Below are 57,671 nucleotides of genomic sequence, written 5' to 3' on the forward strand. Positions count from 1 at the left end.
GTGTCCGGATCGCCGGTCACCGTGACGTTCACCGGGGTCGCCGCCGAGTCGATGAACCCGGCGTCGGCGGTGAACTGAGCCGTGACCACGAACTCTCCCGGGTTCTGGAAGAACGTCGTCAGCGTCGCGACGCCGTTCGCGTCCACCCGCACCGGTCCGCCGAGGAGCACGTCGCCGAGCTTGAACTGCACCGTGCCCCGGGCGTCGGCCGGATCCAGGCGCGCGGTGAGCGTCACCGGCGAGCCCTTGGCGGTGGAGGCGACCGGATCGACCGTGATCGTGGTGGCCACGTCGGCGGCCGGCGCCTCGGTGACACTCACCGGGTACTGCAGCGAGACCGACGGGGAGATGCCGTCCGCGCCCGAGTACCGCGCGATCACCCGGTGCGTGCCGTTGGTGGTGAAGGTGTGCGGGAGCACCGCGACACCGTCATCCATCACGTCGGCGGTTCCGACCGGCGTTCCGTCGACCTCGAACGCCACCGTGCCACCCGAGACACCCGGCTCGACCTTCGCGGTGAGGTTCACCGGCTGGTCACGGTAGGCGTCCTGTTCCGGCCCGGTCACCGACGTCGTGGTCTGGATGTCCTGTGACGTCACCGTGACCGACTTCGACGCGGTCGACGGGTTGAAGAACTCCGCGCCCAGGTACTTCGCCTCGTAGACGTAGTCGCCGTCGGTGTCGATCGACTGCGGCAGCGACGCCTTGCCGTTCACCAGATCGACCGGTGCACCGACATCCTCACCGTCGCGGGTGAACTGCACCTGTCCGCTGTCCGGGGTCGGCACGACCGTGGCGTTGAGCGTGAACTCGCCGCCGTTGGTGACCGCGCTCGGGCCGTCCAGGTAGGTGACGGTCGCGACCGCCTGGCGCAGGATCTGGATCGTGGCCAGCGGACCGGCTCCGGCGTTCAGGGGACCGCTCGCGGTGTCCCGCGGCGAGCACTGGGTGGGCGCCCAGACGGTGCCGACGATCGGCGCACTGGCCCGGGGCAGGAACGTCAGGAAGTTGGCGTCGTTGCCGAACTGACCGGCGTTTCCTGCGGTGCGCAGCTTCATCGAGATCTCACCGGCCGCGCCTGCCTTCAGCGTGGCCTTGACCTGCGGCAACTGGAACGTAGTGGTGCTGCCCGACGCGTTCGCCTTGATGCCGCCCTCGGAACTCTTCGAGGATTTCGGTCCGTTTCCGATCGTCTCGTTGTTGCCGGACAGCCGGATGATCGTGCCGTTCGGGTCGGGATTTCCACTATCGTTGACCACGAGGACGTTCGGCGCGACACCCGTGATGCCCGACGACGTCCCGGCCACCACCTCGGCGCCGACGAACTGCGCGTTCTCCGGCATCGCGACGTCGATCTTGAGCCGCGAGATGTTCGACAGGCTCGCGCCGGAACCGAGATCGTTGGGCACCGAGATCGGCGGCGGCGAGATCGTCACCACGAACTCCTCACCGGGCGCCACGGTTTCGGGCGCATCGACCGTCACCGACGCCGCCTGCACCTGGGTCTGCGGCCCACCGGCCAGACTCGAGGACGGCGTCGCCTGACACGCGTTGTTGAACGGCGTGGTCGTCGTCGCCGCGGAGGCGGCTCCCACACCCAGGACACCGGCACCGGCGACCACCGTCGCCCCCACGGCGACCGGCGCGAGGTAGCGGTACAGCTTGGAACTCATCGATCCTCCTGCACTCATCTCGTCAGCCTCCGATCGATCCGGCGAGCAGCCCGGCGAGCGGGCCTTCCAACAGCGAGCCGAGGCTGCCGGCGCCCGGTTCCGGAGCCACCGGCGCGGCCGACACGTTCAGCACGACAGGGTTCGACACCGTGTCACGGAAGCCCTCACCGGCAACGAATTTCGCGGTGATCAGCTGCGTGCCCTCGAAGTCGAGGGTGGTGGTGACGGACGCCTTGCCGTCGACGACGGCGACCGGGGCGCCGACGGCCTCGGTGCCCTTGTAGAACTGGACGGTGCCCTGCGCGTCGGCCGGGTCGACATCGACGGTGAGCGTGACGGTCTGGCCGACGACCGACAGACCCTGAACCGTCAGGTCCGCGTTCACGGCCGTGAGCACGGGCGCGGTCGGGGCGACCGTGGCAGTGAACGGTGCGGACGTGGAGGCCGAGAAGCCCTCGGTACCGGCGAAGTCGGCGACCACCTGGTAGGTGCCCGCGGTGTCGAAGGTGTGCGCGAGGGCCGCGACGCCGTCGGCGGTGCCCAGATCGACGGCGCCAACAGCGGTGCCGTCGACGGAGAAGGTGACGGTGCCACCGGTCGGGATGGGGCGAACGGTCGCCATCAGGTTGGTGGGGCTACCGGCCTCGGCGGTCACCGGCTCGACGACCACCGTCGTGGTCTGCCAGTCACCGTAGGAGACGGCGATCTGCTGCGCGGTGGCGGCCGAACCGGCGACCCCGAAGCCGCCGACGAAGTTCGCCGTCACGGAGAAGTTGCCCGGGTCGTCGAAGCGATGGTTCAGCGTGGCCGTGCCGCCGCTGACCTGGACGGGGCTGCCCACGTCGGTACCGTTGATCGCGAACTGGACGGTGCCCTGTGCGTCGGCCGGAGTGACGGTGGCCTGCAGCGGCACCGTCGCGCCTGCCTCGGCCGTGGCCGGGACGGTCACGGTCGTCGCGGTCTGGACCGGGCCGACCTCGACCTCGACCGGAGCCGACTCCGAATCGTGGAACAGACCCGTAGCCGTGTACTTGGCCGAGATGGAGTACGTCCCCATTGCGGTGAAAGTGTGCGCCAGGGTGGCGGTTCCACCGCTCACCGCGACGGGAGCCCCGATCGGATCGGACCCGTCGAAGAACTGCACGGTGCCCGTGGCACCGGCCGGCGAGACCGTGGCCGTCAGATCCGTCGAGCTACCCATGGCCACCGTGCCGACGGGAGCCACGGAAGTGGTGGTCTCCGACTTGTTGTCCAGGACCCGAACCTTGGCACCGGAGGCGTTGGAGCCCTGCTGGCTGCTGAACGTGTAGACGTCGAAGAGGAAGCCGCTGTCGTAGTCACCGGGCGCGAAGTTGTCCGGGATCTTGTAGTTGACGGTGAAAGTCAGCACGGTGCTGCCGATGACCTTGAACCCGTCCGTGCCGAGCACGGGAACGGACGTACAACCGTTCCCGGCGCAGACGGCCTTGACACCGGCTGCGCCCTCGCTCGTCACGGTTCCGTTCGGCGTGGTGTTCCCGTTGAGGAACTGGAATCCGGCGGGCGCGATGTGCCGGATGGAGGTCATGTACCGGCCCAGATTCAGGAAGCCGCCGGCTTTCGAGTTCTCCCAGATGCTCGACCGGTAGGTGACCGTGTCGCCGGGATTGGCGACGTTGCCGGCCACACCGTTGACGCTGACGACCTCGGTCTTCCAACCCAGGTTGTCGGCCGGCTGGTTACCGCTCGACGACGTGGGCGGTGGGCCGGTCGGGCTCGCTGCCGCCGCCGTGCCGCTCATGGTCAAGGTCAGCGCGGCGGCGCTGGCCAAGGCCACGAGCGGGCCGGCCGCTCTACGAAGTTTCGACGAAAACACTGATCCTCCTCGGGTAGGTCCGCCTTTCCCCCGACTCGGCGGTCATGTGTCACTCATCACATGCGGCAGACCATAGCCGTTGCAAGATCGTTGTAGAAGCGTTTTCTGGTCGAACGTCCAGAAAACAATTCGTGCCTCCGCACGTTTCGGACCGAAAAAAGGGCGAAGGCCCCGTCCCACGCGAGGCGATGCGTGGAACGGGGCCTTCGGGCTTCGACGGACGATCGGCGGGGAGCGACGTTGATCCCCGCCGATCGCTCAGCGCTGCGGAGCGCTGGTGGTGCTGATCGGCGTCGGCAGAGCCGTCGATCCTTCGAGGAACTTGTCGACCGCGGCCGCGCAGGAGCGACCCTCGGCGATGGCCCACACGATGAGCGACTGGCCGCGGCCCATGTCGCCCGCGACGAACACGCCGTCGACATTGGTGGCCCACTCCGACGAGCGGGCGACGTTGCCGCGCTCGTTGAGGTCGACACCCAGATCGGTGAGCAGGCCCGGCTTCTCGGGACCGACGAAGCCCATCGCGAGGAACACGATGTCGGCCTCGAGCTCGAAGTCCGAGCCCTCCACCTTCTGGAAGCGGCCGTTCACCATCTCGACCTCGTGCGCCTTGAGCGCGGTCACCTTGCCGTCGCGACCGACGAACTCCTCGGTGTTGACCGAGAACACGCGCTCGCCGCCCTCTTCGTGTGCGGACGACACGCGGTACATCAGCGGGTACGTCGGCCACGGAGTGGAGCCGGCGCGCTCGGCCGGGGGCCGCGGCATGATCTCGAACTGGTGCACGCTCTCGGCGCCCTGACGATGGCTGGTGCCGAGGCAGTCGGCACCGGTGTCGCCGCCGCCGATGATGACGACCTTCTTGCCCTTCGCGGTGATGGTCGGCTCCGCCAGATCGCCCAACTGCACACGGTTCGCGATCGGCAGGAACTCCATCGCCTGATGGATGCCGTCCAGCTCGCGACCGGGGATCGGGAGGTCACGCGCTTCGGTGGCACCGCCGGCGAGGACCACCGCGTCGAACTGCTCACGCAGCTGCTCGGCGGTGATGTCGACACCGACGTTGACACCGGTGCGGAACACCGTGCCCTCGGCCTCCATCTGCGCCAGCCGGCGGTCGATGTGGCGCTTCTCCATCTTGAACTCGGGGATGCCGTAGCGCAGCAGACCGCCGATGCGGTCCTCACGCTCGAACACCGTCACCGAATGCCCGGCCCGCGTGAGCTGCTGCGCCGCAGCCAGACCCGCGGGGCCGGAGCCCACGACAGCAACCTTCTTGCCGGTGATGTGCGACGCGCGCACCGGCTGGACCCAACCCTCGTCGAAGGCGCGGTCGATGATCTCGACCTCGACCTGCTTGATGGTCACCGCGTCCTGGTTGATGCCGAGCACGCACGACGCCTCACACGGCGCCGGGCACAGTCGCCCGGTGAACTCCGGGAAGTTGTTGGTCGCGTGCAGCCGGTCGATTCCCTCGCGCCACCGGTCCTTGTAGACCAGGTCGTTCCACTCGGGAATCAGGTTTCCGAGCGGGCAGCCGTTGTGGCAGAACGGGATACCGCAGTCCATGCACCGGCTGGCCTGGGTCTTGAGGGTGTCCGAGGAGAAGTCCTCGTACACCTCCTTCCAGTCCATCAGGCGCAGCGGCACCGGGCGGCGGATGGGCAGCTCGCGCGACGTGTGCTTCAGGAAGCCGTTCGGATCACCCACGAGCTGCCTCCATGATTGCGTCGTCCACGTTCGTTCCGTTCTTCTTCGCGGTCTCGATAGCGACGAGGACCTTCTTGTAGTCGCGCGGCATGACCTTCGCGAAATGTGCCTTCTGGTGCGACCAGTCGGCGAGGATCCGAGCCGCAACCTCGGATCCGGTCTCGTCGCGGTGGCGCTCGACGGCGCCGTGCAGCCATTCGAGATCCTCGACGCTGAGGTCCTCGAGATCGACCAACTCGGTGTTGAGGTTGGTCCCGAAATCACGATCCGGGTTGAAGATGAACGCCACACCACCGGACATACCGGCGCCGAAGTTGCGGCCGGTCTTTCCGAGGATGACCACCTTGCCACCGGTCATGTACTCGCAGGCATGATCGCCCACACCTTCGACGACAGCGGTGGCGCCGGAGTTGCGGACGGCGAAACGCTCGCCGACGATGCCGCGGACGAGAGCCTCACCCGCAGTGGCACCGAACAGGAGCACGTTGCCGCCGATGATGTTGTCCTCGGGCACGAAGCCCTCGGCCGTCTTCAGCGGCGGGCGGACGACGATGCGTCCACCGGACAGGCCCTTGCCGACGAAGTCGTTGGCGTCACCGTGCAGCCGCAGCGTCATGCCCTTGGGCACGAACGCGCCGAAGCTGTTGCCCGCCGAGCCCGTGAAGGTGATGTCGATCGTGTTGTCCGGCAGTCCTTCCGCGCCGTAAGCCTTCGTCACCTCGTGGCCGAGCATGGTGCCGACCGTGCGGTTGACGTTGGTGATCTCCGACTCGAAGGCGACGGCTTCGCCCTTGTCGAGCGCCGGACGAGCCAGCTGGATCAGCTGCTGGTCGAGCGCCTTCTCCAGGCCGTGTTCCTGTGTGCCCGAGCAGTACAGGTCCTGGTCCGCGAACGCGGACTCGACCCGGTGCAGGATCGGGGACAGGTCCAGCTTGGACGCCTTCCAGTGCTCGAGCGCCGCGGTGGTGTCGAGGACGTCGACCTGGCCGACCGCCTCCTGCAGGGTGCGGAAGCCCAGCTCGGCGAGCAGCTCGCGCACCTCCTCGGCGATGAACATGAAGAAGTTCTCGACGAACTCCGGCTTACCGGCGAAACGCTTGCGCAGCACCGGGTTCTGCGTCGCGACACCCACCGGGCAGGTGTCGAGGTGGCACACGCGCATCATGATGCAGCCCGAGACCACGAGCGGAGCGGTCGCGAAACCGAACTCCTCGCCACCGAGCAGCGTCGCGATCATGACGTCGCGGCCGGTCTTCATCTGACCGTCGACCTGGACCACGATGCGGTCGCGAAGACCGTTGAGCAGCAGCGTCTGCTGGGTCTCGGCGAGGCCGAGCTCCCACGGCGCACCGGCGTGCTTGAGCGACGTCAGCGGCGACGCGCCCGTGCCGCCGTCGTGACCCGAGATGAGCACGACGTCGGCGTGCGCCTTCGAGACACCCGCGGCGACGGTACCGACACCGATCTCCGAGACCAGCTTGACGTGGATCCGCGCCTGCGGATTCGCGTTCTTCAGGTCGTGGATCAGCTGGGCCAGATCCTCGATCGAGTAGATGTCGTGGTGCGGCGGCGGCGAGATGAGGCCCACGCCCGGGGTGGAGCCACGCACCTCGGCGACCCACGGGTACACCTTGTGCGGCGGCAGCTGGCCACCCTCGCCGGGCTTGGCGCCCTGCGCCATCTTGATCTGGATGTCGGTGCAGTTGCTCAGGTAGTGCGACGTGACACCGAAGCGGCCCGACGCGACCTGCTTGATCGCCGACCGGCGCCAGTCACCGTTCTCGTCCGGCGTGAAGCGCGACGGATGCTCGCCGCCCTCACCGGAGTTGGAGCGGCCACCGAGTCGGTTCATCGCGATCGCGAGGGTCTCGTGTGCCTCCGCGGAGATCGAGCCGTAGCTCATCGCGCCGGTGGAGAACCGCTTGACGATCTCGCTGGCGGGCTCCACCTCGTCGATCGAGATCGGCTGACGCAGACCGCTCTTGAACTTGAACAGGCCGCGCAGCGACGCCAGGCGCTCGGACTGGTCGTCGACCAGCTTGGTGTACTCCTTGAAGACCTCGTACTGGCCGGTCTTGGTGGAGTGCTGGAGCTTGAACACCGTGTCCGGGTTGAACAGGTGGTACTCGCCCTCGCGGCGCCACTGGTACTCGCCGCCGACCTCTAGCTCGCGGTGCGCCCGCAGCTCCGGCCGGTCCAGGTACGCATTGGCATGGCGCGCGGCGACATCCGCCGCGATCTCGTCCAGACCGATGCCGTCCAGGTTGGACTGCAGGCCGGTGAAGTACTCGTCGACGAGTTCCTGCGACAGACCGATCACCTGGAACAGCTGCGCACCGGTGTACGACGCGAGCGTCGAGATGCCCATCTTCGACATCACCTTCAGCACGCCCTTGCCGGCGGCCTTGATGTAATTCGTGACGGCATTGTCCAGCGACAGGCCGGCGAGCTGATCCGACTGCAGCAGTTCGTCGATGGTCTCGAACGCCATGTACGGGTTGACGGCCGAGGCGCCGAAGCCGAGCAGCGCCGCCATGTGGTGGACCTCGCGGGCGTCACCGGACTCGACGACGAGACCGACCTTGGTACGGGTCTTCTCGCGCACCAGGTGGTGATGCACCGCGGCGGTGAGCAGCAGCGACGGGATCGGCGCGTACTTCTCGTTGGACTCGCGGTCCGACAGCACGATGATGCGGGCGCCACCGGCGATCGCCTCGGACACCTTGTCGCGCACCGTGTCCAGTGCCTTGCGCAGGCCCTCGCCGCCCTGTGCGACGGGGTAGACACCACGCACGACGACGCTGCGGAAGTGCGGGAACTTCGCGTTGTCGTTGAGGTGGATCAGCTTCGACAGGTCGTCGTTGTGCAGGATCGGCTGCGGCAGCACGATCTGGCGGCACGACGCGGCCGACGGCGTCAGCAGGTCGGCCTCGGGGCCGATGGTGCCGCCCAGGCTCGTGACGATCTCCTCGCGGATGGCGTCGAGCGGCGGGTTGGTGACCTGCGCGAACAGCTGCTGGAAGTAGTCGAACAGCATCCGCGGACGGGCCGACAGCACCGCGATGGGGGTGTCGGTGCCCATCGAGCCCAGCGCCTCGCCGCCGGTGACGGCCATCGGCTTGACGAGGAGGTTGACCTCTTCGTTGGTGAAGCCGAAGATCTGCTGGCGCAGCACGACCCGGTCGTGGGTCATGTACGTGTACTTGCTCTCCGGCAGGTCGTCGATCTGGACGAGGCCCTCGTCGATCCACTGCTGGTACGGGTGCTCCGCGGCGAGCTCCGACTTGATCTCGTCGTCCGAGATGATGCGGCCCTGTGCGGTGTCGACCAGGAACATGCGGCCCGGCTGCATGCGCATGCGGCGCACGATCTTCTCCGGGGCAATGTCGAGGACGCCGACCTCGGACGCCATGACGACCAGGCCGTCGTCGGTGACCCACACGCGCGACGGGCGCAGGCCGTTACGGTCCAGCACGGCGCCGACGACGGTGCCGTCGGTGAAGCACACCGATGCCGGGCCGTCCCACGGCTCCATGAGCGCCGAGTGGTACTCGTAGAACGCCTTGCGTGCCGGGTCCATGCTCTCGTGACGCTCCCAGGCCTCCGGGATCATCATCAGCACGGCGTGCGGCAGGCTGCGCCCGCCGAGGTGCAGCAGCTCGAGCACCTCGTCGAAGCGCGCGGTGTCGGAGGCCCCGGGGGTGCAGATCGGGAAGATCTTCTCGAGCGCGCCGTCGCCGAACACGTCGGACTTGATGAGCGCCTCGCGGGCCCGCATCCAGTTCTCGTTGCCGCTGACGGTGTTGATCTCACCGTTGTGGGCGACGCGGCGGAACGGATGCGCCAGCGGCCACGACGGGAAGGTGTTGGTGGAGAAGCGCGAGTGCACCAGGCCCAGCGCGCTCTCGACACGGTCGTCCTGCAGGTCGAGGTAGAAGCCCTTGAGCTGCGGCGTGGTGAGCATGCCCTTGTAGACGAACGTCTGGCCGGACAGGCTCGGGAAGTACACCGACTCGCGGCCCGGGCCGTCCTCGCCGGCGCCGGATTCGCCGAGCTCGTGCTCGACGCGCTTGCGGATGACGTACGCACGACGCTCGAGGTCCATGTCGGTGACCGAATCGCCGGCCGAACCGATGAACACCTGACGGAACGTCGGCATCGCGGCGCGGGCCAGCGTGCCGAGCGACGAGTCGTCGGTGGGGACCTCGCGCCAGCCGAGAACCGTCAGGCCCTCCTCGGCGACGATCTTCTCGACACCGGCGGCGGCCTCGTCGGCAGCAGCGTCGCCCTGCGGCAGGAACGCGATGCCGGTGGCGTACGCGCCCGCGGCGGGCAGCTCGAAGTCGACGACGGCGCGCAGGAAGCGGTCCGGGACCTGGAGCAGGATGCCCGCGCCGTCACCGGTGTTGGGCTCGGAGCCCGCGGCGCCGCGGTGCTCGAGGTTCACGAGCGCGGTGATCGCCTTCTCGACGATGTCGCGGCTGCGCCGACCGTGCATGTCGACGACGAACGCGACGCCACACGCGTCGTGCTCGTTCGCCGGGTGGTAGAGCCCCTGGGGCCCGGGAAGATGCTTCATACCTACTGCCTTCGTATGCGTAGATGCACCGACGACCAGCAGCGCTGATGGCCATACAACTGCAGAGCATGTACCTGCACGACACTGTGCGGCACCGACCGAGAATGGCTCCTCGTTGAGCCTCGGCACGGGACTGACGTCCGCCCCGGCGACGTTGCTCTGGGGCGTTTCAGACGGTTATGAGTCCACCGTGTTGAGAAAAGGTTAATTCACGCACCCGGGAGAAACGCAAGCAAGGCTCCCCTCTCCACTCCGTGACCTGTGGTTTTTCTCCCCATTGCTGGGGAAATGAAGTGCACATCACAGCCTAGAGCGATTGTTTCGCGCCCGGAGGGCCGACGAGTTGCAGCATCGGCACGATCGTCGGCCGCACCGTCACCGCCGAGTCACGGCTCGATCGCGACCACCGACACCGAGTCGCCGTCGTAGTTCGACACGTACGCCCGGGTGCCGTCCGGGGTGATAGCCACGGCGGACGGACTGTCGCCGACGACGACGTTCCCGACGACGGCGTCGACCGCGGTCCCGAGCACCGACACCGTGTCGCTCGCATAGTTCGTCACGTACGCACGGGTCCCGTCGGGCGAGACCGCGGTGCCGAACGGGCGGTCGCCGACCGGGACGGTGGCGACGACGGCGTTCACCGGCAGCGCCACCACCGACACCGCGTCGCTGTCCCACGCGGTGACGTAGGCCCGGGTGCCGTCCGGCGTGATCGCCACCCCGAACGGCCCGTCGCCGACCGGGACGCTGCCGACGACGGTCGCGGTCGCGACGTCGATCACCGCCACCGCGTTGCTGCCCTGTTCGGCGACGTACACGCGCGTGCCGTCCGGGGTGATCGCGACCTCGGAGGGCAACCGGCCGACGGGAACCGTGGCGGTCACGGCGTCCGTGCGGGTGTCGATCACCGACACCGTGCCGCCGTCGTAGTTCGACACGAAGGCCCGCGCACCGTCGGGAGTCACCGCGACCCCCTCCGGGCCGGCGCCGACCGGGACGGTGGCCACCACGGTTCCGGCGGCGGTGTCGAGCACGGACACCGTGCCGTCGTCGGAATTGGTGACGTAGGCCCGGGAACCGTCGGGGCCGATCGCGACGTCGGTCGGATACCCGCCGACCGGCACCGTCGCGGTGACGGTGCCGGTCGCGGTGTCGACGACGGTGACCGCGGCATCGAAGTAGTCGGTGACGTAGACGCGGGAGCCGTCGGGGGCGACGGCCACCTCGGTAGGTCCGGCACCGACCGGGACGGTCGCGGTCACGTTGTCCGCGTGGACGATCGGCGCGGACAGGACCAGGCCTGCCACGGACACCGCCACCAGCGCCGCGGACCTGGACATCGAAGTCACGCGCTTTCCCTTCTCCAAGAGGGCAAATCGCCGGAGTCGGACAGCGCTCACACACCGTCGACGGCGGCGCATCTTCGTTTCACTTCCATTGGACGCCGCGTCGACGGGCCTGTAAACACCCGGGCGAGCGGCGCACCGGATCGATGCCCGGAAGCGCCGCCGGACGTCGGGTACGGTCCCCACATGGCTGGCAAGGCAGCGATCCTCGGTGGCGGCATCGGTGGGCTGACGGCCGCCAACGTCCTGATCCGCCGCGGATGGGACGTCTCGGTGTTCGAACGCTCCCCCGCACCGCCGACCACGGGGACCGCTCTCGGGATGTGGCCCCAGGCAATCTCCGCGTTGGACGTCGCGGGTGTCGGCCCCCGCGTGCGGGACGTCGGTGCGCGGCAGCAGCGTGCCGCCTTCCTGCGACCGGACGGCTCGGTGATCGGCCGGGTCGACAGCGCCCGCCGCACGGCGTATCTGATCTCCCGTCCGGCGCTGCTGGACATCCTCGTCGACGGTCTTCCGGCCGGCACCGTCCGATTCGGCGAGCCCGCACCCGATCTCGGCACCCTCGCCGACTTCGACGTCGTCGTCGCGGCGGACGGCACCCGCAGTGCCACCCGGGACGTGTTGTTCGGCTCCCGCTACCGCCCCGTCCCCACCGGCCTGACGGCGTGGCGCGGGTGGATTCCCGGCGAGACGGCATCGGTCACCGAGACGTGGGGTCCGGGCGCCCTGTTCGGCATCACCCCGCGGGAGGGCGGCCTGGTGAACTGGTTCGCCGCGGTCCGGTCCCCCGTCGGCGTCTCCGACGGAGTCGACCTGCTGCGCAGCCGTTTCGGCGACTGGCACCAGGACGTCCGGAAGATCCTCGAGCAGATCGACCCGGACACCGTGCTGCACCACGACCTCTACGAGTCGCCGAAACTGCCGTCGTACGTGCACGGGAACGTCGCGCTGATCGGCGACGCCGCGCACTCGATGGCCCCGAACCTGGGCCGGGGTGCATGCGAGGCGATGGTCGACGCCGCGACGCTGGGCCGGCTGCTCACCGAACACGCTGTGCCCGACGCCTTGCGGCGCTACGACCGGGCCCGACGCCGTCCCACCCGCCGGCTGGTGCGGGCGTCGCATGTCGCGGGCCGGATCGCGACCGCGCGGCGGTGGACCGGCATCCGGGACGTCGTCGTGGGACTCGGCTCACGTTTCGCGTGAAACATCGGACCCCGAGCGGATCCGGCTGCAAAAATAGCTACTGGCCGCAGCGAGTAGTCAGCTGCGGCCAGTGCAGGACGAACATTAGCACTTGTTGAACGTTTGTCTCACAGGGATCGAACTTCTTGCCCGAGTGCGAGATCCCGCGATCCCGACTCCACCCGAATGCCCTGGTCAGACCTTCGCGACAGCGGGTGCGCCGGGCTCGACCGACGCCGGCGCGGGCCTTCGACCCGGGATCGCCGCGGCGATGGCGGCGGCGACGAGCGCCACACCGCACCCGATGAGCAGACCGGTACGGAAACCTGCCTCCGTCGGGATCGTGTGCCCACCGCCGATGTCGACGCTCATCTGCGCGAGCACGACACCGACCACGGCGGCCGCGACGGACGTACCCACCGAGCGCATCAGCGTGTTGAAGCTGTTCGCGGAGCCCGTGGCCGACGGCGGCACCGCGCTCATGATCAGTGCGGGCATGGAGCCGTAGGCCAGGCCGACACCGGCGTTCGAGATGCAGACCACGACGAGCAGGCCCCACGTCGAGCCCAGCAGGAGCATCGACGAGCCGTAGCCGAGGGCGATGACCAGCGCACCTAGCACCAGCGTGACCTTCGGGCCGCGCGCCGCCGACAACTTGGCGCCCACGGGCGAGACGGCCATCATCACGAAACCACCGGGCAGCATCCACAGGCCCATGGCGAGCATCGACTGGCCCAGCCCGTAACCGGTGGACTCGGGCAGCTGGAGGAGCTGCGGGATGATCAGCGACTGCGCGTACATCGAGAAGCCGACGACGACGGACGCCGCATTGGTCAACAGCACCTGACGGCCCGCGGCCAGGCGCAGGTTCACGAGCGGGTCCGCGGTGCGCAGCTCCCACCAGCCCCAGGCCAGCAGCACGACCACCGCCACCGCGAACAGCCCCAGGATCTCGGGGCTCCCCCATCCCCAGACGGCGCCCTTCGATACCGCGAGCAGCAGGCTCACGAGCCCGATGCCGAGACCGACCGCGCCGACGAAGTCGAAGCCGCCCGTGGCCATCGCCGGGGTGGCCGGGACCAGGCGCCAGATCAGCACACCGATGAGCACGCTGAGCACCGCGCAGCCCCAGAACAGCACCCGCCAGCTGGTGTTCTGGGTGACGGCCGCGGAGATCGGCAGACCGAGCGCACCGCCGATGCCGAGGGTGGCGCTGATGAGCGCGATCGACGAACCGAGCTTCTGTGGCGGTACCAGTTCACGCAGCGCACTGATACCGAGCGGCACCATGCCCATGCCGAGTCCCTGCAGACCACGACCGATCACCATGGGCGCGAGCGACGTGGCCAGCGCGCAGGTGATCGAGCCGATCACCAGCGGCACCGAGCAGAAGAGCAGCATCCGCCGCTTGCCGAGCAGGTCCCCCAGTCGCCCGGTGACCGGCGTGGCGACCGCACCCACCAACAGCGTGATGGTGACGACCCACGACGCGTTCGACGCCGTGGTGTCGAGGATGCGCGGCAGGTCGCCGATGAGCGGGACCACAAGGGTCTGCATGAGTGCTGCCACGATGCCGGCGACCGCCAGCACTGTGACGATGCCCCCCGAACGGGTGGCGGGCGCGGAGTTGTCCACGCGGGTCTCCCAACTTCTCGATCAATGGATTTCGTTACGCAAAGTAGTTGCAGCATACAACCAAGTTGTATCGTGCAATCAAGTTGCATCGCGCAAAATCCCAGTTCGGAGTGATATGTCCGATTCCGGCGGGCACAATGGGAGGGCATCGCGACACCGATGCGGCTTTGCGAGAGGACCGGTATGGACAAGCCCACGAACCTGATCGATTTCGAGACGATGCTGCTCGGCCGGCACCTCACGCTGCACAATCCGCGCCCCCGCCGCAGCGGCGGCCGACTCGACCGCAGCGCGTACACGCTCCTGAGCCGGATCAGCGTGGAAGGACCGATGTCGATCGGACAGCTCAGCGACGCCCTCGCGCTCGACACCTCCACCCTCCACCGCCAGACCACCGCGATGCTCAACGCCGGGCTCGTCGACCGCATCCCCGACCCCGACGGCGGCATGGCCCGCAAGTTCCGGCTCACCGACGCCGGACGGGAGGAACTCGACGCCGAGCGCACGGCGAACATCTCGGCCCTCGACCGGGTGATGCGCGACTGGTCCGCGGAGGACGTCGCCGCATTCGCCGCCTACCTGCGCCGGTTCAACACCGACATCGAGGAACTCGACGGCCGGGCCTGGCCGCGGCCGTGACCGGGCGGGAACGAAGAAAGCCGCGCAACGCTCTGGTTGCGCAGCCCTTCGCTCGTCGACGTCTACGAGGACAGCTGCCGGGACGGCTCGACCTTCCCGATCTCGCCGGGCTGATCGTCGGCCTGCAGTTCGCCGACCTCGCTCTTGAGGATCCGCAGCGAGCGACCCAGCCCGCGTGCGGCGTCGGGCAACTTCTTGGACCCGAACAGCACCAGCAGCACCACCGCCACGATCGCCCAGTGCCCGGGACTCAGCGCGCCCATCAGGACGGCTCCTCGCCGTCGGGGTAGACCGCGTCCACCTCGACCTCGACCAACCATCCCGCGACCGGCAAGCTGCCGACCTCGAGCGCGAAACGGGTGGGACGCGCGCTGTTCCGCTCGATCGGGGCGGCTGGTGCCGCCGTCCCCATCGGCACCAGTTCGGTATCGCCGGTCTCGAGGTTCGTGTTGGCGAAGAACTGCCGGTAGGCGCGATTCCAGCCCGCGTAGTCGGCTCGATCGGTGCCCGGCGCGTTGTCGAGGAACACGCGCATCGTCACGACGTCCTCGAGCGTGAGTCCCTGTGCCTCCAGGTTCTCCCGGATCTTCTTGAGTACGTTGATGCCCTGCGCCTCGGTGACCGTGACCCCCGCCGGCAGCATCCCACCGCCGAACTGGCTGTCGATGTACGACTCCGGGGTGCCCTCGGGCGCGGCCTTGTTGGACGCCGCCGGCCCCAGACCGCTGGTCTTGTAGACGGCCGCGCCGCCGCCGATCGCGACACCCTGCGCGATCATCGGATTCGCCTGGCCCGCTTCCAGAACCGACTTGGAGACGAACGTCGACTCGGGTGCGGGTTCCGCCTCGGCGGTGTCGGACGAACAACCGGCTGCGGTCAGGATCAAAGCCGAGCCTGCGAGGACCGCGGCGATGGCCTTGCGAGAGACGGAAGTCATGATGGCTCCTTCGTGAATGGTGAACGGGCTCAGGCGGCCTGGGCGACGCGCTGATGGATCTTGGTGATGACGTCACGCGCGGACGTGAAGGCCCCGTGCTGCCACGCGATGGCGTTGGACAGGTGATCGCCCGCGAAGTAGATGCGGTCGACCGGTTCGAGCAGCTTGGTGTACTCGGGGGTCGCGGCGCCGCCGTGCGAATCGCCGGCCCCGGCCCACGACGCCCACGCCGACTCGGAGTACTTGGTGCGCCGCCACGAACCCGAGAACGACGACGAGATGTCGCGGGTGTACTTGTCGCCGTGGATCTCCGAGCCCTCGGCGATCGCCTTCGCGAGCCGCTGCCGGTGCGTGAGCGACTCGAAACCGAGCTGACGCCGACCCGAGCTGTAGTAGGCCACCACCACACCGCGATCGGAGTTGTAGTGGTCGTACGGGAACATGATCTGCGAGATGTCCCGGTCGGTGTTGGATGCACCGCCGTAGATCCGGTCCTCGATCTCCCACCAGCGGCGCGAGTACTCGATGCCGAGCTTGCCGGACGACGACGGCGTCGCGGCCCGCAGTGCGGTGACGACGTCCGCCGGCAGGTTGTTGTCGAGTCGCTCGATCAGGTGCGGCGGGATGGTGCAGATCGCGTACTCGGCGGTGACGGACTCGAGCCGGCCGTTCACCCGGTACTCGACGGTCACCCCGTCGGGCGTGTTCTTCATCGATGTGACCTCGGCGCCGTAGACGAGACTGTCGCCGATCTCCTCCGCGAAGCGGTAGTAGATCCGGTCCATGCCGCCCACCGGGGTGAGCATCGTCATCGCTTGGTCGTACTCGAAGTCGAAGGCGAAGTTGCGGCCGATGCCGCTCTGGATGACGTCGGACATCGGTAGTGCCGGCTTCTGGGTACCGAAGTTCAGGCCCGCCCCCGGCTCGGAGTCGTAGCCGCGGCGCGGCGACCCCAGGTAACGACCGTCGTCGGACAGGTCGCCGAAGCTGCTGAGGAACTCCGACAACGCGTCCTTGTCGTCCTTGGTGAGGACGTCGTCGAGCGCACCCTGGTTCGTCGCCTTCTGCAACAGCTCCGAGACGTAACCGAAGGTGTCGGCCTTCGCGGCGCGGTAAGTGATGGACTGCCCGGCCAGCGGTTTGGTGCCGGTGTAGTTGACCATCGTGTTGGCGTTCTGGTTGCCGAACATCTGTAGTTCGACACCCAGCTCGCGGCAGTAGTCGAGCGTGACGTGCCCCTGCGGGATGCGGGTGGCCCCGAGGTTGAAGAAATGCCCCTCGGAGAACGTGCACTTCTGGGTCTCGCCGTTGAGATCCGTCTCCTCGGTGCCGGCCCGAACCGACCACACCCGACCACCGGGGCGGGTCCGCGCCTCGAGCACCGTCACCTTGTAGCCGGCCTTGCGCATCTCGTAGGCCGCGCACAGACCCGCAGGCCCGCCACCGAGGATCACCACCGAGTGATCGCCGCGCACCGAGCCGACGAAGTCACCGGTCGACAGCGACTGGAAGCGCTTGGGGGCGCCGGCGGTGGCGGGGGCCATGCCGATCGAGGACATCGCCCCGTACGCCAGGCCCGCGCCACCCGTGACGCCGAGGGCCTGCATGAAAGTCCTACGTGTGAATGCCATTTCACGCTCCCAGTTGTCCGCCCGGCGATCCGGGTGATCAGTTCGGAACTCATCCTGGGGACGTCTCGGGTCGCGGAGTTGTCACGGGGGAAACGGTTTCGCGGAGTCGACTGAGAACATGCGTCGCGCCGTTGCGTGGCATTCTCGAGCAGGTGCGATCAGAGGAAGCATGAACGCAATATCGTTGTTACACAGACTGACTAGCGTCACGCGCGTGTCCGCACTCACCGACGCGATAGCGCGCTCGTTCACCACCGGGGAACCGGAGCGTCCCGCCCTGTCGTCGATGCGAGCCCTCGGTCGGCGGCAACTGTCCGGTGTCGAGGTGCTGGCGCAGTCCGTCGCCACCACCGCACCGGCCGTGTCCATGGTGATCCTGCCGCTCACGATGCTCACCCACGACCGCCTCGTGAGCGGCATCGTGACGATCCTGGTCGCGACGATCGCCGTCACCCTCATCGCGTTCTGCGTCTCCCAGTTCACCCGGCGCATGGCGGCGGCCGGCGGTCTGCACAGCTTCGCGTTCCGGGGATCCGGGAGCCGGGCGGCGCTCACCGCCGCCGTCGCGATGCTGGTGAAGTACGTCGGCAGCGCCGTCATGACGCTGTATCACGGCGGTCAGGCGGTGATCGCGCTGTGCGGGCTCGCCGGATTCTCCCCGCCCGCACCACCGGTGTACCTCGCGCTCGCGGTGGGCATCCTGTGTTGCCTCGTGCGCGGTGTGCGGTTCGCGGCGGTGACGATCCTGGCCGTCGAGATGTGCTCGCTCGCCTTCATCGTCGCCCTGATGCTGTTCGGCGACAACGCGTCCGCGCCGGTCCTGGTCCCGCCGGCGTCGGGGCACGGCACGCTGGCGCTCGTCCTCACGGCACTGTTCGCGCTCGCGGGATTCGAGAGCGCCGCCTTCTTCGGACCCGAGGCCCGGCGGCCGCTGGTGACCGTCACCCGAACGGTGTTGCTCACGCCGCTGATCTGCGGATCGCTGTTCCTGTTCGCCGGTTGGGCGGCCTGGACCGGGCGCAGCGACACCCTCGTCGACGCGTACCTGCACGGCACCGCGACCGGGGTCGATCCCGTCATCGTCGTGGCACTGAACGTCGGACTGAGCTGTTCGTGGCTGGCCTCGTCGATGGCGTCGTCGAATGCCGCGTCCCGGCTGGTGTATTCGCTCGGTGTCGAGGGCGCACTCCCCCGCTGGTGCGGACTGGTGCATGCGTCGTTCCGCACCCCGGACGCGGCCCTGGCACTCGTGGTCGGCGTGGTGGTCCTCGGCGCCGGAACGTTCGCGGTGCTCGGCACCGGCGTCGTGTTCGGCGACCTGAGACTGGTCGTGCGCGGCGCCGTGATCGTCGCGTACGTGGTGGTGGCGATCGCGTCGGTGCGCTTCCTCAGCCGCATCGGCGAACAGACTCCCCGCGTGCTCGCCGCGAGCACCCTCGGCAGCGTCGCCGGGACGTCGGTGCTCGGATACCTGGTGTACGTCAACGTGATCGACGCGTCGTACGTCGTGCCCGTCGCGGTGGTCGCCGTGCTGTCGTCCGGACTGGTGTGGCGCTCCTGGCTGCGCGGTCGCCACCCGGACGCGCTGCTGCGCATGGGGGCATTCGACAACGCCGAATCCGCGGACGTCCTGCCCGGGGCGGGCGTGTTCGCCGCCGACGCGTCCGGCCGCACCGTCCTGGTCGGCCGGGACGCTCGCTGATGGCGCCCGCGAGAGACCTCGGCGGCAACGAACCGCGCGCCGTGCAGCGGGCGCTCGCGCTGCTCGAGGCGGCCGCACAACTGGGCTCGGGGGCGTCCGCTAAGGAGATCGCCGCGCTCGCCGGCATCCCGCAGGCGACGGCGTACCGACTGCTGAACCTGCTCGTCGCCGACGGCTATCTCGTCCGTGTCGCCGATCTCTCCGGCTTCACCCTCGGACGCCGCACCCGCGAATTGGCCGGGGCCGCAGACCGACCCGTCGACGTCGGTGCCGTGCTCGAGGAACTGCGCTCGCGGGTCCGCTACGGCGTGTACCTCGCGTCGTACGAGAACGGACGGGTGCGCCTGATCGACCGCGACCCCGACCACGAACTCGCCGGCGAGCGCACACTGGTGACGGCGCCACACGCGTCGGCGATCGGCAAGCTGCTGCTCGCATCGCGTCCCGACCTCGCGGCCGGTCCGCTACGGAAGGTCACCACCCGCACCATCACCGACCACGACGCATTGGAGGTGGAACTGTCGGTGATCCGCCGCGGCGAACCCGCGCGCGAGGTCGACGAGATCCGGGTGGGCCGCTCCGCCGTCGCTGTTCCCGTCCACGACAGCCGGCGCGCCGTCGTCGGCGGCCTCGCCGCGATCGGCCCCACCGGGCGACTGGCCGTCGACGACACCGACCTGGTGAACCTGCTGCGCGAGTATGCCGGACGAGTGGCGCCGGGCGGGGTCCGCACGCCCTCGTGAACCGTCAGACCCCGTCCTGTTCCGCGTCGAACCGGGCGCGAGCATCCTCGATCGCCGCGCGGTTCGTCTCCGCCCAGCCGACGAGGACATCCACCGGATGGCGCAGCGTCTTGCCGAGTGGAGTGATGCGGTATTCCACGGCGACCGGACGGGTGCTCAGCAGTTCGCGCTCGACGATGCCGTTGCGCTCGAGCCGGCGCAGCGTCGCCGTGAGGGATTTCTGCGTCACCGCGGGAATCGCCCGGCGTAGGTGGTTGAAGCGGCTGGGACGCTCGCACAACTGGTCGAGCACCGCCAGCGACCACTTGTCGAGGACCTGATCGAGCAGTTCTCGATGAGCCGGGGTGACGGCGAGTCCTCCGGAAACGGCCGGGTAGGTATCGGTCATGCCACCTAGTTTCGTTGAAGTGCCCTGCGTACACCAAGTATCAATTGGATACCTTCCCCAACCGATCCTGGAGGACATCCACCATGACCGTGCAGTTCCGCAACCCCGACGGCATGACCCGGCCGACCCCCTATCACCACGTCGCGATCGGATCCGGGACCCGCCACGTCCACGTGGCCGGGCAGATCGCGCGCCTCGCCGACGGAACTCCCGTGGCACCGGGCGATCTCACGGGCCAGGTGGCCCAGGCCCTGCGCAACACCGCGGCCGGATTGACCGGCGCCGGTGCAACTTTCGACGACGTCGTGCGGCTCACCTTCTACGTCACGGGCTGGACGCCCGACAAGATCGACGGGTTCATGGCGGGCATCGAGCAGGTCGCGGCCGAGATCGGACTGGCCGTGCCGATGCCCCCGGCATCGCTCATCGGCGTGGAGTACCTGTTCGAGCCGGACGTGCTCGTCGAGGTCGAGGCCACCGCGGTCTGCGACTGACCCCGCTAACGTGGTGCCGATGGAGGAGTTCGTCGGCGCGATCGCCCGCTTACGCTCGGCGGGTTGGTCTTTCGAACCGGGCCCGGGGCACGTGCGGGTTCCTGCGCCGCTGGAGTCCGCCCCGGCCGGCCAGACGGCGTGGGCGTCGTCGTTCTCACGCCTGTCCGGTCCCGACGACACGACCTGGTTCCTCTCCCTCGGCGACTACGCGGAGCCGTCCGACGATGCGTTCGCCTGGAACGAGTTCGAGACCATGAGCCGGGAGGCAGCGTCGGGCCCCGAAGACGAGGCCGCGATCACCGAGTTCTGGAGGCGGCACCGCCCGATCCTGCTCTCGGTCCGCGGCCCGTACTCGTATCTCGCGATCCGCGACGACGGCGTGATCGTGCACGGCGCCGAACCCGAGTTCGAGGACGCCACCGAGGTCGCACCCGATCTCGCGACACTGCTGAGAACCATCGCCGACCCACCCACGCCGGGCATCGGTCTCGTCGAGACGTTGTTGTTCGGCCGAGAGTAGAAGGACCGACTTCTTCGAGAACGACGAAGGCCGCGAGTTTCCACTTCGCGGACCGGGTTCACGACTCAGTCCCGTTCTCGTCTACCGACTGGATCTGCCGAGTGCGCCGGTGACAAGCAGTTGCACCAGACGGTCGGCGTCGTAGGCGGGATCCGCAGCCGCCCCGATGCACAGGTTTCCGATGCCTTTCATCAGGTTGTACGCGCCCACCGTGGGCATGGCGCCGCAGTACTCGAGCGCCGCGTCGAGCAGGGCGGCACACACCGGCACGAGACGGTCGACGAAGTAGGCGTGCAGCGCATCCGATCCGGCGCTGTCGCCCTGCAACGCGCCGGCGAGGCCGTGCTTGGTGACCAGGAACTCCACGAACAGGGCCACCCATTCGCGCAGGGCCGCTTCCGGCGTCGGACTCTCCTCGAGCAGTCTGGGGCCGGCATCCGCGCACGCCTCGACCTGGTGGCGGTACACCGCGACCACGAGTTCGGGGCGAGTCGGGAAGTGTCGGTAGATCGTCCCCATCCCGACACCGGCCCTCGCCGCGATCTCCCGCACCGGCGCGTCGACGCCGGACGTCACGAACACTGCCGCCGCTGCGTCGAGAAGGGCCTGCTCGTTCCGCCGCGCGTCGGCGCGCTTCGTCCGGCGCTCGCTCTCATCGGTCACAGAACACACTCCTCCGCGTCGGAACCAGGTTGCTATCCGGAACACTGCTCCGTATTGTTCGGAACAGTGCTCCGCTTTCCATTATGGCAGGGCACAGCCCCTCGAAAGGACCCCGTCTTGACCTCTTCGGTCCAGTCTTCCGCACTCGCCGCCACCCTCGACGAACTCGTCGGCGTCGGCGCCCCCGTTCTCTCCGTTGCCCCCGTCGAACTGTCCGCCCCGGGCCGCGCACTGCCGCTGGAGGTGCGGGTCTCCGCGCCGACCACCGGCTCCGACCTGCCGGTGGTGCTGTTCTCGCACGGCAACGGGTGGAACCACGATGGCTACGCGCCTCTGGCCGCGTTCTGGGCCTCCCGGGGCGTCGTCGTGATCCAGCCCACCCACCTGGACTCCCGGCGCTACGGGATCGGATTCGACGACCCTCGCTTCCCGAGTATCTGGACTGAACGAATCGCCGACCTCGAACGCATCCTCGACCAACTCGCCGACATCGAGGCCGCCGTCCCCGGTCTGACCGGACGGGTCGACCACACCCGCATCGCCGTCGCCGGTCATTCCTGGGGCGCACAGACCGCGCAGGCACTCCTCGGCGCCCGAATCCTGGACGAGGACGGGCAGGTCGGGGAGGACATGTCCGACAGCCGCGTCTCGGCCGGCATCCTCCTGGCCGCGACCGGCATCGGGGGTGAGGACCTGAATCCGTTCGCGCGGGCCAACTTCCCCTTCATGTACCCGTCGTTCCGTGAGCTCACCACGCCGACACTCGTCGTCGCAGGCGACCACGACCAGTCCCGGATGTCCAGCCGCGGCCCCGACTGGTTCACGGACGCATACAGTTTCAGCCCCGGCGCCACCGACCTGCTCACTCTGCACGACGCCGAGCACGCCCTGGGCGGGATCCCCGGATACGAGGTCGCCGAGACTACCGACGAAAACCCGGAGCGGGTGGCCCTACTGCAGCGGATGAGCACTGCGTACCTTCGCACCGCGCTCGAGCTCGATACCGACGCCTGGGCCGCAGCCCGGGCGGCCTTGGCGAACACAACCAACCCGATCGGTCACGTCGACAGCAAGTAACCCGGACTCACCGGACCCGCTCGCCGCCGGGCTCTTCGGGTGACCCGGCTACTGCCTGCGGGCCGCAGCCATGCCGCTGCATCCGGTGGACAGTCCAACCGAACCCGCCAACGAAAACGAGGTCACGAACTCTTTCGAGTTCGTGACCTCGTTCGTCGCAGTTCGTGGAACTGCTCGTTGTGGGCGAAGGGGGACTTGAACCCCCACGTCCCGAAGGACACTGGCACCTGAAGCCAGCGCGTCTGCCATTCCGCCACTCGCCCGAGCGACGTGGAAAACACTAGCACGCACTTCGCCGAAATCACGATTCGTGCAGGTAGAGGTGCAAAAAACGCATCGCGAAGCGGCTAGCAGGACCCCCGGGACGGGGTGTCCGGATATCATGCAGGGGCAGCGGCCGGGTTGATTGCAGCCGCGACACGCAGACTGACCGCGAACAGACAACAGCAAGGTTCATGCCGTGGGGATCGTTCAACGTTTCGAGCGCAAGCTTCAGGGGGCCGTCGGTGACGCCTTCGCGCGCGTCTTCGGCGGAGGCGTCGTACCTCAGGAAGTGGAAGCGGCGCTGCAGCGCGAGGCCACCGACCGCGTCCAGCAACTGGACGGCGGGCACTACCTCGCTCCCAACAGCTACGTGATCACGATCAACGAGTCCGATCACGCGAAGTTGGCGTCGGATCACGAGCTGACGGTGAAATCTTTCGCGCGACACCTCGAGGGATACATCCGAGAACAGGGCTGGCAGACCTACGGTGACATCGACGTCCGATTCGAGGCGTCACCGACACTGCACACCGGGCAGTTCCGAACCACCGGATCGGTCGATCCGGATGCTCACCGCGGCGACGCCGGCGCATCCGGCCCCGCTCCCCGGGCCCGGCGCGCCCCGACACCCGTTTCACCGACCCCAGGAGCAGGCCCCATGACCCAGAACTCCGGAAACGAGCCCGGCCGCGAGCAGCGCGACGACCGTGGCGCGCGTAACGGCAGCGCCCACCCGGATCAGGCGCAGGGCCCCGCCGACCAGGGTGGATACCAGGATCAGGGCGGCTACCAGGATCAGGGCGGCTACCAGCAGGACTACCCGCAGGGCTACGCCCAGCCGCGCTACGACCAGCAGCAGGCTTACGGCGCGGCGCAGGGCGGCTACCCGCAGGACGCCGGTTACCCCCAGCAGGGTGGTGGTTACCCGCAGCAGGGCGGTTACGACCAGAGTTATCCCCAGCAGGGCGGCTATCAACAGGGGTACGACCAGCAGGGGTACGACCAGCAACAGCCGTACCCGGGCCAGTACCCCGGCTACCAGCAGGGCTACCAGCCGCAGGGCGAGTACCAGCAGGGCTACGACCAGCAGTACGACCAGCAGTACGACCAGCAGCAGGGCTACGCCGACTACGACTATCAGCAGGGCGAGTACCAGCAGGGCGACTACGACCAGGCCGGATACAACCAGGCCTACAGCCAGCCGGGGTACGAGCAGGGTTACGGCCAGGGCTACCAGGCCGGCTACACGCCCGAGGCGGGGCGCACCTTCACCGCGACGCTGCAGCTCGAGGACGGAAGCGGACGCTTCTACCAGCTGCGGGACGGCAACAACATCGTCGGACGCGGCCAGGACGCGCAGTTCCGCCTGCCCGACACCGGTGTCTCGCGTCGGCACTTCGACATCCGCTGGGACGGCCAGGTCGCGATGCTCTCGGACCTGGGCTCCACGAACGGCACCACCGTCAACGGTTCGCCGGTGCAGGACTGGCAGCTCGCGGACGGTGACGTGATTCGCGCCGGGCACTCCGAAATCCTGGTGCGCATCCTCTGACCACGGCAGACGCCGCCCGTCACCCCGCGAAAGCCGCATCCCGGACACGGGGTGCGGCCCAAGATCATGATCACCGCCGCCGGCTTCAACATATGATGCAGCCAGCTGAAAATGCCCCGGTTGCGCATCCGCGCCGCCGTCCCCCCGAAGGAGGTGTCGAGCAGTGCAGGGATTGATACTCCAGCTGACGCGAGCAGGCTTCCTGCTGCTGCTCTGGCTCTTCGTCTGGGCAGTGATCAAGACGCTGCGCAGCGACATCTACGCGGGTGCGGGCGTTGCCCGCCCCGCTCCGCGTTACTCGCGTACGTCGTCGGTTCTGCCGTCGCTCGGACGGACCAAGGTCGCGAAGAACCTCGTCGTGACGCAGGGAGCACTCGCCGGTACCCGCATCACTCTCGGGACACAACCGGTTCTGATCGGGCGGGCCGACGACTCCACGCTGGTGCTGACGGACGACTACGCGTCGACGCGGCACGCCCGGCTGTCTCCGCGCGGCACGGATTGGTACGTCGAGGATCTCGGTTCCACCAACGGCACCTACCTGGACCGGGCGAAGGTGACGACGGCCGTCCGGGTTCCGCTCGGCACGCCGGTGCGCGTCGGCAAGACCGTGATCGAGCTCCGCCCGTGACCCTTGTCCTCCGCTACGCGGCCCGAAGCGACCGCGGTCTCGTCCGCGCGAACAACGAGGATTCCGTGTACGCCGGTGCGCGACTGTTGGCGCTCGCCGACGGCATGGGCGGGCACGCGGCAGGCGAGGTCGCGTCGCAGCTGATGATCGCCGCGCTCGCGCACCTCGACGACGACGAGCCCGGCGGCGATCTGCTCGGCAAGCTCGAGGCCGCGACCCACGAGGGCAATGCCACCATCGCCGACCACGTCGAGGAAGATCCCGAGCTCGAGGGCATGGGCACCACGCTCACCGCGATCCTGTTCGCGGGCAGCAAGCTGGGCCTGGTCCACATCGGCGATTCGCGGGCGTACCTGCTGCGCGACGACCAGCTCACCCAGATCACCCGCGACGACACGTTCGTGCAGTCCCTCGTCGACGAGGGCCGCATCACCGCCGAGCAGGCACACACCCATCCGCAGCGTTCGCTCATCATGCGGGCCCTCACCGGCAACGAGATCGAGCCGACGCTCACGGTGCGCGAGGCCCGCGCCGGGGACCGCTACCTGCTGTGCTCGGACGGCCTGTCCGACGTCGTGAGCGACGAGACCATCGCCAACACGATGCGCGAGGGCACCAATGACGAGTGCGCCGACCGGCTCATCGAACTGGCCCTGCGCAGTGGCGGACCGGACAACGTCACCGTCATCGTCGCCGACGTCATCGACCTCGACTACGGGCAGAGTCACCCGATCGTCGGCGGTGCGGCGTCCGACGAGGAGGAGGACACGCCTCCCCCGAACACGGCGGCCGGGCGGGCCGCGGCGATGCGCCCGCCGCGCGCGGCGCCCAAGCGGGTCGCTCCCACGCCCGAAGCTCTGCCCAAGAAGTCGCACAAGCTGCGCTGGACGCTGATCGGGCTCGGCCTGGTGGTCCTGCTCGTCGCCGGGCTCTTCGTGGGCCGGAACATGATCCGCAACTACTACTACGTCGGGACCTCCGACGACCGCGTCACCGTGCTGCAGGGCATCCCGGGCTCGTTCCTCGGCTACTCGCTGCAGGAGAGCGCACTGATCGGGTGTATCGCCGACGACGGCACCCTGCGGATCGTCGACCCCGGCAGCGCACCGAGCGACTGTCACGTGCTGACGGTCGACGACCTGCGACCGTCCGCGCGCGAGCAGGTGCGGGCGGGTCTGCCGTCGGGCACCAAGGACGACGCGACGGAACAGATGCGACGGCTCGTCGCGAGCGACCTGCTGCCGCTGTGCACGCCCGAGCCGACGCCGACCCCCACGCCGACACCGCTGCCGCCGGCCGAGTCGCCCGCACCCACCACCGAGGCCGCACCGCCGGCTCCCGAGGGGGCCGCGCCGACCACGGCGGCACCCGCGCCGACGCCCGCGCCCGTCGAACAGATCCCCGGGCAGAACTGCAGGACCGGTAGCTGATGTCCACCTCCGATGCACCGTTCCCCAGTCCGCCCGGCGGTTTCGCTCCCCCGCCGACGCAGTCGACGCGGCGGAACACCGAACTGATCTTGATCCTCTGCGCGATCGCCATCACCACGATCTCGCTGGTGCTGGTCGAGGCCAGCCAGGAGCAGACCATCACCTGGGATCTCGCGAAGTACGGGCTCACCTACGCCGCGGTCTTCGTCGTCGCGCACCTCGCGGTGCGCCGGTACGCGCCGTACGCGGATCCGCTGCTGCTGCCGATCGTCGCGCTGCTCAACGGCCTCGGGTTGGTGCTGATCCACCGACTCGACCTGGCCGACGCCGAGAACGCCGTGTACCAAGGGCTGCCGATTCCGTCCCCGGACGCGAACCAGCAGGTGCTGTGGACGGCTCTGGCCGTCGGCGGCTTCGTCGCGGTGCTGATCTTCCTGCGGGACTACCGTCTGCTCGCGCGCTACAGCTACACCGTGGGTCTCGCCGGCCTGGTGCTGTTGGCGATCCCGGCGTTGCTGCCGTCCCGGTTCTCCGAGGTCAACGGCGCCAAGATCTGGATCCGGTTGCCCGGATTCAGCATCCAGCCGGGCGAGTTCGCGAAGATCCTGCTGATCATCTTCTTCGCGGCGGTGCTGGTCGCCAAGCGCGACCTCTTCACCACCGCCGGCCGGCACTTCCTCGGCATGGATCTGCCCCGCGCCCGCGACCTCGGCCCGATCCTCGTGGCATGGATCGTCTCGGTGGGCATCATGGTGTTCGAGAAGGATCTCGGCACATCGCTGCTGGTCTTCGGCACCGTGCTGGTGATGCTCTACATCGCGACCGAACGAGCCGGCTGGCTGCTGATCGGCGGCGCCCTGCTCGTGGTCGGGTTCTTCCTGGCGTACCAGATGTTCGGGCACGTCCGGGTGCGCGTGAACACGTGGCTGGACCCGCTCGGCGACTACCAGAACACCGGCTACCAGATCTCGCAGTCACTGTTCGGCCTGGCCACCGGCGGTATCGCCGGTACCGGACTGGGCAGCGGCCGCCCGTCGCAGGTGCCGTTCGCGAAGACCGACTTCATCGTCGCCGCGATCGGTGAGGAGCTGGGCCTGATCGGGTTGGCCGCGGTGCTCATGCTGTTCCTGATCCTGGTGGTCCGCGGCCTGCGCACCGCGCTCGCGGTGCGCGACAGCTTCGGCAAGCTGTTGGCGGCGGGGCTGTCGTTCACGATCGCGATCCAGGTGTTCGTGGTCGTCGGTGGCGTCACCAAGCTGATCCCGCTGACCGGTCTCACCACGCCGTTCGTGTCGTACGGCGGGTCGTCGCTGCTCGCGAACTACCTGCTGCTGGCGCTGCTGATGAAGATCTCCGACGCCGCCCGCACCCCCGCCGCACCCAAGAAGAAGGGGCCCGCGCCCATCGCGGACGCCCCGACGGAAATGCTGGGTCGCCAATGAACACTCCCCTTCGCCGCGTCGCACTGGCCGTCATGGTGATGGTCGCTGCGCTGCTCGCCAACGCCACCTACGTGCAGGTCATCAAGGCCGACGATCTGCGCGGCGACCCGCGGAACTCGCGGGTGCTGCTCGACGAGTACTCGCGCCAGCGCGGCCAGATCTCGGCCGGTGGGCAGGTGCTCGCGTCGTCGGTCCCGACCGACGACCGCTACAAGTACCTGCGGGTGTACCCGCCGAATCCGGCGGCGCCGTCGAGCCCGTTCGCGAACGCGCCGGTCACCGGCTTCTACTCGATGCAGTACGGCAGCGCCGGCCTCGAGAAGGCCGAGGACCCGGTTCTCAACGGCTCCGACAACCGGTTGTTCAGCAAGCGCTTCTTCGATCTGGTGTCGGGTCGCGATCCACGTGGCGGCAACGTGGTCAGCACGATCGATCCGGTGATGCAGCAGGTCGCGTACGACGAGCTGACCGCGAAGGGCTACACCGGCTCGGTCGTGGCGATCGAACCGAGCACCGGCAACATCCTCGCGATGGCCAGCACGCCCAGCTACGACCCCAACACACTGTCGAGCCACGACGGCGCCGAGACGTCGGCGGCGTGGGACGAACTGAACTCCGACCCGGACAGGCCGATGCTCAACCGCGCGGTGTCCGCGACGTACCCGCCGGGGTCGACGTTCAAGGTCGTCGTCACGGCGGCGGCGCTGGAGAACGGCGCCAACCCGGACGAACAGCTGACCGCGGCCCCGAACATCACGCTGCCCGGCACGTCGACGACGCTCGAGAACTACAACGGCACCACGTGCGGCGGCGGCGCCACGGCATCGCTGCGGGAGGCGTTCGCCCGCTCGTGCAACACCGCGTTCGTCGAGCTGGGCATCAAGACCGGCTCCGACGCGCTGGCCGAGCAGGCCAAGGCCTTCGGTATCGGGCCGGGCACCCCGGGCATCCCGATCCCGGTCGCGGACAGCACGATCGGCTCCATCCCCGACGACGCGGCACTCGGTCAGTCCAGCATCGGCCAGCGCGACGTCGCGCTGACGCCGCTGCAGAACGCGGAGATCGCGGCCACCATCGCGAACGGCGGCATGCGGATGGAGTCGCACCTGGTCTCGCAGCTGCAGGGGCCGGACCTGTCGAACCTGGCGACCACGAGCCCCAAGTCGCTGGGCCGGGCCGTCTCGCCCGAGGTGGCGTCGACGCTGACGCAGCTGATGATCGGCTCGGAGAACAACACCGCCGGTCAGGGCAAGATCCCGGGCGTACAGATCGCGTCCAAGACGGGCACCGCCGAACACGGCAACGACCCGCGCAACACCCCGCCGCACGCCTGGTACATCGGCTTCGCGCCCGCGCAGAATCCGACGGTCGCGATCGCGGTCATCGTGGAGGACGGCGGTGACCGGGCACTCGCCGCAACGGGCGGCTCCGTCGCGGCACCGATCGGACGAGCCGTCATCGCGGCCGGATTGCAGAGGGGTTGAGGCATGTCGTTGACGAACGGGTCGGTGATCGGCGGCCGCTACCGCCTGCAGCGGCTGATCGCGACCGGCGGCATGGGCCAGGTGTGGGAGGCGACCGACAGCCGTCTGGACCGCAAGGTCGCGGTGAAGGTGCTCAAGGCCGAGTTCTCGTCCGATCCCGAGTTCGTCGAGCGGTTCCGGATCGAGGCCCGCACCACCGCGCAACTGAACCATCCGGGCATCGCCGGGGTGTACGACTACGGCGAGACCCGCGACGAGGCCGGCGCCAACCTCGCCTACCTGGTGATGGAGTTGGTGGCCGGGGAGCCGCTCAACGCGGTGCTCGCCCGCGTCGGTCGCCTGTCGATTCCGCATGCGCTGGACATGCTCGAGCAGACCGGACGCGCCCTGCAGGCCGCGCACTCGGCGGGCGTGGTGCACCGCGACGTCAAGCCCGGCAACATCCTCATCACCCCGACGGGGCAGGTGAAGATCACCGACTTCGGTATCGCGAAGGCAGTCGACGCGTCGCCGGTGACCCGGACCGGCATGGTGATGGGCACCGCGCAGTACATCGCCCCGGAGCAGGCCCTGGGCCAGGAGGCGACCGCCGCCAGCGACGTGTACTCGCTCGGCGTCGTCGGCTACGAGGCCCTGTCGGGCCGGCGGCCGTTCGGCGGCGGCGGCACGCTGACGGTGGCGATGAAGCACGTGCAGGAACCGCCCGAGCCGATGCCGGCCGACCTGCCCGCGCCGATCCGCGAACTGATCGACATCACGCTCACCAAGGATCCGGCCGGCCGCTACGCCAACGGCGGCGAGTTCGCGGACGCGGTCGCCGCGGTGCGTGCGGGACATCGACCGCCGCCGCCGGGACGGGTGCCGACCGCGGCGTCGCGGATGGTCCCGCCGGTGGCCGCGCCCGCCGCGACGGCGATGATGTCGACGCAGCAGCAGCGCAGCTTCGACGGCGACAACGGTGGTGACGCTACCGACGACGACGGTCGGGGCGGCGGTTGGAGCAGCGGCCAGAAAGCGGTCGCGTGGGCCGGCGGTGGCCTGCTCGCCCTGGCGGCGATCGTCGCCCTGGGACTGTTGCTGTTCGGCGGCGGATCGGACGGTCCGTCGACGCCGCCCGCGGTGACGACGACGTCCAAGACCCCGGTGACGACCACTCGGACGACTCCGCCGCGGACGACGACCACGACGGTGCCGCCGACGACCACCACCACGACGACGGTGCCGCCGACCACGACGACCACCACGACCGAGCCGCCGACGACCACGACGACCACCCCGCCGCGGACGACGACGACCACGACCACCCCGCCGACCACGACCACAACCACGGCCGAGACCACGACCACCACGGCCACGCAAGGACAGCCATGACGACACCGCGCAATCTCTCCTCCCGGTACGAGCTGGGTGAGATTCTCGGCTTCGGCGGTATGTCCGAGGTGCACCTGGGTCGGGACCTACGGCTGAGCCGCGACGTGGCGATCAAGGTGCTGCGCGCGGATCTGGCCCGCGATCCCACGTTCTATCTGCGGTTCCGCCGGGAGGCGCAGAACGCGGCCGCGCTGAACCATCCGGCGATCGTCGCGGTGTACGACACCGGGGAGGCCGAGACCGACGCCGGCCCGCTGCCGTACATCGTGATGGAGTACGTCGACGGGGACACGCTGCGCGACATCATCCGCACCGAGGGCCCGCTGCAGCCGCGACGGGCCATGGAGGTCATCGCCGACGTCTGCGCGGCGCTGGACTTCAGTCATCGCAACGGCATCGTGCACCGCGACATGAAGCCCGCCAACATCATGATCAACCGCGCGGGTGCGGTGAAGGTGATGGACTTCGGTATCGCGCGGGCGATCTCGGACAGCTCGAGCCCGATGACGCAGACCGCGGCGGTGATCGGCACGGCGCAGTACCTGTCGCCGGAGCAGGCGCGCGGCGAGCAGGTGGATGCCCGCTCGGACGTCTACTCGCTGGGCTGTGTGCTGTACGAGGTGCTCACCGGCGAGCCGCCGTTCAAGGGCGATTCCCCGGTGGCCGTGGCCTACCAGCACGTCCGGGAGGACCCGAAGCAGCCTTCGCAGGTGAATCCGGCGGTGCCGCCGGCGCTGGACTCGGTGATCCTCAAGGCAATGAGCAAGAACCCCGCCAACCGGTACCAGAGCGCCGCCGAGATGCGCAGCGACCTGGTGCGGGTGCTGGGCGGGCAACGTCCGAGTGCGCCGATGGTGATGTCCGACGAGGACCGCACCACGATGTTCGGCCCCGTGGACAGCGGCGCGGGCACCGGTTCGGGGTACCGCCCCGAACCCGCGCGCACGTCGACGGCGACCGCCGCCCCGGTGGCCGTCCCCGCCGCGGCGCCGGCCAAGAAGAGCAACACCGCCCGCAACACGATGCTCTCGGTGGCGGCGTTGGTCGTGGTCGGCATCATCGGCGCATTCATCTGGTCGCTGGTGTCGAACCCGGCGAAGGTAGAGGTGCCGAACGTCGCCGGGCTGACCGCGCAGGCCGCGGAGGCGCAGCTGCGGGGGATGAACCTCGACACGAGCATCCAGACCCGCCCGGACGCGGTGGTCGCGGAGGGCAACGTCATCGCGACCACGCCGTCGGCGGGGTCGTCGGTGAGCGAGAAGAGCACGGTCACCCTGCAGGTGTCGTCGGGCCCGGAGCAGGTGCAGGTGCCGAAGCTGGCGGGGCTCTCGCAGGACGAGGCCGCGCAGGCGCTCAACGCTGTCGGGCTGCGTCTCGCCCCTGAAGTCGATCGGGCCCCGTCGGATCCGGCGCAGCTCGACAAGGTGACCGCGCAGGACCCGTCGTCGGGAGCGAAGATCAACCTGGACTCCACGGTGTCGATCACGCTGGGCTCCGGACCCGAACAGGTGCGGATCCCGAACGTGATCGGGCAGACGATCGACGTCGCGCAGCCCAACATCGAGGGTGTCGGCTTCAAGGTCCAGGTCGCGACCGTCGACTCGAGCAAGCCCGAGGGACAGGTCATCTCGACCTCCCCGTCGGGTGGGTCCACCGCCGCGAAGGGCGACGTCATCACCGTGCAGGTGTCCAACGGCAAGCAGTTCACGATGCCCGACCTCACCGAGATGTCGGTGTCGCAGGCCGTCGAGGCCCTGCGCAAGGCCGGGTGGACCGGATCGTCCAACCAGCTGACGCAGACGCGTCAATCGACGCTCGACGCCAGCCTGGTCGGCAAGATCCTCGGACAGCAGCAGCCCGCGGGCAGCGACGTCGCGAAGAACGCGCCGCTGACGGTGATCGTCGGCGAACTGGGCATCCCGCGCTGATCCGGGTCGCCCGGTCGTCGGGGGTCAGCGCGTGAGCGCGTCTCCCAGCGACCGGGCCACCTCGTCTTCGAGCGTCGCGACGAGCGTCTCGCTCGGCGCCTGACCGCACACGCCGAGCCAGTTCGCGAGCATCCGGTGCCCACCCTGGGTCAGCACCGACTCGGGGTGGAACTGCACGCCGTGGATGGGCAGCTCACGGTGCCGCATCGCCATCACGATGCCGCTGTCGGTGCGGGCCGTCACCTCCAGCTCGTCCGGGATGGTGTCGGCGAGGACGGTCAACGAGTGGTAGCGGGTCGCCGTGAAGGGGTCGGGCAGCCCGGCCAGGACGCCGACGTCGTTGTGGTGGACCAGGCTGGTCTTGCCGTGCAGCAGTTCCGGGGCACGGTCGACGGTGGCGCCGAACGCGGCACCGATCGCCTGATGTCCCAGGCACACCCCCAGCAACGGGGTCTTCGCCTCGGCACACGCGCCGACCAGTGGCATCGTCGCGCCGGCCCGCTGCGGGGTGCCCGGGCCGGGGCTGAGCAGGATGCCGTCGAAATCGGCTGCGGCGGCCGCGATCGCGGCGTCACCGGTCAGTCGCGCATCGTCGTTGCGCCACACTTCGGCGTTCGTCCCGAGCTGGCCCAGGTACTGCACCAGGTTGAACACGAAGCTGTCGTAGTTGTCGACGACCAGAATGCGCATGAGATGAAGGGTAATGCGCAGTACGTTGCGGCTACGCGACCGGTCGCGCGTACTCGGTGTGCAACTGCCCGGTGTAAGCCGGGACGGTGAGGGCGTCGGACTGCTGCTGGGTGTAGCCGAGTCCGTAGCGGACCGCGTACTGCTTGAACATCTTGATGCCGGGTTCGTTCGCGAGAGTGGCCGCGAGCCGCGCCGGGTCACCGATCGCCGTCACCACGTACGGGGGGCTGTAGGTGCGCCCGTGCAGCAGCAGGGTGTTCCCGATGCAGCGCGGCGCCGACGTGTTCACGATGCGCTGGTCCTGCATCGCGACGGCCTCCGCGCCGCCGGCCCACAGCGCATTGAGCACGCTCTGCACGTCCTGCTGGTGGACGACCAGGTCGTCGGGCGAGGCCCCGGCCGGATACTTGCCGTCGGCGTCGCGGGGGGCGTCGGTCAGGGTCACGACCACTCCGCGGCCGCTCAGCTCGGTCAGGCCGGCGGCGTCCGCGAGCGCCCGGCTCTCGGTGAGCACCTCCGCGACCCGGGTGTCGGTGCCGGCGGCCGTCTCCTGCAGTTCCTCGACCTGGGCGGCCAACTCGTCGCGGGTGCGGGCGGCGCGATCCACCTCGGTCTGCGCCTGCCGGACGAGATCGGACAGGCGGGTGGAGTCGGCGGCGCGGATCTCGTTGCCGTGGGACACCTCGCGGGTGGTGGCGATCAGCAGACCCGCGACCAGGCAGACGACGAGCACGGCGATCGACCAGAAGCCGAACGGGGGCCGGGTGCGCTGCGGCTCGTCTCCGACGTCGGACACCCTCGATCATCACTCCTCACCGCGGACAATCGGTCCTGGCCGCGTCGGTTTGAGTTAGCGTGTACTCACAGCAGGTTAGGTGCGAATCTACCCTGGCGGCCCGGACGGATCCGGGCATCGTGCTCGCGTTATCCATTCACACGAAACAAGGACGTCATGCCGAAGTCGAAGGTCCGGAAGAAGACCGATTACACGATCAATCCCGCGAACCGCACCCCTGTGAAGGTGAAGGCCGGTCCGTCGAGCGCGGTTTACGTCTCGGTGATGCTCGGTTTCATGCTCGTCGGACTGGCGTGGCTGATTGTGTACTACTTGGCCGGCGAGAACCTCTCGTGGATGAACGATCTGGGGGCATACAACTTCCTCATCGGCTTCGGATTCATGGTCGTCGGCCTGATCATGACGATGCGGTGGCGGTGACCTGCGCATTCACCGGAAGAGCCGAGTTATCCCCAGCCGCCAATTACACACGTGTCATTCATCCCCAGTGTGGATAACACCTGTGGACAACAGGGGTAGTTGTACACATGCCTGAGGATGAAATCGATCATGGTCCGTCGCTCGAGTGGTCCACACCACTGGGTGCGGTGGTCGCGCTGGCCGCGGGCGGCGTCGTCATGGTCGCCGCCGCGCTCCTGCTCGGACTCGACGCCCCGGGACGCTTCCTCGCCGTCCTGGCCGCGCTCGGAATGTTCGTGCTCGCTTTTCTCGGGGGCCGACAGCGTCCCAAGCTGGCGATCGTCCAGGACGGTCCCGCGCCCGCGCTCGCGGCCACCCGGCTCACCGGGCGACGGGTCTACAGGCGCGACAGCATCGAACGGGTCCGGATCGTCGCGTACCCCCGGCTGGGCCGGCGGGTGCCGATGCTCGAGATCGACGCCGTCGACCCCGACGGCACCGAGCGCCTGCTGATCTTCGGACGCTGGGACCTCGGGGTCGATCCGGTGGTCGTCTTCGACGCACTCGCCGTGCACGGCCTGGTGCCGGCGGAGAACTGACGGGACGCGTCCGGCGTCAGATCGCGGCGACCGCCGCGGCCGTGACGATCAACGTCAGCAGCCCGATTCCACCGAGAGCGACCCAGCCGGCAGTTCCTGCGCTTCGGCGGTCCTTCGCACTCACGGCCGCAGGCGCATACAGCAGTGCGGCGGTCGCGGCAGCTCCGGCGACGAGACCACCCATGTGGCCCCACAGCGAGATGCCGGGGATCGTGATGCTGATGATCACGTTGATCGCGATCACCGCCAGCACCGGCGTCGGACTGCGCTTGAGTCGAAGCAGGATCACAGCCTGCGCTCCGAGCAGGCCGAAGATCGCACCTGAAGCGCCCGCCGTGGGCACGAGCGGGTCGAGCATCAGCACCGAGGCCGATCCGCCGAGCAGTGCGATCACGTACACGGCGAAGTAGCGGGCACGGCCGAGCACCATCTCGGTGTCCCTGCCGATCACGTACAGCGCGAACATATTGACGGCCAGATGCATCAGGCCGATGTGCAGGAACCCGCTGGTCACGATCCGGCTGAACTCACCAGCGGCTACGGCAGGTCCCCACAGGACCCAGTCCAGGAACAGCGGCGAGGCAACATGGTTGTCCATCACGCTGCGGGACTGAACCGCAGTCACCGCGAAGATCGCGACGTTGACCGCAATCAGGACATACGTCAGCAGCGGCGTCGGGAGTTGGGACCGCACCGGGGCGCCGGCGACGGTGCGCGCCTGGGGCGTGTTCCGCTGGTCGGCGGCGATGCAGTCGACGCACTGGTGCCCGACGGACGCGGAGCGCAGGCAGTCGGGGCAGGCCGGGCGGCCGCAGCGGGTGCAGGAGAGGGCAGTGGGGCGATCGGGGTGACGCACGCACCTCGGCTGAGGTGGCGGGGTGCCCTCGCTCGCCGCACCACCCCAGCCGGGGTTCGTCATTCGAGAGTCCTTACGCGATGGTGATGCTGTTGATCACGACGTCGTCGACCGGGCGGTCGGCGCGATCCGTCGCGGTGGTGGCGATGGCGTCGACGACCTTCTTCGACTCCTCGTCGAGCACCTCGCCGAAGATCGTGTGGCGACGGTTCAGATGCGGGGTGGGGCCGACGGTGATGAAGAACTGCGAGCCGTTGGTGCCCGGGCCGGCGTTCGCCATGGCCAGCAGGTAGCCGCGGTCGAACTGCAGCTCGGGGTGGAACTCGTCACCGAACTTGTAGCCCGGGCCGCCGCGACCGGTGCCGGTCGGGTCGCCGCCCTGGATCATGAAGCCGTCGATGACGCGGTGGAAGACCGCGCCGTCGTAGAACGGGCCGGAGGCGCCGCCCTTCGCGTTCTGGGTGGAGTACTCCTTGGAACCGTCCGCCAGGCCGACGAAGTTCTCGACGGTCTTCGGCGCATGGTTACCGAACAGGGCGATCTTGATGTCGCCGCGGTTGGTGTGCAGCGTTGCGGTAGCAGTCTGTGAAGTCACCCCCCTATCGTGCCATTGCGTTCGGGGCGGCGTGTGCACGCTGTGCAAGAGTGGACCCATGACGCGTGCGACCAAGAGTGCTTCCGTCCCGACGTCCGCAGGTGGACGCCGACGTGTGCTGATCGGTGTCGGGGCGGCCGTCACCGCCGTGGGTGCCGCGGTGTTCGCGCTCACCCGCCGTCCGGAGATGCCGCCGGTGGCCCCGAAGCCGCCGTCGCTGTCGGATCCGCGCCCGTAACTCTCACAGCGTCCCGCAGGAGTTCGGCGCGGGCACCCCGGCGAACCGATCCGACACCCAGGTGAGCGATTCCCCGATGCCGAGCGGGTACGGCAGCGCGTGGTTGAGTCCGGTGCCGGGACTGATGGGCGGCACGGTGTTGTCGCTCAACTGCACCACCGCGCCCTTGCCGCACCAGTCCTTCGCGAGCTGACGGACCTGGTCGTACGGAACCGTGTCGTCGTTGACGCTCGCCTGGATCAGCACGGGCGCCGTCGGGGTGCGGTTCCCGATCCGCTGCTCGGCGAACAACTCCGCCGCGATCGGGTACCGGGCGAGCACCGTCGACAACGGCTCCCCGGTCCGTGTGAAGGACTCGCTGCGTTGGAAGCCGTACTGCAGGCGGGTCTCCCCCACGCACTGGTCCTGCACGTCGGCGAGCAACTGCCGACCACGATCGTTCAGCTCGGCGTCGATCATCGGCCGCACCTCGGGATAGCTCTGCGCCATACCGTTGAGGGTGTACCCGACGGCCCCCGACAGCGAGGCTCCGTCGATCCGGTCGAGTGTCGCCGCGAGATCGGCGGGCGGGGCGCCGGCGAAGGCACCGCGCACGTCGAGCTCGGGCGCGTACTCGGGTGCGAGTTCCACCGCCGCCGCGGATGCCCCGCCACCTTGCGAGTAGCCCCAGAACGCGACCGGTCCGTCCGGGATGATCCCGGTGCCGGGCAGGCGTTTCGCGGCGCGGGCGGCGTCGAGCACGGCGTGCGCCGACGCCGCCCGGTTGACGTACGTGTGTGTGCCCGGGGTGCCGAGGCCGTCGAGGTCGGTGAGGACCACCGCGATGCCGCGGGAGAGCAGGGCACCGACGAACACCGCCTCGTAGGAGACGATCACGTCCGACGGCGGCGTGAACTGCAGCACCGTCCCGATCGTGCGAGAGGGTGCACACTTGTCGCCCTGCCCCTGGGTGCCCGCCGCCATACTCACCAGCGGCCGCGGTCCCGGGCCCGTCCACGGCAGGGCCGGATCGAAGAAGACGCCGGTGACCGCGTTCGCCGAATCGTGGGTATCGTTGCTGCGGTACATGATTCGTGTCGCCGCGGCCGGCACGTTGCCCAGCTGCCACACCAACGGCAGCGGCTCCGTCCGGATCAGTTCACCGGCCTGGCCCGGGAGGGCCGGCGGCGGTTGGTAGAACTCCGGATCGGCGGACGCGGCGGGACTCGCGGCCACCACCACACCGATCACTGCCGCCGCTGCGGCACACCACCTTCCGATCACACCGACCTCCCCAGTTCGTGACCCGATCTGCCCGTTACTTCGGCGAGGCGCCCCACAGGACGGTCTCGAGGTTGTACCGCGTCAACCGTTCGACCGACACCCGCGGCAGGGTGTGCGTCGACCACAGGATCTCCCCCAGGCACTGGAACACGAGCCGACTCGAGCCCGGCATGGTGATGCTGCCGTCGCGCACGCCGGCGGCGAACGCGCGGTCCCACACGCGCAGCACCTTCCGGCCGTCGATCTTCAGGAAGTCGTAGTTCTCCTTGCTGGTGAGCATCGCCCACGACTTGAGGATGGTGACCTCGTCGGCGAACCGCTTGCCCGCCGCGCTCCGCATCCGGATCAGCGCGTCCACGGTCTCGAGGGGTGTCCCACCCGCCTCACCGATCGCCTCGTGCGCGTCGCGCATCCGAGCCGAGAAGATCTGCAGGACGGCGACGAGGATGGCCTCGCGGGACTCGAAATGGTGGTAGAGGCTGCCCTGGGTGAGACCGACCGCGTTCGCGATGTCGCGGGTCGTCGTCGCGTCGAAACCCTTCTCCGCGAACACCACCCGCGCAGCGTCGAGGATGCGGTCCTGCCGGTCCGACAGGCTCACCTGGTCGGCGCGATCCCACGACGCGATCACCTTGCGGGCCACCTTCGCGGGTGCCGAGTCGGAGAGATCGCCGTCGGCGGGCTTGCTCGACAGCCCGGCGAACATGAGGTCGACCGTGCAGTTCACCACCTTGCGCGCCGAGAAACCCGTCGGCGCGAGGGTGGCGCTGTGCGTGGTCGCGACACGGAGTACCTCCCGAAGGATGCGCGTGTCCACCTCGGGGCGCAGGAAGCCCGCGTCCTCCGCGGACTTCACCAGTGCCTGCCACTTGCGGTCCGACCACCGTGGTTCGGCCTCCAGCAGCGCCGCCAACTCCGGATCCTGGGTCTCCGGGATACCGAGGCACACCTGCAGCGCACCGGGATGACGGGCCGACGCGTCGGCGACCGCGTTCGCGAACCGGCGGAGAGCCTCGATCGGTGTGTCCGACGGATCCGCCTCCTGCTGGGTCGCCGCCAGGATGTCGTCGCGGAGGTCGGCCACCATCGTCGCCGCGAGCGCTTCCTTCGACTCGAAGTGGTAGTAGAGGCTGCCGGCCAGCATGCCCGTGGCACTTGCGATGTCGCGCATCGAAGTGCCGGTGTACCCCTTGGCCGCGAACAGTTCCGACGCCGCCCCGAGAATCTCCGTGCGTTTACCGGACCTCTCGGCCTGCTTGGTTCTGCCGTCCGAAATTGCTTGTCTACCAGTTCGACTCACTGCCATTCCCCCTGTTCGGAAACCTGTTTCTCGCCGGAACGGCCGGGATTCCGCGCCACGCTCCCGGCTCGATCTCGACGCCCCCGAACGTCCCCGAGATCGACACCAGCGTACGGCGGTTGCAACGGCATCCCTAGCCGAACACCGGCCGCGGCTCGTCGGCATCGGACGGCGAAGTTCCGCCGCGCGACCGTCGCGGTCACCGGTGCAGGCACCGCTGCCCCCGCCCGCACCCGCGGCAGCACTACGACACCGGAGGGCTTCCACAGCGCTCCGCGCATCAGATCGTCGACACCCACGAAGCTATTTCAGCGCCAAACGGACGTTCGTGTAACCGTTTTACTCGGAATGTACCTGCGTGCAATTTGACGGCCACGACCAGCGCGTTCCGGGCAGCTTTCAGAAGCCGTTGAGCATCACCGGTTTCCAACGGGGCCGCTGAATCGACACGCGGCACGTTCACCCTCGCTCTCATCCCGCCGTGAGGTTGCTCGACGCGGTGGCCGCACACGTCGTCGCTCCTCGATACGAGTGCCGGATTCCTTCCGCCCGGCGCCGTCGCTGGGATACCCTCGCGCCTGAAACAGGTTCTACTTTGGAGGAGCAGCATGGCCGCGTCACCCGAGAGCATCCGCAACACCGTCGAGAGCTACATCAAGGCCGTCGCCACCGGTACCGCCGACGACGTCCTCGCCCTGTACGCGGAGGGCGCCACCGTCGAGGATCCCGTGGGCACCCCCGTCCGGACGACGCGCGAGTCGATCCACGAGTTCTACGCGATCATCGAGCCCTTCGATCAGGAGGCCGAGCTGGTGACGCTGCGCATCGCCGCGAACACCGCCGCTTTCCACTTCCGTCTGGTCACCAAGATGGGCGACCAGACCATCGAGATCGCCCCGATCGACATAATGGAGTTCGACGACGACGGCAAGATCCTGAGCATGCGCGCCGTGTGGGGTCAGGAGGACATGATCACCGGCTGAGCCGGCCCCGGAGCGCCCCCTGGGCGTGGCTGCGCGCAGCTTCGCGTCCCGCGCGGGCAATCGCTCGCGCGGGGCGTGGTTTCGCGCGCGGCGTCGTTCCTGCCCCGACACCTACCCACACAAGCAGAAAGACGCCGTCCCGACCGGGATGGCGTCTTTCGAATGTGGAGCCTAGGAGATTCGAACTCCTGACATCTGCCTTGCAAAGGCAGCGCTCTACCAACTGAGCTAAGGCCCCGTTTGCACCGCTTCCGTGACCGGAATCAGTGGTTTGTGACCTCGTGCCAGACATCCGCGCCGCGCCGCTTCTTCAGCAGCTTGGCGAGGCCGAGAGCCACCAGCAATCCGGCTCCTGCGAACAGGACGACCTTCATGTCGGTGACCCTTCGTCGGCACGTGGGAGTGGGCCTAGGAGGACTTGAACCTCCGACCTCTTCGTTATCAGCGAAGCGCTCTAACCGCCTGAGCTATAGGCCCTTGAACCAGGCAGAACAGTACCCCACCGTGGCGCCGTACACCAAAACGGGTCCGGCGGGGCACTGTTTCGCCTGGTCAGTCGGGGTCGGCGAGGGTGACCTGGACGCCGCCGACCAGGTCGGAGCACAGGTTGTAGATGAACGAACCGATCGTCGCGAGCGCTGTGAAGAGCACCACATTCATCACACCGACCAGCGCCGAGTAGCCGAACACCTGCCCGGAGGTCACGAGGCCACCGCCGCTCGAGTCGGTGGTGAACTCGGTGAACGCGTTGTTCAACCGGTCCCACACCCCCATGCCGTCGAGCACGAGGTACAGCAGACCGACCGCCACCATCCACACGAAGAACAGCGCCACCGAGATCACCAGCGACACCTTGAGCGTCGACCACGGGTCGATCCGGCGGAGCTGGACCGTGGCCCGCAGCGGCTCACCGTCCTCCGTCACGGCGGCAGTCAGGGCCGCCTTGCGCGCAGAACCGGACGCGGGCCGCTGCCGCGGGACCGCGGACAGGTCGGGCATGTCCTTGGCCAGATCGGTGCGCGCGATGCTGCGCGTGGGGCCGTCGATGGCCGCGGCCTTGGCCTTGGCGACGTCCCGACGGTCCGCGGCGGGCGGCTTGGGGGCGGCCGTGCCCGTGACCACAGGGCGCGCGGGTCGACCGTCACCCTGCGGCGGTTTGGGGGCCGCCGTGCCCGTGACGACGGGCCGCGCCGGTTGAGCCTTGGCCGGCGGCTTGCCGGGGGCTTCCGGCCGCGCGGATCCGTTGGGACCCTGCGCCGGCGCCTTCTGCTGCTGTCCCCGCTGCCACGGCGGCGTCTGTACCGGCTTGGGATCCGGCTTCGCCCCGTCCGCGCCCCGTTCGGGGGTGGACGCGGCAGCATCCTTCGGCTTCGCACCCGCGGCGGGTTTCGTCCCGGCACCAGGCTGCGGGGCCGGCGAACCCTTGCCGGGCTTACCGGCCGCGGGCGCCTCGGGGGCGCCCTGGCCGTTTCCCTGCGGGCCCGGAGACGACTTCTGCGCCGGTCGCTCGGGCTTCCCCGGCTTCGCGGGCGTCCCCGCCGCCCCCGGCCGCTTGTCGGCGGCCGAGGGCGGCGAAGACTGCTGCTTGCCGTCGCCGGGCTCGTGGGGAGTGCTCAACTAGGACTCCTTCGCTCCATCGGAACCCGCAGCACCTGCAGCGCCCTCCTCGGGTTCGTCCGCGTTGCGTGCGATCGCCAGCAGGGTGTCGCCCTCGCCGAGGTTCATCAACCGCACGCCCTTCGTCTGGCGGCCGGCCTTGCGAACCTGCTTGGCCGCGGTCCGAATGACACCGCCGCCCGACGTGATCGCGTACAGCTCGTCGTCGTCGTCGACGATGACCGCACCGACCAGGGTGCCACGTTTCGGGTCGTACTGGATGGTGAGAACACCCTTTCCACCGCGACCCTGTGCGACGTAGTCCTCGATGGGGGTGCGCTTGGCGTAACCGCCCGACGTCGCCACCAGCAGGTACGTGCCCTCACGAACCACGTTGAGCGACAGCAGTTCGTCGTCCTGGTTGAACCGCATGCCCTGCACGCCGGACGTAGCGCGGCCCATCGGTCGCAACGCCTCGTCGGTCGCGGCGAAGCGGATCGACTGGCCCTTGGCTGAGACGAGCAGCAGGTCGTCGTCCGACGAGCACAGCACGGCGCCCACCAGCTCGTCCTCGTCGCGCAGGTTGATCGCGACGATGCCGCCGCTGCGGTTGGAGTCGAAGTCGGCGAGCCGGGACTTCTTCACCAGGCCGTTGCGGGTGGCCAGCACCAGGTAGGGCGCGTCCTCGTACGACTTGATGTGGATGATGCTCTGGATCTTCTCGTCCGGCTGGAATGCCAGCAGGTTCGCCACGTGCTGACCGCGCGCGGTGCGGTTGGCCTCGGGCAGCTCGTACGCCTTGGCCCGGTACACCCGGCCCTTGGTGGTGAAGAACAGCAGCCAGTCGTGGGTGGAGCAGACGAAGAAGTTCTTGACGATGTCTTCCTGCTTGAGCTCCGCGCCCTTGACGCCCTTGCCGCCGCGCTTCTGCGACCGGTACAGATCGGTCCGGGTCCGCTTGGCGTAGCCGGTCTCGGTGATCGTGACGACCACGTCCTCGCGGGCGATGAGGTCCTCGTCGGTGACGTCGCCGTCGGCGGCGATGATCCGGGTGCGGCGGTCGTCGCCGTACTTCTCGACGATCTCGGACAGCTCGTCCTTGATGATCTGACGCTGCCGCTCGGGCTTCTCGAGGATGTCCTTGAGATCGGCGATCTCGCGCTCGATCTCGGCCAACTCGTCGATGATCTTCTGGCGCTCGAGCGCGGCCAGGCGACGCAGCTGCATCGCGAGGATCGCGTCGGCCTGGATCTCGTCGACGGTGAGCAGGTCCATCAGGCCGGTGCGTGCGACGTCGACGGTCTGCGACGAACGGATGAGCGCGATGACCTCGTCGAGGGCGTCGAGGGCTTTGACCAGGCCGCGCAGGATGTGGGCCCGCTCCTCGGCCTTACGCAGCAGGTACCGGGTGCGCCGGATGATGACCTCGAGCTGATGCGCCACGTAGTAGCGGATCATCTGGTCCAGACGCAGGGTGCGCGGGACGCCGTCGACGATCGACAGCATGTTCGCGCCGAAGCTGGTCTGCAGCTGCGAGTGCTTGTAGAGGTTGTTGAGCACGACCTTCGCGACGGCGTCACGCTTGATGACGACGACGATGCGCATGCCCACGCGGTCGGACGACTGGTCCTCGATCTTGGAGATGCCGGCGATCTTGCCGTCGCGCACCTGCTCGGCGATCGAGGTGATCAGGTTGTCCGGGTTGACCTGGTACGGCAGCTCGGTGATGACGATCTGGGTGGAGCCGCGATCGGACTCCTCGATCTCGACGACACCGCGCATACGGATCGACCCGCGTCCGGTGCGGTAGGCGTCCTGGATGCCCTGGCCGCCGACGATGAGGCCGGAGGTCGGGAAGTCCGGTCCCTTGACCCGTTCCATGACGGCCTCGAGGGTGGCTTCCTCGTCGGCCTCGTGGTTGTCGAGCGCCCAGTAGATGGCCTCGGCGACCTCGCGCAGGTTGTGCGGCGGGATGTTGGTGGCCATACCGACGGCGATGCCGCCGGAACCGTTGACGAGCAGGTTCGGGATCCGGCTCGGCAGGACCGTCGGCTCCTGCGTCTTGCCGTCGTAGTTCGGGACGAAATCGACTGTGTCGTGGTCGATCTCGCGGACCATCTCCATGGCCAGCGGCGTCATCCGGCACTCGGTGTAACGCATCGCGGCCGCGCCGTCGTTGCCGCGGGAACCGAAGTTGCCCTGGCCGTCGACGAGCGGGTAGCGCAGCGACCACGGCTGCGCCATGCGCACGAGGGTGTCGTAGATGGAGCTGTCGCCGTGCGGGTGGTAATTACCCATGGTGTCGGCGACCGGGCGCGCGGACTTCACGTAGCCGCGGTCCGGACGGTAACCGTTGTCGTACATCGCGTACAGCACGCGGCGGTGCACAGGCTTGAGGCCGTCGCGCACGTCGGGCAGCGCGCGGCCCACGATCACGCTCATCGCGTAATCGATGTAGCTGGACTGCATCTCCTGCTGGATATCGACAGGTTCGATCCGGTCGTGCGACGGTTCCTCGGGGGGCAACGTCGTGTCGGTCATGAGCTCACTTTCTGGTGAAAAGTATTAGGCCGCTCCGCGGCCCGTGCGCCTTTTCGGTAGTCCCCACCACCGGAAAGGCGCACAGGCGCCGCAGGTGCCTACACGTCGAGGAAGCGGACGTCCTTGGCGTTGCGGGTGATGAAGCTGCGGCGCGCCTCGACGTCCTCGCCCATGAGCACGCTGAACAGCTCGTCCGCCGCGGCCGCGTCGTCGAGGGTGACCTGACGCAGGACACGCACGCTCGGATCCATGGTGGTCTCCCACAGCTCCTTTGCGTTCATCTCGCCCAGACCCTTGTAACGCTGGATGCCGTCGTCCTTGTTGATCTTCTTGCCCGCGGCCAGGCCGGCCTCGAGCAGACCGTCACGCTCACGGTCGGAGTACGCGAAGTCGGGGGCCGCGCCCTTCTGCCACTTGAGCTTGTAGAGCGGCGGCTGCGCCAGGTACACGTGACCCTGCTCGACGAGCGGACGCATGAACCGGAACAGCAGCGTGAGCAGCAGCGTCGCGATGTGCTGGCCGTCGACGTCGGCGTCGGCCATCAGCACGATCTTGTGGTAGCGCAGCTTGCTGATGTCGAACTCGTCGTGGATGCCGGTGCCGAACGCGGTGATGATCGACTGGACCTCGGCGTTCTTGAGGACGCGGTCGATGCGGGCCTTCTCGACGTTGATGATCTTGCCGCGTAGCGGCAGGATCGCCTGGTACATCGAGTCGCGGCCGGACTTGGCCGAGCCACCTGCGGAGTCGCCCTCCACGATGTAGATCTCGCACTTGCTCGGGTCGTTGGAGCGGCAGTCGGCTAGCTTGCCGGGCAGGCCGCCGATGTCGGTGGCGCTCTTGCGGCGGACCAGTTCGCGGGCCTTGCGGGCCGCGGTGCGGGCCTGCGCCGACGACACCGCCTTGGTGACGATGGTCTTGGCGTCCGCGGGGTTCGCCTCGAACCAGTGCGCGATGTTCTCGTTGCAGGCCTTCTGCACGAACGACTTGACCTCGGTGTTGCCGAGCTTGGTCTTGGTCTGGCCCTCGAACTGCGGCTCGGCGACCTTCACGGAGATGATCGCGGCCAAGCCCTCGCGGATGTCGTCGCCGGTGAGTTCCGGATCCTTGTCCTTGACGAGCTTCTTGTCCTTCGCGTACTTCTTCACCACCGAGGTGAGCGCCGCGCGGAAGCCCTCCTCGTGGGTGCCGCCCTCGTGGGTGTTGATGGTGTTGGCGAAGGTGTGCACAGACTCCGAGTAGCCGGAGTTCCACTGCATCGCGATCTCGAGCTCGTGGCCGGTGCCCTTGGCGGTGAAACCGACGACCGAGTTGTGGATGGCCTGCTTGGTGCGGTTGATGAACCGCACGTAGTCCTCGAGGCCGCCCGGGTAGTGGTAGACGCGGGACTTGACCTTCGGGGCCTTCGGCGCCGCGGCCTCCTCCTCGGTCTCGGTGGCCGTCTTGGGCGCCTCGGCCGTGACGGGGACGACGTCTTCGGTGACCTCGTCCTCGGCGACTCGCTCGTCCGTGAGGGTGATGGTGAGGCCCTTGTTGAGGAACGCCATCTCCTGCAGGCGGCGCGCGACCGTCTCGAAGTTGTAGGTGGTGGTCTCGAAGATCTCCGGATCCGCCCAGAACCGGACGGTGGTGCCGGTCTCGGTCGTGGGCTCGCCCTGCACGAGCGGACCGGGCTTGGCGTGCTCGTAGGTCTGCGACCAGCGGTAACCGTCGACGTTGATGTCGACCTCGACCTTGGTCGACAGCGCGTTGACGACGGAGATGCCGACGCCGTGCAGACCGCCGGACACCGCGTAGGCGTCGGAGTCGAACTTGCCGCCCGCGTGCAGCTGGGTCATGACGACCTCGACGGTGGGGGCGCCCGAGGCGTGCATCGCGACCGGGATGCCACGACCGTCGTCGACGACCTGGATGCCACCGTCCTCGAGCATGGTCACCTCGACCTTGCTCGCGTAGCCGGCCATCGCCTCGTCGACCGAGTTGTCGACGACCTCCCAGATCAGGTGGTGCAGGCCGCGTTCACCGGTGGAACCGATGTACATACCGGGACGCTTGCGGACAGCTTCCAGTCCCTCGAGGACGGTGATGGAGGAAGCGCCGTATGTGTTGCTCTTGTCTGACTTCTGGGCAGCCACGGGTGGGTAGCTCTCCTTCTCCGTACTGTGCCGACACGGCTCTACACAGCGCTTCGAAAGAGGGTGGCCCTGGTTCTGGCAACCACGCACAACGAGGCACCGCGAGCGGTGTGTCGAGATTCGCCGCTAGTTACCCGACCATCTTACGTGTCCGCACCGACATACAAGGCACCTAACACAGCCCTGATTGCCTCACAGACGAATTTTCTCGGCCCCGGAAGGGTGAAACCCTACGCGGAACCGGCCGCCTCACCCTCCGGTGCAGTCCCGGCGCGGAGATCGTCCACGAACGCCGCCGTCAGCCGCGCGACGTCGCGGCCGTGGGAGATCGGTGACCAGTGCCCCGCGGGCAGCTCGCTGCGGCGCAGGTCGGAAACCCACCGTTCGGTGTCCTCGTACCCGACCGGGCGGACCGCGAGATCACGCCGGTTGAGGATCAGCTGGACGGGGACGTCGGTGCGGCGCTCGCGCGGGCTGCGCAGCCGCGGCCGGATGTTGGCCCGGTAGCGCTTGAGGCCGGTGATCATGTCCGCACGCAACGTCGGCGCGGGTTGCACGAGCGCCGGGTCCAGGCGGTCGAAGAACTTCAGGAAGGTCGGCCAGATCCGCCACAGCCCCAGACGGAACGGCAGCGTGCCGACGACGGGGATCTGGAACAGCACCGTGTAGCCCGACGCCACCGCCTGGGCGAGCGGGCCGGCGGGACGTCGCTGCGCGAGCCGGCGCCGCATCCACGCCCCGAGGTGGTCGAGGTTCGGTCCCGAGATCGACGTGTACGACGCGATCCGCTCCCCCGCGCCGGGCTCACACACCGCCTCCCACGTCTCCACCGCGCCCCAGTCGTGCGCGAGCACGTGCACCGGGACGTCGGGGCTGACCGCGTCGATCACCGCGAACAGGTCGCGCGCCAGTTCGGGCAGCGCGTAGGCCGACACCGGGGCCGGGGAGGTGCTGGCGCCCGCCCCGCGGGTGTCGTAGCTGACGATCCGGAACCGGTCCGCCAGGTGCGGGATCACGTGCCGCCACAGGTCGTGGGTGTCGGGCCAGCCGTGCACCAGCACCAGGGTCTCGCCGGCCGGGTTGCCCTGCTCGTACACCGCGAGCCGGACGTCGTCGCGCGCGACGATCCGAGGTTCTGGGTGCGCACTCATGGAAGTTCCTTCCGGTCAACCGTTTTCAGAGATCGAGGATCAGTCGTCCACCGTCGGCCCGGGAGACGCAGATCAGCATGTGGTCCTCCCGTTCCTGGGGTGTGAGCCGGTTCTCGCGGTGGTCCGGTGTGCCGGACAGCACCCGCACCTTGCAGGTACCGCAGAAGCCCTGCCGGCACGAGTACCCGACGCCGGGTTGCCGCTCCCGGATCACCTCGAGCGCGGACTCGTCGGCGGGCACCGAGAGCACCTCGCCCGTGCTCACCAACTGGACCTCGAACGGTGCCCCGCCGAGCACCGGCGGCGGCCCGAACCGCTCGAAGTGCAGTGCGACGGCGTCGGTGTCGGCGAAGCCGGTACGGACGGCGTCGAGCATCGGAGTGGGACCGCAGCAGTACACCGCGCCGCCGGCCGGCGCGCGGCCGAGCAGGTCGGCGGCACCGGGCAGGCCGAACTCGTCGTCGGGCCGGACGAACACCCGTTCGGCTTCCCACGTCGCGATCTCGTCCAGGAACGGCATCGATTCCCGGGATCGTCCGGAATAGACGAAATGCCAATCCATTCCGGCGGCACGGGCCGCGCGCACCATCGCGACGATCGGGGTGATGCCGATGCCGCCGGCGACGAACAGCGCGCTGCCCGCGGGCACGAAGGGGAAACCGTTGCGGGGACCGCGGACGGTGACGGTGGTGCCCGGTGCCAGCCCGTGCATCTCGATCGAGCCACCGCCGCCGTCCGGTATGGAGCGCACTGCGATCCGGTAGTGGCGCCGATCGGCGGGGTCACCGCACAGCGAGTACTGGCGACGGCGCCCGGACGGCAGATGGAAGTCGAGGTGACACCCGGGCTGCCACGCGGGCAGTTCCCCGCCGTCGACCGCGGCGAACGTCAACGCCGCGACGTTCTCGTCCTCCGCGACGATCGTGCGTTCGGTGACGATCAGGGTCATCGCGGTGTCCGGGTTGTGACCGGCGACGACCGGGTCGTAGTCGTACGCCGTGAGCACCCGCAGGTACTTGTCGGCGACGGCCTCGACGATCGTCATCGCGCGATCGGGCCGGTCGCGCCCCTGCAAATCGGCCGGGGGCGCCGGCCGCGTCAGTTCCTCCCGGCGCGTGACCAGGTCGCGGACGCGGGGCAGCCTCACCGGGCCGCCGCCCGGGCCGCGGGCGACGAGGCCAGGTACGCCACCGCCTGCGCCGTCGACCCCTCCTTGCCGGGGTGGTAGTCGCGCCGGAAGTACGTCGACATGCGCTTGCCCAATTCCATTGCAGTGGGCAGGGTTCCGCGTTGGCCGGCGGCACGGAAGTCGGAGTAGCGCGGACGCCGCCGGCTGGGCGCCCAGTTCCGCAGTTCGGGATCGTTGCGCATCAGGAAGCGGGTGCCGCGCACCCACAGCCACACGATCATCGGCGTCACGATCAGCTGGGTGCGGATCCGCCGCGACTCGCGCTTGTCGAAGTACCGCATGACGTCGTACGCGACACTGCGGTGCTCCACCTCCTCGGCGCCGTGCCAGCGCAGCAGGTCCAGCATGGTCGGATGGATGCCGGCGCGGTCGAGGCCGTCGGCGTTGAGGACCCAGTCGCCGAGGAAGGCGGTGATGTGCTCGACGGCGGCGATGATCGCGAGCCGCTCGATCAGGTGATTCTGCGCGCGTCGACCGGAGAGAGGCTTGGGACCCAGCAACTTTCGGAACGCCCAGTGCATCTGGTCGGTGTACGGCGTGGGGTCGAGTCCGTTGGACTTCAAGTGCTCGAGGACGCCGGTGTGGGCGCCCGCGTGCATCGCCTCCTGGCCGATGAACCCGACGACGTCCTCGCGCAGCTTCTCGTCCTCGATCAGCGGCAGCGCCTCCTTGTAGGTGGCGACGAACCACTCCTCCCCGGCGGGCAGCAACAGGTGCAGGACGTTGAGGACGTGCGTGGTGAACGGATCGCCCGGCATCCAGTGCATCGGCAGGTCCGACCAGTCGAATTCGACGTCCCGGGCCTGCAACAGGATGTGATCCGGTTCGATCCCGGTGGGGCGCGCTGTGGAGGTGACCGACATGACTGCTCCAGCTACTCGTGTAGGCCGGACCCGCCTCGAGCCGGCGGCGTCGTGACCCAGTTCACTCGACGAAGTAGCCGTAAATGTAACACCCGGTAATAGGTAAATCCAGGGGTCAGCCGTACGTGTCCCGCGGGCCCCGGCCCGAGATGTGCCGTTCGCCCTTGCGCCAGCTCGGCGCGGTGGGGCCGGTGATGCGCAGCGACTTCACGACGCCGTGCCCCACCGCCGCCGCGATCTTCGCGAGGATCTGCGCCTGCATCATCCGCAGCTGCGTCGCCCACGCGGTGGACTCCGCCGACACGCTGAGCACACCGTCCCGCAGCCCCGTCGGCTCGGCGTGCGACGCGATGTCCGGGCCGACGACATCGGCCCAGCGGCCCAGCACCGTGCCCTCCGACACCTGCGTCGACCAGCCGCGCTGCTTCGACACCGCGCTCACCAGGGCACCGAACGGCTGCGGGTCCCGGTCGTCCGGTCCGGCACCGGACCAGGAACGCCGACGCGACCGCAGCGCGCGGACCCCGCCGCGCGGAGACTTCCGCCCCTGTCCCACCGCCTTGCCGTTCGCCTTCGCCGCCGCGCGGGCCTCCTCGAGCGCCCGCCGGGCGAGGTCGACGCCCTTGAGTTCGGGCTCCGGCTGCGACTCGGACTGTTCGCCGGTCATCGGTCTCCTCCCGTCGTGCTGATCCGGCCGAGAGCGGTGAGCTGCGAGAGCCGCCCCCGCTCGGTGTCGTGCGCCTCGACGCCGAAGCGCGTCGCCGACAGCTCGGCCGGCACGTCCTCGGCGACCGCCGCGGTGATGAGGACCTGTTCGGCCTGGGCCGCCACGCCCGCGAGAGCGGCCCGGCGCTTGCGGTCCAGTTCGGCGAACACGTCGTCGAGCATCAGGACCGGGTCGCTGCCGTCGTCCCGCAGCAGGAAGAACGCCCCCAACCGCATCGACAGCGCAAACGACCACGATTCACCGTGACTGGCAAAGCCTTTCGCGGGCTGATCGCCGAGGATCAGTTCCAGGTCGTCGCGGTGCGGGCCCACCAGGCACACTCCGCGTTCGATCTCGCGCTGCCGCATCTCCGACAGCTCGTTCAGGAAGCTCACTTCCAGCAACTCGACGTCGTCGGGATCGGGTTCCCTTGTCGGGTCGAGCAATTCGGGCGGTAGCGAGGTTCCGAGGCTGCTCTTGTAACGCACCGACGCCGGACGTGACTCCGGCGCCAGCGACCGGTAGGAGGCCACCAGGTGCGGCGCCAGGTCGTGCACCAACCGCAGCCGCGACGCGAGCAGTTGCGCCCCGTGTGCCGCCAGGTGACCGTCCCAGATGTCCAGGGTGGCAAGAGCACTCGCGCCATCCGACGATCGGGCGCCGCGCCGGAGCGCTCCGCCTGCCGTCTTGAGCAGCGCCGAGCGCTGCCGCAGCACCTTGTCGTAGTCGGCTCGGACCCCGGCCATCCGCGGACGCCGTGCGGTGAGCAGTTCGTCGAGGAAGCGCCGCCGGTCTCCGGGGTCCCCCCGCACCAGCGACAGGTCCTCGGGTGCGAACAACACGGTCTGCAGGATCCCGACGATCTCCCGCGGCCGCCGCGCCGGGGACTGGTTGATCCTGGCGCGGTTGGCCCTTCCGTCGTTGATCTCGATGTCGATGCCCAGTTCGCGCCCGTGGTTGGCGATCAGCGCGCCCGCGTAGGCCTGCGGGGCGCCCGCCCGGATCAGCGGCGCATCGCTGGAGACCCGGTGCGACGACAACGTCGACAGATAGCCGAGGGCTTCGAGCAGATTGGTCTTGCCGTGGCCGTTGCGTCCAACGAAGACGGTGCACCCGGGCTCGAGATCGACGGTGACGGCGTCCCACGAGCGGAAGTCGCGGAGGGAGAACTTGCGGACGAACACTAGGTTCCCGACTGTCCGGACGGCGGGACGACGCCGGATTGCCCGGCCGGCCGGACGGCGTGCCCGCCGAACTGGTTGCGCAGTGCCGAAACGGCCTTCATCGCGGGTGAATCGGCCTGACGCGAGGCGAACCGCGCGAACAGGGCAGCGGAGATCACCGGGGCGGGCACCGCGTGGTCCAGTGCTTCCTGCACCGTCCACCGGCCCTCGCCGGAATCCTCGGTGTAACCGGAGATCTCGGCGAATTCCGGATCCTCGGCGAGCGCCTTCGCCAACAGCTCGAGCAGCCACGAGCGCACCACGGTGCCGTGCGTCCACGCCTGCAGGACGCCCTGCACGTCGGTGACGAGGTGCTCGGCCTCGAGCAGTTCGTAGCCCTCGGCGTACGCCTGCATCAGCCCGTATTCGACACCGTTGTGCACCATCTTGGCGTAATGTCCGGCGCCGACCGGTCCGGCGTGCACGAATCCGCCGGCACGCTCGCCCTCGGGACGCAGGGCGTCGAAGATCGGCATCGCCCGCGCGACGTCGGCCTCCGCGCCGCCCACCATCAGTCCGTAACCCTCCGTGAGACCCCAGATGCCTCCGGAGACACCGCAATCGAGGTAGCCGATGCCCCGGCCGCCGAGGAGGTCGGCGTGGCCGCGGTCGTCCGTGTAGCGGGAATTGCCACCGTCGATCACCAGGTCACCGGGCTCGAGCACGGACGCCAGCTCGCTGATCGTGCTGCGGGTGATCTCACCCGCCGGCACCATGACCCACACCACCCGGGGCGCCGTGAGCGCAGTCGCCAGGTTCGCGAGGGAGGGCACGTCGGTGACCTCGGGCCGCGGATCGAAGCCCACCACCTCGTGGCCGCGTTCGCGCAGCCGGGTGCGCATGTTGAAACCCATCTTGCCGAGTCCGACCAGTCCGAGCTGCATCCTGGGATGTCCCTCCGCTAGTTGGTGATTCGAGCTGGGCTCCGTTTCCCGAAGGCGCCGGCCGCGGGCGTGGATCAGCCGGGGAGCCGCACCGGCATCAGCAGGTAGATGTAGTCGCTCTCGGGGGCCGCGAAGGTCCCGGACTCGCCGCGCTCGAGCTCTTCCTCGCCGGCCGGACGCAGCACCGCGGGACGGCTCGGGGTGGTGAAGCCGAAGGTGACGCGCTCGGAGTGCAGCGAGTTGAGACCGTCGATGAGGTAGCCGGGGTTGAACGCGATGACCAGCGGCTCGCCCTGGAAATCGGCCTCGAGCGCCTCCTCGGCCCGACCGGCGTCGTCGCCGCCCGCGGACAGGACCAGACCCTCGCTGTTGAACTCGAGCCGCACCTGGGCACCGCGCTCGGCGACGAGAGCCACACGCTTGATCGCGTCGACCAGCGGGGCGACCGTCACCGTGGCCATCGCGGTGTGCTCGGCCGGCAGCAGCTGACGGAACTTGGGGAACTCGGCGTCGAGCAGGCGGGTGGTGGTGCGACGGCCGTCGGCGACGATGCCGAGCATGCCCTCGGTGCCGACCGACGCACCGGCGCCGAGCGCCAGCTCGACCGGGGACAGGGTGTTGCCGCCGAGGGTCTTCGCGGACTCCGACAGCGTGCGGGCCGGCACCAGCACCGCGGCCGTGACGTCGCCGGCGGTGGGCATCCACTCGAGCTTGCGGACCGCGAGGCGGAATCGGTCGGTGGCCGCGAGGACGACGTCGGTGCCCTCGATCTCGACGCGGATGCCGGTGAGCATCGGCAGGGTGTCGTCCTTGCCGGCAGCGACGGCGACCTGGCTGACGGCCTCGGAGAACAGGTCCACCGGCAGTGAACCGGTCTGCTGCGGCAGCGTCGGCAACTGCGGGTAGTCCTCGACCGGCATCGTGGGCAGGGAGAACTTGGCGCTACCGCAGGCGATGAGCACCCGGGTGCCGTCCACGGTGACGTCGACCGGCTTGTTGGGCAGCGCGCGGGTGATGTCGGCGAGCAGCTTGCCGGACACCAGGACCTGGCCGGTGGTCGTGACCTCCGCGGAGACCCGAACCTGGGCAGAGACCTCGTAGTCGAAGCCGGAGACCGTCAGTCCCTGCTCGTCCGCACCCAGCAGCACACCGCCGAGGACGGGGACGGGCGGCCGGGACGGCAGGCTGCGCGCGACCCAGGCGACGGAGTCGGCGAAGTCCTCCCGAGCAACGCGAAACTTCATACTTCCAAGCTCCATCGCTCGGGTGTTCCTCTCGGTAGGCGCGGACGGTCGGCGGCCGCAGTGCACACGGCTGCGCTAGCAGTCTGACACAGCGGACAGGGGACACCGTAAGCGTTCGGACGCCATGTTGGAAAGCGGACGAACGCGTCTCGAGACACCTCGAGGCGGGGTGTGAACAGGAGGCCTGGGCCGAGATGTTCACAGGTCCTGTTTTAGAAGAACTTCTCTCGAGAAGACTTCAATCACAGTAATAGGCACTGTGGAATCTGTGGATGAACGCTCGAAGCCCCAGGTCCGGCTTCCTCGAGGCGTGGGGACTTCTCGAGGACGTACTCGAGGATGAATCGAGGGACGTTGTGGACACCTCGAGGATGTCCGGAACTGTCCCACGGTTCTCCACAGCGATTACACCTTATACACATACCTATCCACAGGTGTTAATCCTTTGGGTTTCGTGTCTCGAGTCACCCCTGGAAACACGACGTCCGCACGGCGTGAACCGTGCGGACGCGGGGTGTGCGGGGCGACCGGCCGTCAACTCTTGGAGCGCTGCTTGATCCGGGCGGTGAGCTCCTGGACCTGGTCGTACACCTTGCGGCGCTCGGTCATCTCCTTGCGGATCTTCTTGTCCGCGTACATGACCGTGGTGTGGTCGCGGCCGAACGTCTGCCCGATCTTGGGCAGCGACAGGTCCGTCAGCTCGCGGCACAGGTACATCGCGATCTGACGGGCCTGCGCCAGCGGCCGGGCCTTGCCGGGGCCGCACAGGTCGTCGATCGAGGTGTTGAAGTACTCCGCGGTGACGGCCATGATGGTCGCCGCGTTGATCTCGAGCGCTGCCGAATCGGGCATCAGGTCCCGCAGCACCACCTCGGCGAGCTTGAGGTCGAGCGCCTGGCGGTTCAGCGACGCGAACGCCGTCACCCGGATCAGCGCACCCTCAAGTTCGCGGATGTTGCGTTCGATGCGGCTGGCGATCAACTCGAGGACGTCGTGCGGGACGTCCAACCGATCCATCCGCGCCTTCTTCGACAGGATGGCGATCCGCGTCTCCAGTTCGGGCGGCTGGACGTCGGTGATCAGCCCCCACTCGAACCGCGTCCGCAGCCGCTCCTCGAGCGTCGCCAACTGCTTGGGCGGACGGTCCGACGACACCACGATCTGCTTGTTCGCGTTGTGCAGGGTGTTGAAGGTGTGGAAGAACTCTTCCTGGATACCTTCCTTGCCCTCGATGAACTGGATGTCGTCGACCAGCAGGATGTCGGTCTCGCGGTACCGCCGCTTGAAGGCGACCTTGCGGTCGTCACGAAGACTGTTGATGAAGTCGTTCGTGAACTCCTCGGTGGAGACGTACTTCACCCGCAGTCCCGGGAACAGGCGCTGGGCGTAGTGGCCGGCGGCGTGCAGGAGATGTGTCTTGCCGAGGCCGGAGGCACCCCAGATGAACAGCGGGTTGTAGGCGCGGGCAGGGGCCTCCGCGATCGCGACCGCGGCTGCGTGGGCGAACCGGTTGGACGCGCCGATGACGAACGTGTCGAACGTGTACTTCGCGTTCAGGCTGTTGCCGCCGGTCGCGCTCGTCGAGGGACCGGTCGGCGGCTTCGTGAAGTACGACGGCCACGACTCGTGGACGCTCGCGAGCGCCTCCCGATCGTCGTCGACTTCCTCGTGTTCGGCCAGGTCGACGGCCACGGACTCGCTCATCGTGAGGTGCCTGCGGCGTGCGGACGCCCCGTCGGGGTAACTCGAGTCCGCGAAGTCGAGTGCGGCTCCGCGGTCGGTCTCGTCCGCAGGCGCGGCGTCGCCGGAGTCCTCGCCACGATCCTCGGACGGTGCGGCGATCCGAACCCCGAGCCCCTCGACCTTCTGGCCGAGATGACGGTTGAGGGCCCGCAGTATCGGCTCCCGCAGGTCGCGTTCGATCGCTTCCTGAGCGAGAGGCGACGGGACCGACAGCAGCGCGAAGCCCTGCGCATAGGTCAGCGGTCGAACGAGGGCGAGCCAGGCCTTCTGCGCTTTCGTCAGCTTGGGGCTGTCGGATGCGTCGGAGGTCAGTTCGGCGACGACGTCGCGCCAGACATTCGCCAAGGCGTTCGGATCGTCGTTCACTCTGTGTCCTCCCCGTCTGCGGGTCTGCTCGGCAGGTTGCCGTGGTTGTCTGTTGAGCTCCCCCGGGTGAGGCTGAACCCCTGAACTGCTGGGCAACGAATATGCCACCTGATCACTGTTTCCACACAATTATCCACAGATGTGGACAACGCTCGAGTGTGGGCTCGGCGGCTCGGGATGTTCACTCACGCCGAGCCCTCGAGGCTCTCACCAGGTGGAATGGTTTCCGGAGGGGTGACGCGCCTACCTGCGCGGGTCCGGACCCGGGCCGCGGGCGGGGGTGTTAGTTGTCTTACAGTCCTGCTTCTCGAGTGCGGTGCGATCACGCAGCCGGCGCGGTCCACTTCTCGAGACGTGCGCGCAGGTCGACAAGGCCATTCACGGACGGTAACAACCGATAGGTCGGTTCACTGCGATTCGAAAAATTCGGGCGCCCGAATCTCACACCGACCTCCAATCGCGCAAGCCGGCGCCGACCCCGGTTTGACCTCGACTCCGGTGGTCAGTACCCTCGAACAGTCACCCGATGGTGAAGGATGCGCGCTGACCGCAGGTCGGTGCCCCGGATGCCGCGAGTGGCCCCCCGATTTCCAGTGAAATGTTAGACCGACGCCGTCCGGCGTCACCGATCTTCGAGGAGTGTTGACCGTGGCCAAGGGCAAGCGGACGTTCCAGCCGAACAATCGCCGCCGCGCGCGCGTTCACGGCTTCCGTCTTCGTATGCGGACCCGTGCGGGTCGTGCAATCGTTTCGGCGCGTCGCCGTAAGGGCCGCGCCGAGCTCACCGCCTGATTCGATCCTGACGTCAGGAGCTCGGGGTGTTACCTGAGCCGTACCGCCTGCGTCGCCGCGCGGATTTCTCCGCGACGGTGCGAGGCGGACGTCGTATGGGTAGACGGGATCTGGTCGTCCACGCTCGCGAGCGTGGTGCGACCGACACCCTGGTGAGCATCGATGGGCCCCGTTTCGGGCTCGTCGTGAGCAAGGCTGTCGGACCGGCGGTGATTCGTCATCGAGTCGCCCGCCGGTTTCGTCATATCTGCGCCGGCTTGGTCGACACTCTCCCCGTCGACACCGACGTGGTGATTCGCGCGTTGCCGGGATCGGCGACCGCAACTTCCCGGGAACTCGACAAACAGCTGCGATCGGTCCTGCGACGGATGGATCTGCTGGCTGACGAAGGCAAGCCGGCATGAGCAGCGAACACGATGAGGCGCGGACCGAGCCCGGTCCGCGCTCGTCGTCGTTTCTCGGCACTGTGTGGACTACGCTGCGAAGTTTCCCCGCGCGAGTCCTGATCTTCCTCATCGAGCTGTACCGGACGTACGTGTCCCCACTCCGCCTGCCGACCTGTCGGTTCACGCCGACCTGCAGCGAGTACGCGGTCGACGCGATGCGGACCCACGGTGCGATCAAAGGCTCGGCACTG

49 protein-coding genes and 3 tRNA genes (2 of these 52 running past the window's edge) are annotated in these 57,671 nt (G+C 68.6%); 21 read left to right on the top strand and 31 right to left on the bottom strand.

Annotation, left to right across the window (positions count from 1 at the left end):
- From PSS76_RS00780 to PSS76_RS00800, 5 genes are all read right to left on the bottom strand, one after another.
- Positions 1-1,673 carry the 5' portion of an Ig-like domain-containing protein gene (locus PSS76_RS00780; protein WP_064079347.1) on the bottom strand. 73 nt of this gene lie to the left of the window's left edge, so only the first 1,673 of its 1,746 coding nucleotides appear in the window; it begins with the start codon at positions 1,671-1,673; its stop codon lies beyond the left edge, outside the window.
- 22 nt (positions 1,674-1,695) lie between these two features.
- Positions 1,696-3,528, bottom strand: coding sequence for an Ig-like domain-containing protein (locus PSS76_RS00785; protein WP_064079348.1), 1,833 nt, complete (start codon positions 3,526-3,528; stop codon positions 1,696-1,698).
- Between the two features lie 258 nt (positions 3,529-3,786).
- Entirely contained in the window at positions 3,787-5,238 is a 1,452-nt protein-coding gene (locus PSS76_RS00790) for a glutamate synthase subunit beta (RefSeq protein WP_005516534.1), read from the bottom strand.
- Positions 5,231-9,817: a glutamate synthase large subunit gene (gene gltB / locus PSS76_RS00795; RefSeq protein WP_064076458.1), complete on the bottom strand. Its 4,587-nt coding sequence runs from the start codon at positions 9,815-9,817 to the stop codon at positions 5,231-5,233. The genes PSS76_RS00790 and gltB overlap by 8 nt, the downstream gene beginning before the upstream one ends.
- A 386-nt stretch (positions 9,818-10,203) precedes the next feature.
- A complete protein-coding gene (locus PSS76_RS00800; RefSeq protein WP_217627481.1) occupies positions 10,204-11,160 on the bottom strand; it encodes a beta-propeller fold lactonase family protein in 957 nt (318 codons plus the stop codon).
- 192 nt (positions 11,161-11,352) lie between these two features.
- Here PSS76_RS00800 and PSS76_RS00805 point away from each other — a divergent pair, with 192 nt between their 5' ends.
- Positions 11,353-12,372: an FAD-dependent oxidoreductase gene (locus tag PSS76_RS00805; RefSeq protein WP_013414398.1), complete on the top strand. Its 1,020-nt coding sequence runs from the start codon at positions 11,353-11,355 to the stop codon at positions 12,370-12,372.
- A gap of 174 nt (positions 12,373-12,546) precedes the next feature.
- On the opposite strand, the gene PSS76_RS00810 is transcribed toward PSS76_RS00805, so the two are convergent.
- Entirely contained in the window at positions 12,547-13,986 is a 1,440-nt protein-coding gene (locus PSS76_RS00810; protein ID WP_013414397.1) for an MFS transporter, read from the bottom strand.
- Positions 13,987-14,169: 183 nt separating this feature from the next.
- On the opposite strand from PSS76_RS00810, the gene PSS76_RS00815 reads away from it, so the two are divergent.
- Positions 14,170-14,625, top strand: coding sequence for a MarR family winged helix-turn-helix transcriptional regulator (locus tag PSS76_RS00815; protein ID WP_022593215.1), 456 nt, complete (start codon positions 14,170-14,172; stop codon positions 14,623-14,625).
- Positions 14,626-14,687: 62 nt separating this feature from the next.
- Here the strand turns inward: PSS76_RS00815 and tatA are convergent, their stop codons facing one another.
- From tatA to PSS76_RS00830, 3 genes are read right to left on the bottom strand one after another with little or no spacing between them, the layout of a single operon-like run.
- Positions 14,688-14,888 (bottom strand): Sec-independent protein translocase subunit TatA, encoded by a 201-nt coding sequence (gene tatA / locus PSS76_RS00820; protein WP_005516546.1) that lies wholly within the window; start codon positions 14,886-14,888, stop codon positions 14,688-14,690.
- Positions 14,888-15,562 carry a Rid family hydrolase gene (locus PSS76_RS00825; RefSeq protein ID WP_005516548.1) on the bottom strand — a complete coding sequence of 225 codons (675 nt, stop codon included), beginning with the start codon at positions 15,560-15,562 and terminating at the stop codon, positions 14,888-14,890. Before PSS76_RS00825 ends, tatA begins: the two co-directional genes overlap by 1 nt.
- 29 nt (positions 15,563-15,591) lie before the next feature.
- Positions 15,592-17,169, bottom strand: a complete 1,578-nt coding sequence (locus tag PSS76_RS00830) for a flavin monoamine oxidase family protein (RefSeq protein ID WP_022593213.1) — start codon at positions 17,167-17,169, stop codon at positions 15,592-15,594.
- 238 nt (positions 17,170-17,407) lie between these two features.
- On the opposite strand from PSS76_RS00830, the gene PSS76_RS00835 reads away from it, so the two are divergent.
- Entirely contained in the window at positions 17,408-18,895 is a 1,488-nt protein-coding gene (locus tag PSS76_RS00835) for an APC family permease (protein ID WP_337455743.1), read from the top strand.
- Entirely contained in the window at positions 18,895-19,638 is a 744-nt protein-coding gene (locus PSS76_RS00840) for an IclR family transcriptional regulator (protein WP_069855353.1), read from the top strand. Before PSS76_RS00835 ends, PSS76_RS00840 begins: the two co-directional genes overlap by 1 nt.
- 4 nt (positions 19,639-19,642) lie before the next feature.
- Here the strand turns inward: PSS76_RS00840 and PSS76_RS00845 are convergent, their stop codons facing one another.
- A complete protein-coding gene (locus PSS76_RS00845) occupies positions 19,643-20,026 on the bottom strand; it encodes a winged helix-turn-helix transcriptional regulator (RefSeq protein WP_005516553.1) in 384 nt (127 codons plus the stop codon).
- A gap of 83 nt (positions 20,027-20,109) precedes the next feature.
- Here PSS76_RS00845 and PSS76_RS00850 point away from each other — a divergent pair, with 83 nt between their 5' ends.
- On the top strand, positions 20,110-20,520 hold the full coding sequence (locus tag PSS76_RS00850; RefSeq protein ID WP_005516554.1) for a RidA family protein: 411 nt from the start codon (positions 20,110-20,112) through the stop codon (positions 20,518-20,520).
- A 19-nt stretch (positions 20,521-20,539) separates the two neighbouring features.
- The gene (locus tag PSS76_RS00855) at positions 20,540-21,040 is read left to right on the top strand and encodes a hypothetical protein (protein ID WP_064059607.1); all 501 of its coding nucleotides are present in this window, start codon (positions 20,540-20,542) and stop codon (positions 21,038-21,040) included.
- Positions 21,041-21,121: 81 nt separating this feature from the next.
- Here PSS76_RS00855 and PSS76_RS00860 read toward each other — a convergent pair whose 3' ends face one another.
- Entirely contained in the window at positions 21,122-21,703 is a 582-nt protein-coding gene (locus PSS76_RS00860; RefSeq protein ID WP_013414391.1) for a TetR/AcrR family transcriptional regulator, read from the bottom strand.
- 117 nt (positions 21,704-21,820) lie between these two features.
- Here PSS76_RS00860 and PSS76_RS00865 point away from each other — a divergent pair, with 117 nt between their 5' ends.
- Positions 21,821-22,780, top strand: coding sequence for an alpha/beta hydrolase family protein (locus PSS76_RS00865; RefSeq protein WP_064076453.1), 960 nt, complete (start codon positions 21,821-21,823; stop codon positions 22,778-22,780).
- 180 nt (positions 22,781-22,960) lie between these two features.
- Here the strand turns inward: PSS76_RS00865 and PSS76_RS00870 are convergent.
- A tRNA-Leu gene (locus PSS76_RS00870) sits at positions 22,961-23,043 on the bottom strand.
- A gap of 197 nt (positions 23,044-23,240) precedes the next feature.
- Between PSS76_RS00870 and PSS76_RS00875 the strand changes: the two genes are divergently transcribed.
- The 7 genes from PSS76_RS00875 to pknB all read left to right on the top strand — a co-directional run bounded on the left by PSS76_RS00875 (position 23,241) and on the right by pknB (position 32,882).
- A complete protein-coding gene (locus PSS76_RS00875; RefSeq protein ID WP_064059526.1) occupies positions 23,241-24,596 on the top strand; it encodes an FHA domain-containing protein in 1,356 nt (451 codons plus the stop codon).
- 163 nt (positions 24,597-24,759) lie between these two features.
- A complete protein-coding gene (locus tag PSS76_RS00880) occupies positions 24,760-25,227 on the top strand; it encodes an FHA domain-containing protein FhaB/FipA (RefSeq protein ID WP_005516561.1) in 468 nt (155 codons plus the stop codon).
- Positions 25,224-26,657 carry a PP2C family protein-serine/threonine phosphatase gene (locus tag PSS76_RS00885; protein WP_145275212.1) on the top strand — a complete coding sequence of 478 codons (1,434 nt, stop codon included), beginning with the start codon at positions 25,224-25,226 and terminating at the stop codon, positions 26,655-26,657. The genes PSS76_RS00880 and PSS76_RS00885 overlap by 4 nt, the downstream gene beginning before the upstream one ends.
- Positions 26,657-28,099 carry an FtsW/RodA/SpoVE family cell cycle protein gene (locus PSS76_RS00890; protein ID WP_022593206.1) on the top strand — a complete coding sequence of 481 codons (1,443 nt, stop codon included), beginning with the start codon at positions 26,657-26,659 and terminating at the stop codon, positions 28,097-28,099. The genes PSS76_RS00885 and PSS76_RS00890 overlap by 1 nt, the downstream gene beginning before the upstream one ends.
- Complete coding sequence (locus PSS76_RS00895; RefSeq protein ID WP_013414386.1) at positions 28,096-29,583, top strand: peptidoglycan D,D-transpeptidase FtsI family protein; 1,488 nt, start codon at positions 28,096-28,098, stop codon at positions 29,581-29,583. The genes PSS76_RS00890 and PSS76_RS00895 overlap by 4 nt, the downstream gene beginning before the upstream one ends.
- A gap of 3 nt (positions 29,584-29,586) precedes the next feature.
- Positions 29,587-30,954 (top strand): serine/threonine-protein kinase, encoded by a 1,368-nt coding sequence (locus PSS76_RS00900; RefSeq protein WP_238782195.1) that lies wholly within the window; start codon positions 29,587-29,589, stop codon positions 30,952-30,954.
- Complete coding sequence (pknB, locus tag PSS76_RS00905) at positions 30,951-32,882, top strand: Stk1 family PASTA domain-containing Ser/Thr kinase (protein ID WP_005516571.1); 1,932 nt, start codon at positions 30,951-30,953, stop codon at positions 32,880-32,882. The genes PSS76_RS00900 and pknB overlap by 4 nt, the downstream gene beginning before the upstream one ends.
- A gap of 24 nt (positions 32,883-32,906) precedes the next feature.
- Here the strand turns inward: pknB and PSS76_RS00910 are convergent, their stop codons facing one another.
- Positions 32,907-33,572, bottom strand: a complete 666-nt coding sequence (locus PSS76_RS00910; RefSeq protein WP_005516573.1) for an aminodeoxychorismate/anthranilate synthase component II — start codon at positions 33,570-33,572, stop codon at positions 32,907-32,909.
- Positions 33,573-33,603: 31 nt separating this feature from the next.
- Complete coding sequence (locus PSS76_RS00915) at positions 33,604-34,368, bottom strand: DUF881 domain-containing protein (RefSeq protein ID WP_005516575.1); 765 nt, start codon at positions 34,366-34,368, stop codon at positions 33,604-33,606.
- A 156-nt stretch (positions 34,369-34,524) separates the two neighbouring features.
- On the opposite strand from PSS76_RS00915, the gene crgA reads away from it, so the two are divergent.
- Both crgA and PSS76_RS00925 read left to right on the top strand, forming a co-directional pair.
- On the top strand, positions 34,525-34,788 hold the full coding sequence (gene crgA, locus PSS76_RS00920) for a cell division protein CrgA (RefSeq protein ID WP_005516576.1): 264 nt from the start codon (positions 34,525-34,527) through the stop codon (positions 34,786-34,788).
- A gap of 107 nt (positions 34,789-34,895) precedes the next feature.
- The gene (locus PSS76_RS00925) at positions 34,896-35,366 is read left to right on the top strand and encodes a PH domain-containing protein (protein ID WP_013414382.1); all 471 of its coding nucleotides are present in this window, start codon (positions 34,896-34,898) and stop codon (positions 35,364-35,366) included.
- A 16-nt stretch (positions 35,367-35,382) separates the two neighbouring features.
- Here the strand turns inward: PSS76_RS00925 and PSS76_RS00930 are convergent, their stop codons facing one another.
- The gene (locus PSS76_RS00930) at positions 35,383-36,285 is read right to left on the bottom strand and encodes a rhomboid family intramembrane serine protease (protein WP_084870777.1); all 903 of its coding nucleotides are present in this window, start codon (positions 36,283-36,285) and stop codon (positions 35,383-35,385) included.
- Positions 36,286-36,295: 10 nt separating this feature from the next.
- On the bottom strand, positions 36,296-36,817 hold the full coding sequence (locus PSS76_RS00935) for a peptidylprolyl isomerase (protein WP_013414380.1): 522 nt from the start codon (positions 36,815-36,817) through the stop codon (positions 36,296-36,298).
- A 58-nt stretch (positions 36,818-36,875) separates the two neighbouring features.
- Here PSS76_RS00935 and PSS76_RS00940 point away from each other — a divergent pair, with 58 nt between their 5' ends.
- The gene (locus PSS76_RS00940) at positions 36,876-37,055 is read left to right on the top strand and encodes a hypothetical protein (protein WP_037084784.1); all 180 of its coding nucleotides are present in this window, start codon (positions 36,876-36,878) and stop codon (positions 37,053-37,055) included.
- 3 nt (positions 37,056-37,058) lie between these two features.
- Here PSS76_RS00940 and PSS76_RS00945 read toward each other — a convergent pair whose 3' ends face one another.
- Both PSS76_RS00945 and PSS76_RS00950 read right to left on the bottom strand, forming a co-directional pair.
- Positions 37,059-38,318: a lipase family protein gene (locus PSS76_RS00945; RefSeq protein ID WP_337455746.1), complete on the bottom strand. Its 1,260-nt coding sequence runs from the start codon at positions 38,316-38,318 to the stop codon at positions 37,059-37,061.
- Positions 38,319-38,352: 34 nt separating this feature from the next.
- Entirely contained in the window at positions 38,353-39,624 is a 1,272-nt protein-coding gene (locus PSS76_RS00950; RefSeq protein WP_037084786.1) for a TetR/AcrR family transcriptional regulator, read from the bottom strand.
- 602 nt (positions 39,625-40,226) lie between these two features.
- Between PSS76_RS00950 and PSS76_RS00955 the strand changes: the two genes are divergently transcribed.
- Entirely contained in the window at positions 40,227-40,601 is a 375-nt protein-coding gene (locus PSS76_RS00955) for a nuclear transport factor 2 family protein (RefSeq protein WP_005516589.1), read from the top strand.
- Between the two features lie 165 nt (positions 40,602-40,766).
- Here the strand turns inward: PSS76_RS00955 and PSS76_RS00960 are convergent.
- From PSS76_RS00960 to dnaA, 13 genes are all read right to left on the bottom strand, one after another.
- Positions 40,767-40,839 (bottom strand) — tRNA-Ala (locus PSS76_RS00960).
- Between the two features lie 165 nt (positions 40,840-41,004).
- A tRNA-Ile gene (locus PSS76_RS00965) sits at positions 41,005-41,078 on the bottom strand.
- A 75-nt stretch (positions 41,079-41,153) separates the two neighbouring features.
- A complete protein-coding gene (locus tag PSS76_RS00970; RefSeq protein WP_064076448.1) occupies positions 41,154-42,218 on the bottom strand; it encodes a DUF3566 domain-containing protein in 1,065 nt (354 codons plus the stop codon).
- Complete coding sequence (gene gyrA, locus PSS76_RS00975; RefSeq protein WP_337455747.1) at positions 42,219-44,738, bottom strand: DNA gyrase subunit A; 2,520 nt, start codon at positions 44,736-44,738, stop codon at positions 42,219-42,221.
- 98 nt (positions 44,739-44,836) lie between these two features.
- Positions 44,837-46,873 (bottom strand): DNA topoisomerase (ATP-hydrolyzing) subunit B, encoded by a 2,037-nt coding sequence (gene gyrB / locus PSS76_RS00980; RefSeq protein WP_064059519.1) that lies wholly within the window; start codon positions 46,871-46,873, stop codon positions 44,837-44,839.
- A gap of 230 nt (positions 46,874-47,103) precedes the next feature.
- A complete protein-coding gene (locus PSS76_RS00985) occupies positions 47,104-48,024 on the bottom strand; it encodes an alpha/beta fold hydrolase (RefSeq protein ID WP_013414373.1) in 921 nt (306 codons plus the stop codon).
- A gap of 25 nt (positions 48,025-48,049) precedes the next feature.
- The gene (locus PSS76_RS00990; protein ID WP_145239759.1) at positions 48,050-49,171 is read right to left on the bottom strand and encodes a PDR/VanB family oxidoreductase; all 1,122 of its coding nucleotides are present in this window, start codon (positions 49,169-49,171) and stop codon (positions 48,050-48,052) included.
- Positions 49,168-50,076 (bottom strand): metal-dependent hydrolase, encoded by a 909-nt coding sequence (locus PSS76_RS00995; RefSeq protein WP_064079357.1) that lies wholly within the window; start codon positions 50,074-50,076, stop codon positions 49,168-49,170. Before PSS76_RS00995 ends, PSS76_RS00990 begins: the two co-directional genes overlap by 4 nt.
- A gap of 115 nt (positions 50,077-50,191) precedes the next feature.
- A complete protein-coding gene (locus tag PSS76_RS01000; protein ID WP_064059516.1) occupies positions 50,192-50,743 on the bottom strand; it encodes a DUF721 family protein in 552 nt (183 codons plus the stop codon).
- Positions 50,740-51,966 carry a DNA replication/repair protein RecF gene (recF, locus tag PSS76_RS01005; protein WP_013414369.1) on the bottom strand — a complete coding sequence of 409 codons (1,227 nt, stop codon included), beginning with the start codon at positions 51,964-51,966 and terminating at the stop codon, positions 50,740-50,742. Before recF ends, PSS76_RS01000 begins: the two co-directional genes overlap by 4 nt.
- The gene (gene gnd / locus PSS76_RS01010) at positions 51,966-52,889 is read right to left on the bottom strand and encodes a phosphogluconate dehydrogenase (NAD(+)-dependent, decarboxylating) (protein ID WP_064059515.1); all 924 of its coding nucleotides are present in this window, start codon (positions 52,887-52,889) and stop codon (positions 51,966-51,968) included. The genes recF and gnd overlap by 1 nt, the downstream gene beginning before the upstream one ends.
- A gap of 74 nt (positions 52,890-52,963) precedes the next feature.
- Entirely contained in the window at positions 52,964-54,148 is a 1,185-nt protein-coding gene (gene dnaN, locus PSS76_RS01015; protein ID WP_005516611.1) for a DNA polymerase III subunit beta, read from the bottom strand.
- Positions 54,149-54,667: 519 nt separating this feature from the next.
- Positions 54,668-56,242: a chromosomal replication initiator protein DnaA gene (dnaA, locus tag PSS76_RS01020; protein WP_013414367.1), complete on the bottom strand. Its 1,575-nt coding sequence runs from the start codon at positions 56,240-56,242 to the stop codon at positions 54,668-54,670.
- A gap of 648 nt (positions 56,243-56,890) precedes the next feature.
- On the opposite strand from dnaA, the gene rpmH reads away from it, so the two are divergent.
- The 3 genes in view from rpmH to yidD are tightly spaced (at most 26 nt apart) and all read left to right on the top strand, a layout consistent with a single transcriptional unit that may run on beyond the window.
- Positions 56,891-57,034, top strand: coding sequence for a 50S ribosomal protein L34 (gene rpmH, locus PSS76_RS01025; protein ID WP_005516618.1), 144 nt, complete (start codon positions 56,891-56,893; stop codon positions 57,032-57,034).
- A gap of 26 nt (positions 57,035-57,060) precedes the next feature.
- Positions 57,061-57,438 carry a ribonuclease P protein component gene (rnpA, locus tag PSS76_RS01030; protein WP_080559294.1) on the top strand — a complete coding sequence of 126 codons (378 nt, stop codon included), beginning with the start codon at positions 57,061-57,063 and terminating at the stop codon, positions 57,436-57,438.
- Positions 57,435-57,671: the 5' portion of a membrane protein insertion efficiency factor YidD gene (yidD, locus tag PSS76_RS01035; protein ID WP_005516623.1), read on the top strand. It continues 102 nt past the right edge of the window; only the first 237 of its 339 coding nucleotides appear in the window; its start codon is at positions 57,435-57,437; the stop codon falls past the right edge of the window. The genes rnpA and yidD overlap by 4 nt, the downstream gene beginning before the upstream one ends.

Source organism: Prescottella sp. D32 (genome assembly GCF_037287305.1).
Lineage (GTDB): Bacteria > Actinomycetota > Actinomycetes > Mycobacteriales > Mycobacteriaceae > Prescottella > Prescottella equi.

Bases quoted from the DNA above. Each gene is read 5' to 3' on its own strand.
- crgA (WP_005516576.1), top strand. From the start codon at position 34,525: ATGCCGAAGTCGAAGGTCCGGAAGAAGACCGATTACACGATCAATCCC.
- PSS76_RS00890 (WP_022593206.1), top strand. From the start codon at position 26,657: ATGTCCACCTCCGATGCACCGTTCCCCAGTCCGCCCGGCGGTTTCGCT.
- PSS76_RS00995 (WP_064079357.1), bottom strand. From the start codon at position 50,076: ATGTCGGTCACCTCCACAGCGCGCCCCACCGGGATCGAACCGGATCAC.
- tatA (WP_005516546.1), bottom strand. From the start codon at position 14,888: ATGGGCGCGCTGAGTCCCGGGCACTGGGCGATCGTGGCGGTGGTGCTG.
- PSS76_RS01000 (WP_064059516.1), bottom strand. From the start codon at position 50,743: ATGACCGGCGAACAGTCCGAGTCGCAGCCGGAGCCCGAACTCAAGGGC.
- PSS76_RS00925 (WP_013414382.1), top strand. From the start codon at position 34,896: ATGCCTGAGGATGAAATCGATCATGGTCCGTCGCTCGAGTGGTCCACA.
- PSS76_RS00985 (WP_013414373.1), bottom strand. From the start codon at position 48,024: ATGAGTGCGCACCCAGAACCTCGGATCGTCGCGCGCGACGACGTCCGG.
- PSS76_RS00840 (WP_069855353.1), top strand. From the start codon at position 18,895: ATGGCGCCCGCGAGAGACCTCGGCGGCAACGAACCGCGCGCCGTGCAG.
- PSS76_RS00830 (WP_022593213.1), bottom strand. From the start codon at position 17,169: ATGCAGGCCCTCGGCGTCACGGGTGGCGCGGGCCTGGCGTACGGGGCG.
- PSS76_RS00805 (WP_013414398.1), top strand. From the start codon at position 11,353: ATGGCTGGCAAGGCAGCGATCCTCGGTGGCGGCATCGGTGGGCTGACG.
- PSS76_RS00910 (WP_005516573.1), bottom strand. From the start codon at position 33,572: ATGCGCATTCTGGTCGTCGACAACTACGACAGCTTCGTGTTCAACCTG.
- gnd (WP_064059515.1), bottom strand. From the start codon at position 52,889: ATGCAGCTCGGACTGGTCGGACTCGGCAAGATGGGTTTCAACATGCGC.
- PSS76_RS00800 (WP_217627481.1), bottom strand. From the start codon at position 11,160: ATGTCCAGGTCCGCGGCGCTGGTGGCGGTGTCCGTGGCAGGCCTGGTC.
- PSS76_RS00940 (WP_037084784.1), top strand. From the start codon at position 36,876: ATGACGCGTGCGACCAAGAGTGCTTCCGTCCCGACGTCCGCAGGTGGA.
- PSS76_RS00895 (WP_013414386.1), top strand. From the start codon at position 28,096: ATGAACACTCCCCTTCGCCGCGTCGCACTGGCCGTCATGGTGATGGTC.
- PSS76_RS00855 (WP_064059607.1), top strand. From the start codon at position 20,540: ATGGAGGAGTTCGTCGGCGCGATCGCCCGCTTACGCTCGGCGGGTTGG.
- PSS76_RS00815 (WP_022593215.1), top strand. From the start codon at position 14,170: ATGGACAAGCCCACGAACCTGATCGATTTCGAGACGATGCTGCTCGGC.
- PSS76_RS00955 (WP_005516589.1), top strand. From the start codon at position 40,227: ATGGCCGCGTCACCCGAGAGCATCCGCAACACCGTCGAGAGCTACATC.
- PSS76_RS00930 (WP_084870777.1), bottom strand. From the start codon at position 36,285: ATGACGAACCCCGGCTGGGGTGGTGCGGCGAGCGAGGGCACCCCGCCA.
- PSS76_RS00900 (WP_238782195.1), top strand. From the start codon at position 29,587: ATGTCGTTGACGAACGGGTCGGTGATCGGCGGCCGCTACCGCCTGCAG.
- PSS76_RS00845 (WP_005516553.1), bottom strand. From the start codon at position 20,026: ATGACCGATACCTACCCGGCCGTTTCCGGAGGACTCGCCGTCACCCCG.
- gyrA (WP_337455747.1), bottom strand. From the start codon at position 44,738: ATGACCGACACGACGTTGCCCCCCGAGGAACCGTCGCACGACCGGATC.
- gltB (WP_064076458.1), bottom strand. From the start codon at position 9,817: ATGAAGCATCTTCCCGGGCCCCAGGGGCTCTACCACCCGGCGAACGAG.
- PSS76_RS00825 (WP_005516548.1), bottom strand. From the start codon at position 15,562: ATGACTTCCGTCTCTCGCAAGGCCATCGCCGCGGTCCTCGCAGGCTCG.
- PSS76_RS00850 (WP_005516554.1), top strand. From the start codon at position 20,110: ATGACCGTGCAGTTCCGCAACCCCGACGGCATGACCCGGCCGACCCCC.
- PSS76_RS00950 (WP_037084786.1), bottom strand. From the start codon at position 39,624: ATGGCAGTGAGTCGAACTGGTAGACAAGCAATTTCGGACGGCAGAACC.
- pknB (WP_005516571.1), top strand. From the start codon at position 30,951: ATGACGACACCGCGCAATCTCTCCTCCCGGTACGAGCTGGGTGAGATT.
- dnaN (WP_005516611.1), bottom strand. From the start codon at position 54,148: ATGGAGCTTGGAAGTATGAAGTTTCGCGTTGCTCGGGAGGACTTCGCC.